The 57671-nt window shown below is 57.8% G+C and carries 32 protein-coding genes and 1 pseudogene (2 of these 33 only partly in view); 17 read left to right on the top strand and 16 right to left on the bottom strand.

The annotated features are described in order from the left end of the window. A protein-coding gene (locus OHL16_RS12285; RefSeq protein ID WP_263367413.1) for a GH92 family glycosyl hydrolase crosses the window boundary here: on the top strand, positions 1-848 show its 3' portion. 1609 nt of this gene lie to the left of the window's left edge; the window shows 848 of its 2457 coding nt (coding positions 1610-2457); the start codon falls outside the window, past its left edge; the stop codon is at positions 846-848. Between the two features lie 60 nt (positions 849-908). On the opposite strand, the gene OHL16_RS12280 is transcribed toward OHL16_RS12285, so the two are convergent. From OHL16_RS12280 to OHL16_RS12265, 4 genes are all read right to left on the bottom strand, one after another. Continuing rightward, the gene (locus tag OHL16_RS12280; RefSeq protein ID WP_263367412.1) at positions 909-3041 is read right to left on the bottom strand and encodes a TIM-barrel domain-containing protein; all 2133 of its coding nucleotides are present in this window, start codon (positions 3039-3041) and stop codon (positions 909-911) included. Positions 3042-3076: 35 nt separating this feature from the next. Further along, entirely contained in the window at positions 3077-4492 is a 1416-nt protein-coding gene (locus OHL16_RS12275) for a cellulase-like family protein (RefSeq protein WP_263367411.1), read from the bottom strand. Then, a complete protein-coding gene (locus OHL16_RS12270; RefSeq protein ID WP_263367410.1) occupies positions 4489-6750 on the bottom strand; it encodes a hypothetical protein in 2262 nt (753 codons plus the stop codon). The genes OHL16_RS12275 and OHL16_RS12270 overlap by 4 nt, the downstream gene beginning before the upstream one ends. A gap of 166 nt (positions 6751-6916) precedes the next feature. Further along, the gene (locus OHL16_RS12265) at positions 6917-7741 is read right to left on the bottom strand and encodes a cysteine hydrolase family protein (protein WP_263367409.1); all 825 of its coding nucleotides are present in this window, start codon (positions 7739-7741) and stop codon (positions 6917-6919) included. Positions 7742-8342: 601 nt separating this feature from the next. Between OHL16_RS12265 and OHL16_RS12260 the strand changes: the two genes are divergently transcribed. The 5 genes from OHL16_RS12260 to OHL16_RS12240 all read left to right on the top strand — a co-directional run bounded on the left by OHL16_RS12260 (position 8343) and on the right by OHL16_RS12240 (position 14643). Then, on the top strand, positions 8343-9221 hold the full coding sequence (locus tag OHL16_RS12260; protein WP_263367408.1) for an amidohydrolase family protein: 879 nt from the start codon (positions 8343-8345) through the stop codon (positions 9219-9221). A gap of 28 nt (positions 9222-9249) precedes the next feature. Beyond that, a complete protein-coding gene (locus OHL16_RS12255; protein ID WP_263367407.1) occupies positions 9250-10224 on the top strand; it encodes an NAD-dependent epimerase/dehydratase family protein in 975 nt (324 codons plus the stop codon). A gap of 10 nt (positions 10225-10234) precedes the next feature. Then, positions 10235-11536: an MFS transporter gene (locus OHL16_RS12250; RefSeq protein ID WP_263367406.1), complete on the top strand. Its 1302-nt coding sequence runs from the start codon at positions 10235-10237 to the stop codon at positions 11534-11536. Positions 11537-11695: 159 nt separating this feature from the next. Then, on the top strand, positions 11696-13870 hold the full coding sequence (locus OHL16_RS12245) for a hypothetical protein (RefSeq protein ID WP_263367405.1): 2175 nt from the start codon (positions 11696-11698) through the stop codon (positions 13868-13870). A 146-nt stretch (positions 13871-14016) separates the two neighbouring features. Then, on the top strand, positions 14017-14643 hold the full coding sequence (locus OHL16_RS12240; protein ID WP_263367404.1) for a hypothetical protein: 627 nt from the start codon (positions 14017-14019) through the stop codon (positions 14641-14643). A 17-nt stretch (positions 14644-14660) separates the two neighbouring features. Here OHL16_RS12240 and OHL16_RS12235 read toward each other — a convergent pair whose 3' ends face one another. The 5 genes from OHL16_RS12235 to OHL16_RS12215 form a co-directional block, all read right to left on the bottom strand. Then, positions 14661-16994 carry a heparinase II/III family protein gene (locus OHL16_RS12235; protein ID WP_263367403.1) on the bottom strand — a complete coding sequence of 778 codons (2334 nt, stop codon included), beginning with the start codon at positions 16992-16994 and terminating at the stop codon, positions 14661-14663. 166 nt (positions 16995-17160) lie between these two features. Next, positions 17161-19455 (bottom strand): GH92 family glycosyl hydrolase, encoded by a 2295-nt coding sequence (locus OHL16_RS12230; RefSeq protein WP_263367459.1) that lies wholly within the window; start codon positions 19453-19455, stop codon positions 17161-17163. A 271-nt stretch (positions 19456-19726) separates the two neighbouring features. After that, positions 19727-21235, bottom strand: a complete 1509-nt coding sequence (locus tag OHL16_RS12225; protein ID WP_263367402.1) for a glycosyl hydrolase family 39 — start codon at positions 21233-21235, stop codon at positions 19727-19729. Between the two features lie 262 nt (positions 21236-21497). Beyond that, complete coding sequence (locus OHL16_RS12220; protein WP_263367401.1) at positions 21498-23072, bottom strand: putative Ig domain-containing protein; 1575 nt, start codon at positions 23070-23072, stop codon at positions 21498-21500. 118 nt (positions 23073-23190) lie between these two features. Further along, positions 23191-27090 (bottom strand): TonB-dependent receptor, encoded by a 3900-nt coding sequence (locus OHL16_RS12215; protein WP_263367400.1) that lies wholly within the window; start codon positions 27088-27090, stop codon positions 23191-23193. Positions 27091-28447: 1357 nt separating this feature from the next. On the opposite strand from OHL16_RS12215, the gene OHL16_RS12210 reads away from it, so the two are divergent. Beyond that, positions 28448-28633: a hypothetical protein gene (locus OHL16_RS12210; protein ID WP_263367399.1), complete on the top strand. Its 186-nt coding sequence runs from the start codon at positions 28448-28450 to the stop codon at positions 28631-28633. 23 nt (positions 28634-28656) lie between these two features. Here OHL16_RS12210 and OHL16_RS12205 read toward each other — a convergent pair whose 3' ends face one another. Both OHL16_RS12205 and OHL16_RS12200 read right to left on the bottom strand, forming a co-directional pair. Then, positions 28657-29454 (bottom strand): HugZ family pyridoxamine 5'-phosphate oxidase, encoded by a 798-nt coding sequence (locus OHL16_RS12205; protein WP_263367398.1) that lies wholly within the window; start codon positions 29452-29454, stop codon positions 28657-28659. 86 nt (positions 29455-29540) lie between these two features. Next, positions 29541-30029: a hypothetical protein gene (locus OHL16_RS12200; RefSeq protein ID WP_263367397.1), complete on the bottom strand. Its 489-nt coding sequence runs from the start codon at positions 30027-30029 to the stop codon at positions 29541-29543. Between the two features lie 495 nt (positions 30030-30524). Here OHL16_RS12200 and OHL16_RS12190 point away from each other — a divergent pair, with 495 nt between their 5' ends. From OHL16_RS12190 to OHL16_RS12170, 5 genes are all read left to right on the top strand, one after another. Continuing rightward, positions 30525-31682 (top strand): alkaline phosphatase family protein, encoded by a 1158-nt coding sequence (locus OHL16_RS12190; RefSeq protein WP_263367396.1) that lies wholly within the window; start codon positions 30525-30527, stop codon positions 31680-31682. Then, on the top strand, positions 31679-32887 hold the full coding sequence (locus tag OHL16_RS12185; protein ID WP_263367395.1) for a hypothetical protein: 1209 nt from the start codon (positions 31679-31681) through the stop codon (positions 32885-32887). The genes OHL16_RS12190 and OHL16_RS12185 overlap by 4 nt, the downstream gene beginning before the upstream one ends. Before the next feature lie 147 nt (positions 32888-33034). Further along, positions 33035-36451, top strand: a complete 3417-nt coding sequence (locus OHL16_RS12180; RefSeq protein ID WP_263367394.1) for a DUF5107 domain-containing protein — start codon at positions 33035-33037, stop codon at positions 36449-36451. A gap of 3 nt (positions 36452-36454) precedes the next feature. Continuing rightward, complete coding sequence (locus OHL16_RS12175; protein WP_263367393.1) at positions 36455-37888, top strand: sugar porter family MFS transporter; 1434 nt, start codon at positions 36455-36457, stop codon at positions 37886-37888. A 258-nt stretch (positions 37889-38146) separates the two neighbouring features. Then, positions 38147-41539, top strand: coding sequence for a chitobiase/beta-hexosaminidase C-terminal domain-containing protein (locus tag OHL16_RS12170; protein WP_263367392.1), 3393 nt, complete (start codon positions 38147-38149; stop codon positions 41537-41539). A gap of 714 nt (positions 41540-42253) precedes the next feature. Here the strand turns inward: OHL16_RS12170 and OHL16_RS12165 are convergent. Then, positions 42254-44494: an alpha-galactosidase gene (locus OHL16_RS12165; protein ID WP_263367391.1), complete on the bottom strand. Its 2241-nt coding sequence runs from the start codon at positions 44492-44494 to the stop codon at positions 42254-42256. A 163-nt stretch (positions 44495-44657) separates the two neighbouring features. Between OHL16_RS12165 and OHL16_RS12160 the strand changes: the two genes are divergently transcribed. Next, positions 44658-45752, top strand: coding sequence for a LacI family DNA-binding transcriptional regulator (locus OHL16_RS12160; protein ID WP_263367390.1), 1095 nt, complete (start codon positions 44658-44660; stop codon positions 45750-45752). 17 nt (positions 45753-45769) lie between these two features. Here OHL16_RS12160 and OHL16_RS12155 read toward each other — a convergent pair whose 3' ends face one another. Together OHL16_RS12155 and OHL16_RS12150 are read right to left on the bottom strand one after the other, a co-directional pair. Further along, positions 45770-47689 (bottom strand): glycoside hydrolase family 97 protein, encoded by a 1920-nt coding sequence (locus tag OHL16_RS12155; RefSeq protein ID WP_263367389.1) that lies wholly within the window; start codon positions 47687-47689, stop codon positions 45770-45772. 175 nt (positions 47690-47864) lie between these two features. Next, positions 47865-51377: a TonB-dependent receptor gene (locus tag OHL16_RS12150; RefSeq protein ID WP_263367388.1), complete on the bottom strand. Its 3513-nt coding sequence runs from the start codon at positions 51375-51377 to the stop codon at positions 47865-47867. A gap of 486 nt (positions 51378-51863) precedes the next feature. Between OHL16_RS12150 and OHL16_RS12145 the strand changes: the two genes are divergently transcribed. The 4 genes and pseudogenes from OHL16_RS12145 (at position 51864) to OHL16_RS12130 (ending at position 54593) form a co-directional block, all read left to right on the top strand. After that, positions 51864-52802, top strand: a complete 939-nt coding sequence (locus tag OHL16_RS12145) for an aldose 1-epimerase family protein (RefSeq protein ID WP_263367387.1) — start codon at positions 51864-51866, stop codon at positions 52800-52802. Between the two features lie 585 nt (positions 52803-53387). Continuing rightward, positions 53388-53789, top strand: a pseudogene (locus OHL16_RS12140) (SDR family NAD(P)-dependent oxidoreductase); the annotation flags it as partial. Between the two features lie 151 nt (positions 53790-53940). Further along, a complete protein-coding gene (locus OHL16_RS12135) occupies positions 53941-54267 on the top strand; it encodes an SDR family oxidoreductase (protein WP_263367385.1) in 327 nt (108 codons plus the stop codon). After that, the gene (locus OHL16_RS12130) at positions 54264-54593 is read left to right on the top strand and encodes a Rossmann-fold NAD(P)-binding domain-containing protein (RefSeq protein WP_263367384.1); all 330 of its coding nucleotides are present in this window, start codon (positions 54264-54266) and stop codon (positions 54591-54593) included. Before OHL16_RS12135 ends, OHL16_RS12130 begins: the two co-directional genes overlap by 4 nt. 1447 nt (positions 54594-56040) lie before the next feature. Here OHL16_RS12130 and OHL16_RS12125 read toward each other — a convergent pair. Further along, entirely contained in the window at positions 56041-56982 is a 942-nt protein-coding gene (locus tag OHL16_RS12125; RefSeq protein WP_263367383.1) for a sugar phosphate isomerase/epimerase family protein, read from the bottom strand. 336 nt (positions 56983-57318) lie between these two features. After that, on the bottom strand, positions 57319-57671 hold the final stretch of the coding sequence (locus OHL16_RS12120) for a Gfo/Idh/MocA family protein (protein WP_263367382.1). 976 nt of this gene lie beyond the right edge of the window; the window shows 353 of its 1329 coding nt (coding positions 977-1329); the start codon falls outside the window, past its right edge; the stop codon is at positions 57319-57321.

Raw genomic sequence — 57671 nt, 5'->3', positions numbered from 1 at the left:
TGGATCTGTCGTACGACTACTGGTGCGCAGGGGCCATGGCCGAACTGCTGGGCAAACACGATGACGCCGCGATGTTCTACAAACTGGGCCAGAGCTACAAGAACGTCTTTGATCCTACGACAGGGTTCATGAGGGGTAAATCGGAAGATGGGAAGTGGCGCGAGCCCTTCCGCCCTGACCAAGAACTCGACGACTACGTGGAAGCGGACGCCTGGCAAGCTACCTTCGCCGTTCCGCATGACGTTCAGGGTCTCATCGACCTGTTTGGTGGCGACGCCGCGTTTATTGCTAAGCTGGACGCCCTCTTTACGTCGCCGTCGTATGTCTACGACGCTCGTCCGGACGTTACCGGCATGGTGGGTCAGGATGCTCAGGGCAACGAGCCGAGCAATCATCACCCTTATCTCTTCAGCTTTGCAGGCGCTCCTTGGAAGACCCAGTATTGGGTGCGTAAAGTGGCTGCCCTATACAACAACACACCCGCGGGAATTCCTGGCAATGACGACTGCGGTCAGTTATCGAGCTGGTTCGTTTTCGCTGCGCTTGGTTTCTACCCCATCAATGCAGCCACGGGAGTGTATGTCATCGGGAGCCCGCTCGTGAATCGGGTCACGCTGCAGAATACGACCGCCGGAACACGCTTCAACATCGTGGCCGAGAATAACTCTGCCGAAAATGTCTACATCGAAAATGCGCAACTGAACGGCAAGCCACTGACCCGTTCCTGGCTGACGCACACAGACATCGTGGCCGGTGGTGAGCTGCGTTTTCGCATGAGCAGCAAGCCCAATAAAGAATGGGCCACGGCAGCGTCTGATCGTCCACCATCTGGCTTGCTAAAACGATGACAGACAGCTGACCAGCATAACGATCAGGGCGGAGAGAGCTGAGAGCGTTAGTCAGCGCTCTCAGCCTATGACCGTCCAAGCATACACGTTGTACCCGCTGCCCTTCCCGTCGACGATTCCGCTCTTGTTGCGCCAACTTAGCCGCAGGGTGCCATTGCGCCCGAGCAGCGAAAAGGGCAACGACCCGTCGCCATAAACACGAGCAGTGATCCGCCTCGTTTCCGGTGCTCCGGCAAAGAGGCCTACATTCGCCCACGGAACAATGCTGCCGCTCTTCACGTACACCGGAATCCGTTCCTGCGAAGATCGTACGGATATCTCTGAGCCGCCTTTGATGGGCTCGCCACTCCAGAAATCGTGCCACTGGCCTTCCGGCATAATGACCTTCCGGCTTGGTTCCCCAGCAAACAGCGGAGCCACCATCATCCGGTCGCCGACCATATATTGGTCATCCACCGTATGGAGCCGATTATCCTGCGGTGCATCCAGCACCAGTGCCCGAAACGGAGGGGTCCCATCATCGGCGTAGCGTTGAAAAGCCGCCGTCAGATAGGGTACCAATTGCATCCGCCAGCCAATGATCTCGCGGCAACGGGCTTCGAGCGCCTCCCAATTCTCAATCAGTTGATCGGCGTTGTTCAGCTTCCGGTCGACCTGCTTCCACGGAGGATTCTTCATGTACCAGCAATCGACCTGCGCCAGCGACGAGAACACGACACTCTGCAGACGTCGAATCAGATCCTCCACGCTGTCGGCCTGGCGAACTTCGGGGCACCAGAGGAGTCCGCTGAATCCGGAATTCACCAGCGCACGAATGTAATCGCGATGGTTGTAGAGATCGCTGTAGAGCACAAACGGGTAGGGCGTAGCCAACGCGCCGCTGGACCGCACCATGCCGTACGTCTCGCGGCCTCGCTTGCGGAACTCATTCCAGATGGCCATCTGATAGCGCAGACCGAAGACGCTGTGCATCTGCTCGCCATCCACACCCGACGGAAACGAGCTGCACTCCGGGAACGACCATCCGTGCGTGTAGTCCGAATTATCGCACTCGTCGAGCTTGAAGCCATTCACTCCGGCTTCGATCAGGGTCTTGCCGTGATAGTCACCGAAGATGGCTCGGGCGCGCTCGCCGACGAAGTCAGGCACAAGTCCTTGCCACACGCCGAAGTTTCCTGAGTACGGCTCGAGCTGTGGGAAGAGTGGAGACGAGGGATGCGTGAACGCATGCTCCCAGAGGTTGATCTTGTAATGCTGATCGGCCGCAGCTCGCAGAAAGCCGGAAGGATCAGGGAAACGGTCCTTGTCCCAGACAAATGAGCAGGAGTACGCGTGCGATTGCCAGCCTGGCTCCAGGCCAATGACGTCACAAGGAATGTGACGATCGCGAAATTCACGCGCCATAGCGAGCACGTCCGTCTGGCCCGCCTTGGCCATGTTGCGATACCAGAAGCCCAGCCCCCACTCCGGAGGCACAAAGCCCCCGCCGGAAAAGACGTTGTATCGACGCACCGCACCCAACATATCCGGACCAGCGAACAAGTAGACATCAACACCCGACACGTCTGGCACATCCACCATAACAAAGTCGTTGCTGGCATCCTTCGACGTATTTGAATATTTCGGATCGACGCTTGCCCCTGCTACGGCCGCCACGGGCTGCGTTGGCTTGGGATGTGCATTGCCGAAGTAGAAGGTCGCGTAGCGCGCGGTGTCGATCAGAACGCCATACCCTTCCGTCGTCACGTAGAACGGCACAGGCGCGTGAGAATCCCCGCTATCCGCCTTCGGATCTGCGTTCACACGCGCGACCCTCTTCCGTCCGCGTTGCGCGAAGGAAAGGAGCTGCAATCCAAGGCCGAAGATCTGCTCTCCGGCTTTCAACGGTATCTGCAGCGTGCAGCCGCGTCCCATTCGTCTCGCCGTGAGAGGCGGTAACGGCGCGGTCTCCACGCGAGGCAGCTTTGCAAACGCCGCCACCTGCGGAGGTACGAGGCGACTGGCGACCGGCGTGAATTTCTCAGGCGTACCAAAGGTGGCTCGCCACACGCCGGGGTGCACGGGCTCCCAGCCATGCGCGGCGAGTAGTTCCGGTGCCGTCGTTTGCCCGATACCCAGGCGTGACATGCTGAGCGCCGTCCCGCTGGCTGCAAGCGCTTTGGCAAGACTGCGACGTGAGATCTGAGTGCTCAACCTCTTCTCCTGAGTGACGCGTGTGATGTCCGATACTAGAGCCCGAGTGAGGGCGCCGTCCGAAAGTAGTTGTTTCCGGCCCAGTGCCAGCCGGTATCGTTCCATAGCTCGAAAAGCGGTTCGCCATAGTTGGAGAGCGTGGCTCCGGTGAGTTCCATCGCCGCCACGACTCGCAGCGCGTCTGCGTTGTAGCGCTTGTACCACTCCCAATTCACGGCGGGACTGTCCGGCCAGAAGCACGGGCCAAACGCCTCCGTAACGATCGACTGCAATCTCTTTCCCGAAGCCAAAGTGGTGCGCTCGAGCGCCGTCTTGAAGTAGTTGGACACCATCTCCAGCATGGCCGGATAGTGCTTCCGACACGCATGGTCCCACGCCGTCGAATAGGCCTTGAGGTCCATCTTTTCAAAGTCGCCGAAGGAACCGAACGGAGCGTTGTGGCCGGCCTGCAGAAAGGCTCGCTTGTCATCGTCGTCCAGAATCACTTCCGGCATGCAATGAAGATCGACCACGTCATACAGGTCGGTCAGACGTGCAGCGTAGTTCTCGACTCCGAGTGAGGAATACGAAATTGGAATGTGCTCCTTGGCGATCTCCGAGTGGATTGGGACGACCATGGAGTGATTGATCCGGCGGTAGATCGCATCCACAGCCGTAGTGGTTTCCAGCTTCGTCTCACCCTCATTTCTCACCTTGTGCTCGATCGCTTGGATCGCCTCGATACCCCGGCCGCCGAAGTGCGGCACTTCATTCATCGGGGCAATCCATACCGCCCTCTCCAGCACTCCATCCTCACGCATCAGCTTGATCGCTTTGACCCAGGCCTCGCCGTATGCGGTAAAGGCGCGCTCTTCTTCCCCGATGGGGATTCTGGTCTCGCTCGCACCGCCGAAGAAGTTACTTGGCGCACCGGACGTGTGAATGGAGGCGAGCTTCGTGCAGCGAAACATATGAGCCTTATCCCACGAATCCAGGCCCAACCATATGCCGTGCTTTCGACAAAGATCGGCCAATTGCGCAACTTTCTTGCGGACGTTGCAGGTGTAGTCTTTTGCGAGCTCACCCCACCTGGGCAGGTTCTTTCCCGGAACCCACCCTGTCACAGGAAATGTCGACTCAGGCTCCAGAATCCGTGAAGGAAAGCAATCGACCCGCAGCGTGTTGTAGCCACGTTCTGCGGCTTCGGCGATGCGCCGCTCGAGATCCTCGTACGCACCTCCGGGATACTGCCCCATCAGCCAGGAAAAGTCCCACATCGCGATCGAGAGACGCGTGTCCTTACCGAGATAGTTCCTCGACGCAGGCCCGGTCGCGCTCATAGCGAACGCAGAACGAGCAGGCGACGTCGCAGCACGCGACTGCCCTGCTGCAGATAGACCGCCAACGACGGTCGGCGCGGCTAACGCGACGGACTTCAGAAAGCCACGACGTGACTGAGAGGAGGAGTTCATAGCTTTATCGGAGAGCGCAGCTCCGTATCATGTTTACCTTCGTCTTTTTCGACGTTGCTCAATTGAGCGACTCTCACGGGCTGTTTGTAGTCAGGCAGCAAGGGGATCTCAGCGATCGTCCCTTCCGGCTGCTTGAACACCAGAGTGCTGGCTCCGGGTTTCTGCTTGATCGTGCAAGAGAGCGCGAGCGTCGCTGTCTCTCCCGGTGTCACTTCCACAAAATGGACGACGATGCGGCGTGCCACTTCCTCACCTACCTTGAACTGGCGAGTGCGATTGGAATAGCTCCCATGGAGCCGATCCGCATACACCGCGATCCCCGGCGAATAATCGCTGGCCTGGGCATACGCAATTCCGGACCCTGCCACGGCTACCACACCCAGCCGGCCATCCACATTGGCCCAGATCCCAGAGAATTTAATGGGCTGTTGCGGCTTTTTGAAGTCAAAGACGCTATGCCCTCCATCGAAGGAGACGACTCGTTCGCCTCCACTGATTTCATCATTCTCGATACCAATCGGTACGCCACGTTCGCTCACTACCGTGACATCGGCGAGCGCGATGACACGGTCCTCGTAGACCACCGTTTGGTTCCCAACGGACGTCATCCTCAGCATCTGTTTCAGTTGGCCGTCGTTGAGCAACAATGTTGCCTCGGCTTCAAAGCCGTCTGGTGTTTCCCGGCACGAATGTTCAACCACCGCAACCTTGGTATCGACGCGAGGAGAGAGCTCGAAGGAACCGACGAACCCATCTTCGATGGGGACCATAAAGTTCGGATTTCCCTCATGACCGGGCCCGATTGGAATCAACAGCCCCATGATCTTGTTCTTCCACGAAAAGGACGCGAACTTCTTTTGCGTGCGGTGAGTGACCATGCCTACGTAGGAATGCTCACGAGTTCCCACTTCCTGTGCCGTTGCCTCATGGACGCTCATTTCGGCTACCGCCGGTCCAAATAATTTGTGCGCCAGCAAGCCGTAGGCCATCTGTTCCGCATTAATAGCGTGACGGGTGATACCAAAGCGCGACCCTGGAAACGCTAAGCTGCCTTTGCCCCACACCTGCCACGTGCGCATGTATTGCAAGCTGCGTTGTTCCATATGCGCCGCGAACGCGTCGTGGTCACGCGTGCCAAGGCTCGCAAAGAGATTGATAAACGGTAGCCCATGCAACTCCCAGTCCATGCCCTGCGGGAAAGCAGATTCGCCCCACGGTAGGGTGATGGACCGGAACATCTGCCACGTGTCCATAAGGTGGTGCGTAGCCGCCTGAGGAACGGCCTTGCCGCCGTACGTGTAATACATCGCCGCCTGCGTCAGGAAGTAACAACTGCAACCGACATAAGATGGATGAAAGCGGTTGTGATTTTCGAGCGTGAAATCTGGTTGCAGATTCGCGCCTCTCACCCACTCATGGACCGGCCGGTCGTCCACCAGGCTGGTGTCCCGCTTGTCAGCCTCGGTGCACAGGGTGTTCATCATGTACTCCAAGGCAGCTTCATGCCAGGCCGCTGCATGCGGGTGGATGGGAAACAGCAGCTCGCTCAGAACTAGGCACGGCACTTCCCAGCCATTTTCCTCGGCCTTCGTGTCGGACCAGAGTCCGGTGGGAGGCTGTCTATGCGACAGGATGTCCGCCTCGTGTGCGATCACGCGTTCCAATCCTTGCTGTAACGCAGGGTCAAGGCTGCTCCAGATCAGCCACGCCGCCCAGGCCAGCGTGCCGGTCCACATACCCGATTGCCAACTTTCGCCACGGAATTGGATCGTCGCCCCCCACGATTTCCCATCCGTGCATTTCTGCGTGCCGGTTAGGTGCGTCGCAGTCGCATAGCGAAGGGAAGACTTCGTCGTTTCCAGAAACTCTCGACGCTCGGCGGCACTAAGGACATCTTCATACTTGAGCAGGGTGGCACACGCCAACGCCATGCTGGCAAGCGCGCGAATACCCTCGTTGCCCACGCTAACCCCATCACCCCAGAAGCCCACTGTGGGATCGAACGCTGACACTCTCCAGTCGCCCTCTGCATAGTGACAAGCATCGATCAGCACACGAACGTAGGTTTCGAGGATCGCCTGGTCAGACAGATGCTGGAGTTTGTACAGATCGGGCTTCGCGCAGATCTTCACTCCGGCGGGCCTTTCCGACCCGCTGGTTGACGCGAAGGCCCTCGGCTCGAATGCCAGAAACCCACTCGTCATTGCCAGCGATGACAGAAATTCTCTGCGGCTCTGGTTGTTTGTCTGTGACGTCATCCTGCTTCCTGAGTTCGTAGGCCCAGCTTCTGGGCTATCAGGGTTGGCACGGAAATGTAGTCAGTGTGCTCCCAGTAGTCGGTTCGATTACATTTCCATGTGTCTGGTACCGTTACGCCAAACTCCACGCTCAAGGTTGGCCACCGCCAATGCTGATCCATGACATCTACGATGACCTCGAAGTTGCCGTCTCCTCAGCCACTGACCCGCTCTCCTTCTTTGCGGCGTTGCAGGCTTCAATGAAGTCTACTGAGGTCGTAGAGCGGCCCACGTAGACCTCGCTCCACATCACAATCCGCTCGGTGAATCCATATGTGCCTTTCGTTTCTTGAGGAAACAATTCAAGGTTCGCCAGCGTACAGTCCCGCAGAAAGATCACTTCGTAATTCAGGTTGAGCGCGTCAATCATGGTGCAGTGCAGACAGACGTCAGCGGCATATCCAACAAACACTAACGTCTTTACATCGAGGTCGCGGAGCAACGCATCGAGATGCGTATCCTTAAATCCTCCGTAATAGAGTTTCCTGATGTAATAATCGCCTTCTCGAGGCTCTAAGAGTTTGGAATGTTTCAGAAACTCTGACGAACCATAGTAGTATTGGCGCGGATCGATGTTGTCTTCGGCGCAGAGCTCCTCAAAGACAATGTCCAGCGAGCGCTTCAATTGCTTAGCAAACTGAGACTTCGACAGGGCGATGCGGGGGGCGCTGTTACTCACATAGATCACAGGCAGGCCCAACGCCCTCGCGGCATCCAGCGAAGGCTTGATCCTCTCCACGTTGACCTTCTTCTCCTGGTCCACGGTCCATATGTCCATCGAGGACCGCGGGTGAGGCGTGGCATCCTCTTCAGAAAACCCGAGGCCGTAGACGTCGACCAGGACGAACGCTGTTTTGTCGACATCGATCTCTACCGTTTCGGTAACGTGGCCCAAAAAGTCTCGTTGCGGATAGGCGCGATAGTGGCGCAGATTCAATTGAATGCAAGACATTTACAGGTACCTCCGGAATCTTCGTTTGATACAACTTCCCTATGCCTAGTTCGGCGGCGTCAGCGGAAATCCCTCCGCTGCGTACGCGAACCCCTCGAGCTCATTTACTTTCCGCTCATTATCGCGCGGAGATGCATAATCCATCCTTGTGATCTTCACGCTGTGCCCTTTCGGCTGGCTCTGTGCTGATCGCTTGCCAGCCTTCTTATTCCCTGCAACGACACGTTTCGTTAGCAGCCCATTGAAATATCAAACTCAATAGCGAGACGTCAAGTACAGGATGCGGTTCGAATCATTCCTGTGTTCCACCTCCGGCGCATATTCTCGGTAAACTAGCCAGGTACAGGCAAACAAGAGGTGGTGCATGGAATGTACTTGACAAGCGAGCCGGGGTTGTATAATGATCCCGGGCGACGTATTGAAATATCAATTAACGTGTGATCCAAGGAACTGAATGCGATTCAGACGGAAAGCGGTGCTTGTGCTTTCTCGCCTCACACCTTATCGCGGACAACGAAGCGACGGTTGACGGAGAAAGGCTGTTTTTGTCTGGCGCAGGAAGTCCCGAAGGAACTACCAAGCCCTGAGAGGCAATTGACCCGTGCTCATCATTGACACTCATGCGCATATCTATGCTGAGAACGATGCAGAATACCCTGCCATCGATAATCCGACTCGGCCTCCGGGAAAGTCGGGCTCTTTAAAAACATTGGATGCGCTTATTAGCACAAACCACGTCTCGGCGGCCTGCGCCATACAGCCAATTAGTTTCTACGGCTGGAATAACTCATTTATCCGCGATGTCTCCAGCACCAAGCCAAAGCATCTCGCTGGTGTTTGCGCGCTTGATCCGGACGACACTTCTGCGTCCGAGTTGCTCACGCGATATGTGACCGAAGACGGAGTACGTGGTCTACGCACCTACGTGGGCTCCGGCAGCCAACTCGATCATCCAGGCGTGCGAGCGCTGTGGCGGGCTGCCGAACAGCTAGGCATTGTTGTGAACGTCTCTGTCGGCTGCGATAAGGCCGACGACCTAGCGCGAATGCTTGAGGCATTTCCCAATCTACCGGTCGTCATTGATCACTGTCTGCTTCCGAAAGCTGGTCCGGATTTGTCTGAAACCATAGCAGCCATGGTCCGGCTGGCACAATTCTCGAATGCCTACGCCAAGCTGAGCTTCCTGCCGCTCGGCAGTCGAGAGGAATATCCCTACCGCGATATGCACCAGCCGTGCATGACCATCATCGCGGCGTATAGCCCGGAACGCTGTGTTTGGGGCAACTGCTTTCCATGCGAGTTATGGAGTCCGAAGTCGGACTACTCGCAAAACCTGCGGCTCTTTACCCACGCGCTCAATCTTCAGGCCTCCGCAAGGGCCAGCATCCTCGGTCGCACCGCGCACGCTCTCTGGTTCGGAGAGATACGCCGTGGCCTGCATAACTACACCCCTCGGATACTTGCACGGAGTCCTCGATAGGCTTCTGCAGCTCATTCGGAGAACAAGCATGAATGTACTCGTTACCGGCGGAGCAGGGTTCATTGGATCCCATGTCGTCCGTGAACTGATTCAAGCCAATCATACGGTTGTCGCGTATGACATTCAGATCGAGAGCAATTCCCTCGAATACGTTTTGGACGAGGCCGAGCGCTCACGCATGAGCGTCGTCACGGGCGATGTGAATGATGCCGGTGAATTCATCCGGATTCTTCGTGAGCACAATTCCGAAGCGATCGTTCACCTCGCGTCGCCACTCTCCTCGCAAACGGAGAGCGATCCGGCTCTCGCAATCCGAAACATGGTTGAGGCGCACCATGTCGTCCTCGAGGCGGCGCGTCTGGCCAATCTTCGCAAAGTGGTGTGGGCCAGTTCCGTCGGCGTGTATGGTTCGCCGAAACAGTATAACGATCTGCCCCTGCCTAACGATGCGCCACACTACCCTACGTCGCTGTATGGCGCCTGCAAGTCCTTCAATGAATATCTCTCAACGTTCTACACCGACAAATATGGAATCGACACGTTGGGGCTACGCTTCCCCTTGGTATATGGTGTCGGACGTATGCGAGGCAACGGAATGTACTTCGTCAATCTCGTGGAGCGCCCCGCTCTGGGCCTTCCCTGCCAGGTGCCGTTGGCAGACGCAGAATACGGCTGGCTCTACGTCGTCGATGCCGCTTCACTCGTAGCACAGGCACTTTGCACGGAGAAAACCCCCACCCGCAACTTCAACGTTGCAGGCGAGTTCGCCAGCATGCGCAAAGCCGTGGAAATCATTCGCGGTTGGATCCCCGATGCAGAGTTCGAGCTCGAGCCAGGCGAATATCCCATCGTTCAAGAGCTGGATTCGAGCAAACTCAGAAACGAAGTTGGATTTGTTCCCTCGTGGTCTCTAAAGAAGGGTTTGCACGACTGCCTCAACATCGTTCGCACTCGCGCCGGACTTCCGCTCCTGGAGTCACTCGAACATAGCTCACACACTTAGGGAACTTCCAATGCTTCGACCCATCGGGTCCGCCCCGCGCTATCTCAAGTCCGAGTTCCAGCACTACCTCGGCGCATTCCTGCTCCAGCTTGCCATGATGATAGCCATGACGGTGATCCCGTTTTTCACCTTCCAGCATCTGGGAGGAAGAGAGCGGGCTGCAGCAATGGCATACGGAGTTCAGGTACTCAGCCTGGGCGTCGCGTGCCTTCTCTCCGCATCGTTCATTTCCGTGTTGCCGAACGTCTTGCTCTGTTGCCTGATTGGCTCCGCAGGATTTGGCGTGTTCTATTCCACCGCCATACTCGCCCGCAACGTCATCAGCTTCTGCGTTCTGACCGGGATGGCGATGCTTTTCTTCGCACTGGCTTGGCCCGCTTTGCAATCGTGGCTCGGCGCGCAGCGGGACGCAGCCCTCCGCGCAAAAAGCTTCTCCTACTTCAACCTGTCGATCGGCATCGGCCTCACCCTCGGACCCTTCATCGCCGGCTTGCTTTATGGTGTAGATTACCGACTGCCCTTCCTGGCAACTCTTCTATTGAGCATCGTCTCCGGGCTTCTCCTCTTTGCGTTGCCGCACGAACGCGAATATTTCACGAGCGTTCCGCCGGTTTGCCCTGCTGAACTGAACGTGACTTCGACACTGCAGACAGATGCCGATAACGAAGCGTATCTCTACTGTGGCTGGCTTTCGAATATGTTGGGGTGGGGCCTGACTGGCGCCGTCCGCACCGTCTATGCCGGACGCCTCGACCAACTCGTGCAGCAGGGGAGGCTCGTCCTGTTCTCACCCAGCCTGCCCTTACATGTCTTCACCGCACAGCACGGCCCCTCTGCTGCCACCCTGTATTCTTGGATGCAGAGTGTCCTTTCGCTTGGTTTCTTTCTCACCATTCTGGTTATGGGTCGGACCGTCCGGTGGCAACACCAATTCTGGCCTGTCATTGCCTCTCTGGTCTTGCTCGGCGGCGGAATCTGGCTGCTCGCAGATAGCCACAGCCTCATCGTGATTCTGCTATGTCACGCAATCATTGGCGCATTTACGGGTTTCGGCTATATGGGCAGTCAGTGCTACAGCGCAGCGAACGTGCTTCACAAACATAAGCGTCTTGCATTGAACGAAGGATTTTCGCATTCCACCGGTTTCTTCTTGCCCCTTGCCTTCGCGCAGCTTGGCACATGGTACGGCATCACATGGCCATTTACGCACACGCCCGCGATCCTTGCAGTCTTCATTGCTCTTCAATTTCTTTCTCTCAGATACGCAAAGAGGAACGCAGCGGCCGCCACCTTATCCACTTGGAACGTATGACCGCTGATGCAGCCACAACATGCGCTCTGTCGGGACTTTTGAGATGAACCACCTGAAGGGACATGCATGCAGCTGAGATCTACCTCTCATAAGAAAAGGCATACCTGGAGCTTGACCGTCGGGCTTTTTCTTTCTCTGAGCGTACACGCGCAGGTATCTGTGCCGGTTACTTTTGAGCAGCCGTTGCATAATGCCAGCTACCCCGAGCTGGTGTATTGGTTCATCACACCGGAGACCTTTGCACCCGGCCAGGCTGCACACGATGTACAGCACATCGCGAAGGACTCACGCTTTACATTTGCATTCCTGACTGAACGGAACGGGGTGAACTTCTCTGCAATGTTCCCTCCGAATGATTTCGTGCCTCCCTCATGTCCGCATTGGCCGCCGTGGTGCAACAAGTTCTCCGGCAATGCGAAATCGCACGCGCTCCTGGCAAACATCGTGAAAGACGCTCATGCGAACGGGCTGAAGCTGGGGACCGCGTTCAACTGGCTTACCGTCGACACGGAACAAAAGATCTCGTTCAACGAAGCCCAGACAGTAGTCAGTTCGGCCGAGACTACGCTCGACGATCGCGGCCACGCCACGTTAACGGTTGGTGCGAAGCTGCGCTTCGCCCCTCCCTTAAAGAGTGAGCTGTTGCGCGTCTACGTGTTCACGAAAACTGCAGATGGTGAATACGATCCGCGGACTCTGGAAGATGTCACGACAAAGGCACACGGCGTTGCAAGAATCGGCGACCCCACCACTGGGCTGATGGACGTGACCATCGACTTGGGCCCCAGGTACGCCGGCAAGACCGTGGTCGCGATGCAGCAGACATGGCTAAACGCGCTGGATCTCCAGAACGACGCGTACATCCGCTGGGTCCACAACGCCCTCGATGAGTACCGCGACGTCCCCCTGGATGGAACAGCACTCGACGAGTTCGGATACACGCGCCTGCTGGGAAACCCGCCCTGGCGAGGCCTATTCGCGGGCGAAGCATTTCAGGCGCGGTTCGAGGCAAGTACAGGCATGAAGCTGCCGGAGACTCTCTTGGCTATGAGATATTCTCCGAGCGGTCATCCCGAAGTACGCATCCGGGCGATCGACAAATATTGGGACTTTCTGCGAACCGGCCCACAACGGATCGAGATGGAGTTCAACAACTACAGCAAGAAGGTCTTCGGAGAGACGACTTTCGCCGGCATCCACAATACGATCCACAACCACCTGACCAACGACGAACCTTGGACGTCGGGCCTGAACTGGTGGATCATTCCGCGCCAGTACGGCATGAGCGACGAAAATCTCTCCATATCCCTTCGCATGGGCATGCTGGTCTCTCATCCGGGCAACATCATGTACGACCAGTTCTATGGGCGAGACATCCATATGTTCGCCGAGAAGGCCCTGTATGATGCTCGCTTCAACGCCCGCATTCACTATCACGGATACAACGACGTGGGGGCCTGGGGAGTCGATCTTTCGACAGAGCCTTTGCTGAAAACCATCAATCCCATTGAAGAGAAGATACGGCTGCTGAATCGCTTTGATCCGGCTGCGCCGGAGCTACCTCTGCTTGTAGTGTTTGGCATGCCGAGATTGTTGAATTGGTATCCGAGAGAAGCCGACCGGAATTCCTTTGATGTAAACGGCTCACTTCTGATTGAAGAGAAGGCAAAAGCGCTCTGGGATGCAGGATTTCGCTGTGCAGTCGTCCCCAGCGACTTGATTGACAACGGGATGTTGCGACTTGATGATCACGGCGTGCCGGTGATTCATGGCCACAGATTTCGCGCCATTGTTTACCTGTACCCGGAGTATGCCAAGCGCTCGACGTTATCGTTCCTCGAGGCCTACGTTCAACACGGAGGCGCGTTGATGCTGGAAGGCACAGCCACACGCGACTTCGACGGAGAACCCATCGCCGACCGCTTTTCTTCTATTGCGGCCAAAGCTCGGGTGAATAGCTTCGATATCGCGAACCTGGACAAGCTGGCCATCACAAAGGACCCGCTTCAAAAGATCGGCGGATCGCTTGAAGATGGAAGCGTGATCCTGACGGATCTCGCTTCCATTGAGAAACACACGCCGAACGATTTCTCGGTTACCGTGGGAGGTCACAACTTCAGAGGATCCTACGAGGGAGTATTTGCGATCAAGACAACTAAAGACGGTACGATCGAGAAACTTGCGTGCGGTCAGTGCGGCCCGTTATCCCGTGACGGCCGTGAGATACTTCGACTCCAGAAACCGGCTGACCTGTTCATACGAAACGATGTCGGTGGCTACCGCGCCGTTGTAGTCGGAGATCAGGGATCCAACTCCGTCCACATGACGAAGTAACTCCGCAGATGAGATTCTTCGTCAGACCTGACGGGTAGAGGTGGAGGAATTCGCGCCTCCTTTCTCGCGAAGCATCGAACGCGAGCGTGGCCTCGCGAATTGTCATGTGTTTACTGCGCTAAGCTCCTTTAACGGGAGAATTCGTCGTGCCGCCGTATTTCATCGAGAACTCCGCTCTTCGGCTCGCGTGCTATCCGGAATATGGCGGCAAGCTCTTCTCTCTGACCGAGCGCTCCACGGGAACGGAGTTTCTTCTGCCTCCGGCAGCGGCGTACCTCAGCAACTCAGCCGGCTCCGTCTTTGAAGACAGCGACCGGGGCGGGTTTGATGAGTGCCTGCCCAGTGTCGCCGCGTGCAGCGCCAGCCCCCATCATCTTGCGGTTCCCGACCATGGAGAGCTATGGCGGACGTCGTGGGAGATCCAGAACGCCTCCGCGGTCGAACTGAGCATGTCGGCAACGTGCCCCTGCTCCGAACTGCAGCTCGCGCGGAAGGCAACTCTGGACGGATCGGCGATTGACTTTCACTACCAGTTAACAAACCTGGGTCGCGAGACACGGAACTGGCTCTGGTCCGCACATCCGTTACTGTTTGTTGAGCCTGGAGACCAGATCCTCCTCCCGGACGATATCGACGAAGCGCGAGTCGAGTGTTCGCTCTCTGGGGAATGGAAGGGTGATCTCCTTGCGCAAAGGCCGAAGCGCCACTTTGCAGACGGGCAGGAGCGTCACGTCCTCCCAGCGGAGTTTCCGCTATCGTTGACCTTTGGGTAACAGTCGCTACCACCCTGTCAATTGGTCCGCTTGAAAGAGACGATCTTTCTCGCCTTGTCGTACACAGTGGCGGTCTCGCTTCCGTTCCACCGCGTTCTCTGAGGAGGTCGCTCGGCAGCGATCAGAATGGAGTTGGATGCATCGTCTGAAACAAGCTCCACCGACTCGCCCGACGACCAACACGCGGTCAGCTTCGAGAGAGATTCGAGAACGCTCTGGCGGCCGCGGCGCAGATAGCTGCCGTCGCTCATGAAGTACCGCGCTGTTGTCGCGCCTCCTGCGACGGGCTGAGTGAGATGTACGAAGTACGCATCTGTCGTCCATTCACCAATCGTGATGCCAGTGCTCGTTGATCCATTAACGGCGCGGAGGTTCACATACAATTCTTCAACGGAATGCGCCGCCTGAGCGCGAATACCAACAAAATCTGATCCATTAAGAAGCTCAAGCCTCGGAACGGCGGCCGGATCCAGACAGATGGCCGTTATGAATTGTTGGGATTTGTCCGCAGCCTCAGGACGAAAGGCCAGGTACGGAACCTTTCTGTCGGGGTCGTGGTCGGCCAGGCCAGTTTCTTGCCGTTGGGCATGAGGAGGAAAGAGCATGTGGACGACGGCCTCGGCGGGGCCATTCTTCAACGTTATACTTCCATCGGCATTGGCTCGGTATTCACCCTCGTAGTGCAATAACCAGTCCATGGGCCCTTCGGTATATGCAAGCACCGTATCGACGATGAAGATCACATCTCCGCTCCAAAGCCAGTGCCGATAGTTGCGACGAAACCATCGGGCCATCGGGCCAGTTGCATCGGCATACACGTATTTCAAGCCCAGGCCGTCAATCAAGCTGTGCATCTGACCCGGGAACTTGCAACCATAGTTGATGTCTTCTTCCGGTTGTCCGGCGCCATCCATCATGATCACATTGTGCGCGCGGCTTTGACGATAATAGGTGGTGTACTCCGGCCGACTGTACGGACAGTTTCCGGAATCGATCACCAGAGGTACGCCCTGCTTGAAGAGGATGAACGAGCCGGCATCAGCATGCGCGTGGTTCCACGTGTAGCCTGACTTCATCGCAAGAAATGTGGCGTCATTTTCCCACGACGAACGCATCGTTGCCCATCCCATCTGCGGATAAATACAAGCTGTCGGCGCACCGCCATGGACACGGGGTATGGCCTCTCTGTGCAACAACGTGAGCAGTGTGCTTTCCGGATGGGTATGCACATACTGCAGATAACGCGCGGCGTCGGATGTGCCAAGGCCACAAGCGAACAGCAACATCATCGTGGTAGTTACATCGACATGAGTTGGCGAGTCGCCGAAGTTGACAGCAAGGGACCCTGTCGACGTCGGATAGAGCGTCTGCAGAAAGAACCGTGCGATGTGATCCAGCGGTTCAATCCTTGGCGCCTTCCGCCCCAGGAATGTGTTCTGCCAGGCAAGCCGGTAGCACAGATACTCCGAAATGCCGTAGTTGGTGTACAGCACGCCCTCGTAGGAAGGCCCGGAACGCTCAAAGGTCTGCACGCGGTTTTGCAGGACATTCCCTGGGTACTGGAACCATTGCAGGAATCCAGCATCGACCGCGTCAATCCAACCGTGCGCACGCGGGTCGTCACCGAGCAGCGCCAGCGCGCAGAGGCCTCCGCCCGCGACGCAAACGCCCCACCAGTTATGCCCCATCGAGTCGAACGAATGGACACGTTTTCCCGGCAGCACCCAATCCTCCAGGATGGGCAGCGCAGCCAAGCGCACCATTCCCTCGGCGATCGTCTTCCGGTCATCTTCAGAAAGCACAGAATGCAGCGCATCGTAGCCCGTTGCATATCCAAAGCTGAACAACTCCGTGTCCAGTTCCGAATGCCATGGGGGAGACCGGTTCACCAGCCCGGGACCAGCCCAGCGTACATAATGTGTGTAGTACAGCAGCGCACCTCGAAGTTTGTCTGCATATTTCGCCTCCCCAGTGAGGTGAAACAGAAGACCCAGCGTCAGACCCATTTCTGCGATCTGGTTTCCTGGTTTAACGTAGTTGGCCTGTTGTCCTCCCCCGATTTCGGCCACATTTTCCGGAATCAGTTCTGCAGCCAGCAACTCTTCGCCATGCTTTTTCAAAGCGGCATCCGCTTCGGGATGCGACGCCAGCGTGCACCGAATGCGATCCAGCGAGGCGGCGCTGTAGTAGAGCCGTGGATGCGCCGGATGATGCCCCGGGGCGGGTCCCTTTGCCACCAACTCACCTTCCTGGCGGCTGCCCCATAGTGCTGTCGAGGCGCCCATGGCGGGACAGGCTATGGCAATCCATTTGATCAGGTCACGCCGATTGATGCCTTCAAGGGTGCTCATCGATCTGTCCTCTTCCATTGCTTTTTCATGCGGCCGAATCATGCGCCAGCTGTGCGCCGGCCAACTTGAACAACAAAACGAAAAAGAGCAGAGCAGGCGTCCAATGTTTCATCAAAATAATCCTCGACAATGCGAAGCGAGACGTTCCAATAGGACCGCGCGCGAGTTACGGTTCGTTCTGCGGGGGAGCGGCCCAGGGAGCGCTTCCCCAGTTCTTGTTTGGCTCAGGTCCCATGGTCAGGACCAGTTCGGCACCATTGGCGACGTCGCTGTGATAGATCCAAGGCTGGTTCAAAGGTTGGCCATTCAGCGTAGCGGATTGGATATACACATTCCCGGGTGACTGATTCCGGGTCTCGATCACAAACTGCCGTCCCGGATAGTACTTCCTGTCCAGGTGAACGACGATACGGCAGAAGAGCGGGCTGCCGATCTCATAGATCGGCTTTATGGAGCAACCGCCATCCATTTCGAACAGCCCCATCGCCAACATCACGAAATAGGCCCCCATCTGGCCCTGGTCTTCGTCGCCTGTGTAGCCGGATGGGCTGGCAGAGAAGGAGTGCTCCATCACCTCCCGAGTCCATTTCTGTGTCAGCCATGGAGCGCCCGCGTAATTGAATAGCCAGGGTGCCTGCATGTTCGCCTCATTGCCGACATCGACCACACCGCGGGCGAAATTCGGCTGCGAATCCTCGAACCCCTGATTGAGGCGCCGCACGAACTCGTCCCTCCCCATCAGTCCGATCAGCCCTTTCACGTCGTGTGGAACCCAAAAGGAGTACTGCCACGCTGTGCCCTCGAGGAACCCCTTTGTCTGTGATGGCGAAAATTCCTTCATCCATGTGCCATCCCGATGTCTTGGCCGAAAATAACCCACTGACGCATCCCACACGTTGCGGTAATTCTGAGCGCGCTTCGAGAAATATTGAAAATCCTCGCTCTTGCCGAGCGCCCTGGCCATCTGCGCGGCACACCAGTCGTCGTAAGCGTACTCAAGCGTAAGCGAGGTCCATGCGCTCTTCTCCTCCGCGGGCACGTAGCCGAGATCGCGATATGCCGGAAGTTGTTCCATGCCGACCCACCCATCGATCCATCGCCCGGAGTAGATGCCCTCGTAATACACCTTTCCTGGAGTCGTCTGCACATGCTTGATGGCTGCAAAGGCCTTCTCCCCGTCGAATGTGCGGATGCCCTTCTGCCAGGCGCCAACCAGCAGGGCAATATCATGCTCAGCCACCATGACGCCGCTGTAGCGAAGCCCCCCTGGCCCTTTGGACAACCACCCGCCGTCGTCATTGAGCTGAATCTGCGACCTTGCCCATTGGGCCAGGACCTCCGGTGTTACCAGTCCCCAGAGCTGATTCAGGTTCCAGAAGGTATTCCAGAAGGCATCGCAGCCAAGCATCGGCGATTCGGGATTCGCGAGTTGCCGGACGCGGCCTGTGGGATCGACATACTTGCCGTTCACATCGCTGAAGATCGTTCTGGCCACATAAGACCGATACAAATTGGTGTAGAACTTTCTTCGATCGGTTTCTGAGCCACCTTCCACCTCGATCTTCCCCAACAGATTGTTCCAGGTGTTGCAGGCATTGTTTCGAACCGCGTCGAACTCCCACCCGAAACGGTTCATCTCCGTTTCCAGGTTGAGCCGCGCCTGGTCGATGCTCACGTATGAGATCCCGGTTTTGACCAGAATTACCTCGCCTTCCTTCATGCGATAGTTGGCGAAGACGCCCACATCGCCTTGACCGGCAATCTCCCTGGCATCTTGAGTCACATTCGTCCCCACCCAGCCGCCCATGGAATCGAACGGCTTGCTGAACTGGATGACGAAGTGCAGCTTGTATTTTTGAAATGTGTAGACGTGGGTGTTCGTCTGCTCTGTTTCGCCCTCGATCTCCGTGTCGCTCACGCGGCGGATCACAGCATTTTGGACGACCGTGCCATACTCACCGGGAACATTCAGCACTACCAGGACGCGAGCCTGATCGGCTTTCGGAAAAGTGTAACGCTGGATCCCCGCGCGTGTCGTGGCACTCAGTTCACAGCGAACGCCGTAATCATCGAGCGTAACTGCATAGTATCCGGGTGAAGCGCTCTCGGTCTCATGCCGGAAACGCGAGCGGAAACTTTCCGGTGAACCGGATTCGGGTCCCTGCACCAATTTCAGCGGGCCTGTCGTGGGAATCATTAGGAGGCCACTCATCGTCCAGGAGTGAATGTGGCTGAACCCAAGAAGGGTCCCGATCGTGTAGTCATAGCCTGCCCTGATGTTGCCAACGCGGTTGTCTGGACTGAACTTGACCATACCGAAGGGCATAGATGCACCTGGAAAAAGCATCCATCGCAACCCTGCATTCGTAGTGCCGATGAACGGATCAACGTCGTCAATGGGCAGGCGGCCCGAACCTCTGGGCGAGGCCCAGCCCGCGCGCCCGAGAGTAGCGGCGGCCACTGCGCCGCCTGCGGAGCCAAGAAATTGGCGGCGTGTCAGGCCCGAGCCGAAACTGCCAGATGCGCAAACACTCCTCAAATGTTTCCTCCATGTCTAGTACGTTGTACCGGCTGCCTCATTGCAGGAGCGCCCCACATGAGTTCGGAGAGCCGTGAGCGTTGGAAACGACCAGTTACCCTCGCACGCCGAATTCGCTGATGCTTCCTCACCGGTTCTGACTCATCCATACGAGGTTTCCCCTGACCACGCTAATCACCTCTAAATCGTTCTCTCACCAACTCACCGCCGCCACAGCAAATGGCTCCATATGGATCTTTCCGTCCGTGGGTTTTACGCTGCGCGCCGGCCCATCACCAGTCACCGCATCCACGGCCAGCGCGCTGGCCTTCTCCGCTTCCGGCAGCTCCACATCAATCGCATGGTTCCGCTTGTTCGCCAGCAGCAGCTTGCGGCCGCCTCCGGTCACAAAACCCTGCGCTGCTACGTCGCGCGAACGGATCGATGTTTCCACGAGCTTATCGCCGGCGTGGAACGAATCCCTGATCAGCTTCAACGTCCAGTACCGCGCATTGGGCTGGTTCTTGGTCCAATCCATCATGCTTACGCTGGGATACTGCGTTGGGTATCCCACCAACTGCGACATCCCGATCAAATCGATCTGCAGGCGCGAGAGCTCGATGTAGAGATACGCATAAAGCGATCCGCACAGATTCCAGTACGCGGCCGGTGGAGGCACGTTGTCACCGGCTTTTTTGCTCGTGGGGAGGATGACGCCGAGCTCATCGAGGTCCGTCTTTGTCGCGGGCGAGAGACGCTTACGAATCTCCTCGACATATCGCACCGTATTCAGGAATCCGTTGGCCTGGTCGAAGAACGTGTATTGCCATTCGTTTGCACTTTCAGTCGGCTCCGGCACTACATAAAAGTGATAGGAGATGTAATCCAACGGAATTCCCGGCTTATGGTTCTTCGCATCAAGGAAATATTCAAAATATCCCGGCTCCTGGTTCGCCCACCCCAGTGCCAGCCCCATGAATTTCGTATCCGGCGAAACCTTGTGAATCGCGCTCACAATGGTGTCGTAGCGTCTCGTGTACTGTTCGGGTGTGGTTCTATGCTCGCCCTCCGGCTCATTCAGAACCTCCCATACGGGAAACTTGTAGTGATAGCCTGACTCGTGACGCGCTCCGTTCTCGTCGGTGAATCCGCCGTTCACGTACCAGCTCACCAACCGCGCATAGTAGTCGCCGATCTGCTTGTCGGTGGGGTCGCGCTCCTCGGTCCCCTGAGTGTAGTTCCACACCAGCTTGTTGGGATCGTCAGGATAAGTCACGGGCTTATCGCTCTTGAAGAGCCATGCAGGCATGGTGCTAAAGTTCATCACCGTGGGATGGCCGTCGGTGGCGGCCAAAAAGTCCTTGGTCATCGGATCGATCAAGCTGAAATCCCACGAGGTTTTCTGCAGCGTCGGTGGCTCCAGCTCGGCCACTGCCAGCCTGGGATAGGGAAGCCAGGGCACATAGCGCACGTAGTCCGCCCCTAGCTCTTTCACAGCTTTGTAAGCTGCTATACCCAGGGGCTCCCCGGGCCGCAGCGGCGGATTGACCACCACCTGTAGCGTGGGCGAGGACTTCGATACCACCGTGGTCTTGCCCCAATCAACTGCGACCTTGACCGTTTCCTGGCCCGGCGCGGCGCTCTGGTAAGCAATACAGACGAATCCCAAAATCAGCGGACGAACCCGGCGCAACACAACCGGGGTCAAAATCGAGGTACTCATGGCCTGATCTCCTGCGAGCTATGCGCGATCCAGGTTTCGGGAAGGCGCCTCATACCAATCTCTGGTCGAAAGGCCCAGCCCGCGCGCACTGCCGCAGGAGCGAGAAGAGCGGCGGCCATGGCGCCGCCGCCGGTACCAAGAAAACGGCGTCGCGTCTGGCACGACTTCTTCCTGCCCGACTTGTGAACGCTCATCGCGCAAGCACAGACCACGCAGTCGCCTGGTCCATCAGTATCGACAATTACCATCTCTGACATGGACGCTACCTCGCCGGCGACACGGGGAGAGTCCTCTGTGGGGATATCCGCACTAACGCCACATCATGGGCGGGCACCTGAGATGAGAAACCGTTTGCAAATGCGCCAATACTTTCGTGACGCCAGACATCACGAACCATTAGAGTCCCACTCCTTTCCACATCGCTCCAAGGCACCGATATAGTAAGTGGCTCCGTGCTCAGGTTGAATAGGCCGACCGCAACAGAACCGTCGTCGAGTGGTTTTGCTAGAACAAACTCTTGCGGTGTTTTTCGGACGACCTTTGCTTGTCTTCCTAATGAGTCCTGGTCAATATCAATCACTTCTGAGTTGCAGAGAACATTGAGGGTGAAATCGTCCAGCTTGGTCATCTCTCCAGAAAAGAAGAGTGGCGCAGCCATTAATGACCACATGGACATGTAGCTGTATTGTTCTCCCTGTGTTAGGTGAGTCGGTTTGGCTGGCAAATTGATGTCATTCGCGTCGCCAACCGTTCCTATAAGGATATAGTCTGGGTCGTTCCACCCTCCCGGGCCTGCGTAGGCATCAAGAGCTGCATTGGCAAAACCGACAGAATAGAATCCTGGTAAACTACCCCCTTTGACTGCCCCAAGATCACCTGTGGTACGCCACGACATACCACCGATCTTTCGTCCCCATTTCCATACTTCGCCCATTCCATACTGGCAAATGTTGAGAACAATATCTCGATTCTGCTTCTCTAACAACGAGCTCATTTTCCTGTAAGGCTCCTGGAATTCTGGAAGACCAGGGCTTTTGACTACTGTGCCATAGCTACACCAGTCATATTTGAGCAGATCGAAACCCCATTTCGAAAACTGACGAGCATCGGCATCTTCGTGTCCGTAAGATGCTTCGAACTTCGCACAGGTTAAAGGTCCTGGTCCAGAGTAGATCCCTGCTTTCAATCCTAACGAGTGGATATACTCGGTGAGCCCACCCATATTCGGGAATCGTGCGTTTGAAAGAATGTCTCCATCAGCGTTCCGCGCTGGCCCCTCCAATTGAGGATCGGACGATCCCGGTTTTCTAGCCCAGGCATCGTCGATATCTACGAATTGATAGCCATAGTCTGCCATTCCCGACTTAATCATTGCGTCTGCAGCTTCGCGAATATCGCTTTCTGTTGGGTGCTCGTAGTAGGAATACCAGTCATTCCATCCCATCTGGGGGGTCAAACCAAGTTGATCGCCCACAACGATCTTGAATTGACGCGACACGTTGCCAAGTGAGTTGGCGGCTTCTAGGGTCGTCGCGTATTCACCGGGAACGTCTGGAGTGGTGCCGGAGATGATTCCCGATGTCTCGTCAAGTTTGAGCGATGACGGAAGTCCCATGGCCGAAAAGTGGATCGGACGAGTGCCCGTACACGGAATGCGGTAGAGAAATGGATGCCCCGGTCTTGCGCCATATACTTTCGGGCCGTTTATGTGTGGAATGGGCGGTGCCTTGGGAGTCCGCATATCGAGAAGACTCTGTCCAAATGCAACCGGACATTGCATTCCAAGGGCCCAGACTACGAATGTCGAAATGAGAGTGGCTTCACGTCGAGTCAACATTATTTTTTCTCTGGCTCGCTTTATTTCCGTGGGCGTCCAAGAATACGACCGGGACGAGATGGAATAGATCAGCCCCGAAGATTAGGGCTCCGGGGCTGATCTCCATTCAAGCAGCGGGTTAGAACGTGAACCGCATTGTGAGTTGCAACTGACGCGGCGACCAGTAGGAGGAACCATCTATGCCGCCGGACGAGACGCTCTCCTCGCCACTGGTCGTATTCGGATTGTTGTAGCCCTGGATGTTGAACACATTGAACGCGTCCAGGTTCACGCGGAAGTTCACCTTCTCCGTGATCGGGAAGACTTTGAACAGCGAGAGATCGACGATGTAGTTGAACGGTCCGTTGAGAACGGAGTGGCCGAAGGGATGATTCCCTGCGTATTGGGGAGGGAGGGAACTGGTGGTAGGCAAGAAGGGAACTGTGACCGGCTGGCCGCCGTTCAAGGTCGGCACCCTCAGCGCCACGTTGTTAGTCCCAAAATTGGCTGCGATGTTCGGGTTATTGTTGATCGGAGTCATGTAGGGCTGGTAGGTGGAGGGAAGCCCCGTTACGCAATTGGTAGTGCAAATGCCCCCGTTCGCCGGCGGGAGAAACTGCGGCGAGATGTATCCGTTGAACCACATGAACCTATTGAAGCATTTGCCGCTGCTGCAGTCGGTAATCGGCACACTGTGTTTGTAGGTAACGAGCTTGCTGGCTTGTCCCCAATTGGTGGTGGCGGGCGAGAAATTCTGGGACTGGACTTGCGCGTCGCCCGCAATCTGCCATCCGCCGACGATCTCATCGACAAAACGGTTGGAGTTGCCCAGCAGCCGTTTGCCGCGCCCGACCGGCAGATCGACGAGACCGGTAATCGTAACGTGGTGGAACAAACCACTGAAGTAGGGGTCAACCTTGTAGTCCTCGAAGCGCAAGAGGCTATGGTACTCGGCCCATGACGGCGTTCCAGCCGGCGGCGCGGGAGGAGCCGCTGGCGTGGTCATTGGGCCCTCACCGGCAAGCGGGGCATAGGTGGCGCCTGACGCAGTTCCCAGGACGCCGGGATAGCTCGCGAGAGGAAAGCCGAGGCTTTCGCGGGTGGAGTTGCTGCCCACTCGGAAGGGCCTGGACCATACGTAAATGACCTGGTAGGCGATGCCGTGATTGAAAAGCCTTTGGTAGTTGACCTGCAAGGAATTGTCGTTGGACCAGCCGTCTCTATTGAGCATCTCGATTTGCCCGTAGGTGATGTTGTCATACGGGTTCAGCGCGGTCCCCGCATACTGATTGGTCCCGATCGTAGAGCGTCCTCCGTTGGGTGGAAGAGTGCCGGTGTCATATTCCCAGACAAAGGGCGACAAACTGCCATTGGGCCAATATCCGTGAGTCAAGTTCGAGGCGTGCGTCCAATTCCAGGTGACCCGCAAAGCCGAGTTATCCTTGAAGGCCTGCTCAATGGTGAAGTTGGTCTCGGTCACTATTGAGGGAGGGAAGTCGTGGTTAAAGTAATTTCCCCCGACGCCTGGAAGAATCGAGTTGATCCCGGAGCTAGCAACGATGTTCGCGGTGTTCTGCCCCAGGAAGACATTCTGCGGATGCCGCAGCTCGTAGTTCGGCGTGCTGTCCGGATTCTGCGCGGCGCTATTGTTGTTGTAACCGTAAACATTGTAGAACGGCAGATTCCTGGTTGTGAGCAAATTGCGTAGAGCTTCGGGAAAGATATATCTTCCATAGGATCCGCGGACCACGGTACCCCGTTTGTCGCCGAAGGGCTGCCAGGCAAAGCCCGCGCGGGGGGCGAAGTTGAATGGGTAGCTCCTGAGCAGGTGGCCACCCGAGTACCCGGCCGCCGACGGCGTCTCGAATTTGACGCCGAGGTTCTGCATGTTGGTGATGATGGCCTGGGTGGTGATTCCTTTGGAGACGTAGTATGAGGGAGTGTTCTCCATCACGATGGCCTTGTTGGGCAAGTCGAAGGCGAGGCCAAAGCCGCCCGTGTTTTGCGCCGGATGGTCCTCCCAGCGAAGGCCGATGTTCAAAGTCAGGTTCTTGCTCACGCGATAGTTATCCTGGATATAGGCGTCGAACTCGTTATCTGAGAAGTGGGTATATGGCGGCAGAATGCCTGCGGTGAAGTTGTACATGGAGCCCAGGAAGGCATCGGCCGCACTGGCGCCCGAGTTCGCCAACGCTCCATAGTTTCCGCCCGTCTTTGGATCGTAAAGGGCCGTGCTCAGGTTGTCGGCCGTATTCTGGTCGGACCCCAGATCGGGCTGGTAACCAAGCCGTTCGTGACGGTATCGCACCCCGAAATGCAGTTGGTGCTTGCCTGCCGTCTTGGTCAGGTTCTCATCGATATTGGATATGATTTGGCTGATGCCGTAGTCAAATTGATTACCCCCATGAGGCATAACAAAGCCGCCAATGGTCGGGAAGCCACTCTCGCCGAAGTTATTTGGTAATCCCAGTGGCTGCTCATAGTTATGGTGCGGGTCTCCGGTGGCGGTGACAAACTGGCCGAACCATTGCTGGCTGACCACGGTTTCAGAGAAGAAGCTTGGGGAAAAGATATGCGTGTAACCGAGAGCGGCGGCAAAGTTCGGTACCGGAAGGATCGTTTCCGCCGAGGCCGCCATCGCCGGGATACCATCGGCCGCAATGGTGGTTGCGACGCCTGCAGGATACTGGGAGCTCTGCATGCTTGAGGTGTACCTCAGGTATGCCTTGTTGCTCTCGTTGAAGTTGTGATCGAGACGCCAGGTGATGGTGGGGATAGAGTAGAGGTTGGGGCCGGCCCAGTTGTAGTTAGGTGCTGACGACGACGGGTTTAATACACTGGCGTTGGTCGGTGCCGGCGTCATATCGTAAATGATCTTGGCCACAGGGTTCAAGCGGCTGAGCGGGATCTTGTTGTTGCCGGGATCTCCTTGGATGCCATTGCCGAAAGGCATGCGGCAGTAAGGGTTGTTTACGGTTGGGCCGGCGTTCCAGATTGTCACTCCATTGACCACGCCTGGTGTGGGGCAGGCGGGATTAGCCGTTGTCGTCGATGGATCGTAGAGCTGGGTTTTGGTTAGACCGCTGAAGTCGCCGCCTTTCATCGCCGGCGTGTCCACGGAGTACAGTTGATTCACTGTTTGGATCAGCGAGTAGCGCTCAAACGCGAAGAACCAGAAAGTCTTATCCTTTCCGTTGTAGAGACCGGGCACAACGACGGGGCCGCCGGCGGAGACACCGAATTCGTTCCGCTTGTAATTGGGAGCGGCGAAGTTCGCTGGATTTTGCCTGGCCTTTGCAATTCCAGCGACACTGTTATTTGCTCCCGTCCAGAACGCCGTGCCATGCAGTTGGTTAGTTCCCGATTTGGTAGTGATAATGCCGGTGGCCGGGGTTGCATACTCCGCGCCGCCGCCGCTGACTTCCACTTTCACTTCCTGGATAGCGTCTGGATCGGGATACTGGGAATGCGTTGAGGCGTTCGGGCCGCCGAAGTTGCGGTTGTCGAGGGGCGCACCGTCCGCGACATACTCAAGGGCCTCGCCTGCAAGACCATTGGCGCGGGTGCCCGGGCCAAACCCGTTTTCCAACCCCGGTGTGGTCTCCTGGGTCAGGCTGGTGATCACGCGACCGTTCATCGGGAGTTGGTCAATTCTCTCGCGTTCCAGAACGGAAGTAATAGCCCCACTGTCGGTATCTGTGAGCTGAACGATCGTCGCGCTTACCTCGACCTTCTGGGTGACCGCTCCAGCGGTCATAACGGAATTGACAACCGCGGTCTGGGCCGTCTGAAGCTCAACCGTGTATATATAGGTCTTCATCCCCGGCGCTGTAACGGTCAGGTCATAGGTGCCGGTGATCAGGCCGGGCACCTGATAAAACCCAGTTTCGTTAGATTTGGTACTGGACGCAACACCCGTGGCTTTGTTTACCACTTGAATCACGGCGTTGCGTATGACGGCGCCCATGGAATCCGCGACTGTACCCTGAATGGTGCTTAAACCGCTCTGGGTCTGTGCCCATGCGCTCGATGAGAACATTCCTGCGCATATCAACGCGGAAAGGATCCATACCCCGAACCAGCCTAGGAAGCACAGCCTTCCGAGCAATGGATGCCTTGCAGTCCGATCCTTGGGCCCATCACCGTGTGTCGTCTTCATACAGCCTCCTAAATCGCAGTTCCTTCGTAGTTTCTTGTTCAGGCCTGGCTATCCCGGCACTCTCCAGACAGTACCGACCGCGGATCGGAATCTGGCGCATTCATCTGTCCAGGTTTCCTTTACGATCTGCATCAACACTGAAATATCAATACGAGTAGGAGTATGTATCAGCCACCAAATCGATTTGTCAAGAATTCTTTTTTGCGAGCCGTTGTATGTGCGGCACCAGGACAGAGAACTAGCCCGCCACCGCGGCCCTTCGCTGAGCTAACGAGCAGAACAAAGGTGGTCGAACGGCAATCATGACGTGCCCATCAACCCATTTATTTTATGCTGCTTACCTCGACGGCATCGGCATGAGTCATAGCGCTCTGTTGGGTTCTCGATCCCCGGCGCTGCACGCACTCCATCGGCTCTGACGCGCCACGGCGAGGAACGGGCAACACCTCATCTCCGCTACGGTAAACCGGCTACAAGCATCGTCAGATCGTCTTATGCTGAGATATCACTCGGCGCTGCGAAACCAGACGATCGAGGGCCGACGTCCAGCATTACAGTGGCCCGGCGAATCACGCGGGTGGCAAGCCCTCGGCTCCTAAACGATATCTGGACGTTGATCCCTGAAACATTTTGCGGGCAAACTGGGGGATGTTGCCAGACATAAATTTTGTATTTTGAAAAATTTATACTGCGTGGCGGGAGTGAGGGATTCGAACCCTCAATAGAACTCATATAACAACCTATGACCGCCAGTCAGCCGAAATACGGTTGCTGCGTCTGGCTTTCCCTTCTCGGGCGAAGGAACTCCGCAGAGGCCCGAACCAAAATTTGCAAGCAAATTGAAAGCACACTGGGGCATTCTGGCACTTTCTACACTTTCCTCACGATGTAGAATGTGTAAGTTACAGATTCTACAAGACTAAAGAGACTCCGATCCCGTCTCTGGCCACCACATTCCAAAAGACTTACGTCCGACCCAAGAGCCAATTACGTTCCGAAACGTTCCAACCGCGCGGCGGAGTCGGTCAACTCCCACGTTTGGATTATCGGAGCTCCTTTGAGAGCCCCCTCTCACACGAGGAGAGCCTGTGTTCATGCATTGCCCTTCAGCGAGACGGCGATCCGACACATCCGCTGATCGCCGACGTACTCGCCGAACTCCTGTTGCAGAGTCAGTCACCCGGCTTACAACTGCAGCCATCCTCGGTACGGATTTCGCGCGGAGGACTTTCTCCGCGTGATCCTGCTCAGTCACCGGGCCCATCTCGGTGTGGAGTGCTGCCCGGTCTGCCACATCGACTACCCGGGGTACGAATTGGCCGTCGTGAAATTTGAGGCGAGCAGGAAGGCATGGCTCTGGCGCTCGCTCGACTATGCCCTCAACCCTTCTAAGCGTGTCGCCGTGGAGCGGAGCCCCTCGTGAGAGGAGCTATTCCCGAAGGTCGTTCACCCTCCCACCCTGGCCTGCCGGACCATCTCCACAAGCACTGTCCGAGTCTGCTGCGGGGTGACTACCTCATGGGGAAAGTTGATTCGAGTACCCTTCATTCCTTCATTGGTCTTCAATCGAAGAGAGAAGCCCAAGCGGTCGACTGAAGTCATGGTCGCTTCGGTCGCTTCGAACCGCACATGCGCCCGCGCCAGCAGGATCATCGAATCGATATGGTCAGCATTCATGTGCGCTAGGATTCCAGGTGCAGCCTCGGCTAGCGGGTCCGGTGCTGCTTGTTCGTAGTCTCGCGCCTCGACCCAACCCATCACGCCAAAGCCACCGACGTAGTAGACATCGATGGGCTGGAGCCGGAAGAAGCTGAAATCTGCGAAGTTAACCCAGTAGCGACTATTCTCATGACGAGAGAGGTATTTCTCCCGAGCGTCAGCTATGTCGTTCTGAGGCACGGGTTCGGCGGTGCCGAACAGAGTTGCCCGGGCGGCCCCAAGCGCATCCCCGTCGGCTGCTAGTTGGCCGACGAAGAGGCTGCATCGCGGGTCGGTCTTCAGGTTCAGCGTGTGCATGGCCATATTGCTGATGAGGAAGAGGGGGCGTCCGGAAGAATCGAGCGCGAATGGCATCAGGGACCCAAACGGGAATCCCGGATGCTTGCGGGAAAGCGTCGAGAGCGTGCCGAACGGGACGAGCGACATGAGAGTCCGGACCCGCTCGGCGTGGGTTGGTTCAGGCAATTGCGGCAACACTGGCCCCGTGAATGCGTGCTGGCGGGTTGCAGGTTCGGTCGGCGACATGAGTTTCCTCTCGTTCCCCATGGTAGCGGTTTCCTGACGGAGAGAGGGCGTATGTGCGTCCTACACTCTCGCTAATCACGCAAGCACTAAAGCCTGGGGTCGATTGGCTCACTCTCCAGCGCGAGTACGCCAAAGACGCATTCATGTGTTCTGCGCAAGGGTTCCTTTCGAACGAAGCGTTCCAGAGCCTCAATCCCAAGGGCGAACTCTCTGCTGGCGAGTGACCGCTTGGATCCGACAGCCCTCGACCTCAGGCGGTCAAGGTTTTCTGGCAGCAGATACTCCGGGCCGTAGATGATTCGCAGATACTCTGGTCCTCGACACTTGATGGCAGGCTGAGCGAAGCCCCGGCGTCCCTTGCTGATGAATTCGAGCGGTTTGACGACCATGCCTTCACGGCCTGCCGCCGTCATGTCGGTCCACCACGCAGTTGCAGCATCGCAACTGGTCGTGTCATTCACATCGACCACCTGAAACGGAGTCGCTAGCAGTAGATGCTCATCCACCTCGCAGAGCCTTGCGATAGTCACCGCTGTAGCGGGAGCTGCGGTGGTCGAACTTCTGCGGCATGTCACTGGATTTTCCGGCACAGATGATCCACCGATGCGTCTCAGTTTCGACTTCGAAACAGGAACCGTGCGTAGAAATCGCCTATCGCCGGGTGTTAGCTGTAGGATTTGCTTGCCTGAATCCATCGCTCAAGACACACTAACAAGGCTTGCAGACGACCGACAGTGTTTAGGTCTTCAAGCAGATCAAGGAATTAGCTAATCATGGCACTTCCGCTCGCGTACCTCGACTCTGCCGTGACGGGTCACTGGCCATCCCATTCCGGTCGAGACCAAGCCACGGCGTGCTGGCGATCCCGCTCGCCTCGTCGCGAGTTCGCAGCGCGCCCGCACGGATCTCGGATGGCAGCCGAAGTATCCGGAGATCGAGGAGATTATCGCCAGCGCATGGCGCTGGCACCAGCAGCGCTTTGGTGTGCAATAGATGTAACGACGCGAGACAGTAATTTTTCCCGAACCCGAGCAGGGTTTCGGTGATATCTTAGCGGTCTTGGAGTCGGTTTGCAGACGAGGTCTTCACATCTCGCCTCGACATCACAGCTTCGGTCCAAGACGAGGCGAGAGTTCCTGCGCGCGGCCGGGATGACGTTCGCCGCCTCCAGGATGTTGGCTGTCACCCCAACTCCTGTGGCGCGCCAGATGCGGGGAAAGAAGACCGTCGTCGTGACGTTCGGCGGTGGCGCCCGAGACGAGGAGACCTTTGCGCCGGAGGGACAGAGGTACATTCCCCATCTTCTGGGAGAACTGATCCCGCAGGCTACCTTCTTCACTCAGGTCGTCAATCGAGGAATCCTCGGCCACTATGTGGCGACGGCCAGCCTTGCCTCGGGATGCTATGAGACCTTCAACAACTTTGCTCCGGTATCGCCGCAGAACCCGACGTTCTTCGAGTACGTTCGTCGCGGGCTGAGGCGCGATGCAAGGGATGTCTGGGTGATCGCTCCCAGCAATGGGTTCCAAGGGATTGGTGAGAGCACTCACGGTAGCTACGGAAGCGGTTTCGGGGCCACCGTGGTCCTTCCGAAGCGACTGCTGGAAGGCACGAATACCAGCCAGATCCCCCATCTCGAGGGTCTCTTGCGCGATTCGTATGAATCACCACTATCCCTGCCGGAGGCTCGGGCCTCGGAGGTCTCACTTCACGAACTATCTCGGCTCCTGCAACTCTCCGTGTCGGACTTCCAGTCCCATGCGCGCTCGCTCAGGAGTCCAGATGAGCTCTCGTTGTACATCGCGAAGCATGTGATGGAGACCCTCGCCCCGAGCGTCCTGTGGATCACGCTGCACGATATCGACGTTGCTCATAGTGGAGCCTTCTCCCTCTACACCGAAGCGATCGTGCGCTCAGATGGCATCTGTGCTGAGATATGGAGGACGATTCAGTCAAACCCGGAGTATAAGGGCAAGACAAGTCTCTTTATCCTTCCCGACTTCGGGCGCGATGGAGACAACGAACCCAGCGGCAACGGATTTCAACACCACCGCACCGGTGATGCCCTTTCGCGCACCACATGGCTGCTGGCTCTAGGCCCCGGGATCCGAGAAAATGCCGTCGTCGACCGCCCTGTCGAATCCATCGACCTCGTTCCAACTCTTGGAAGGTTGCTCGGTTGCGATACCCCTCTAGCGCAAGGGCACCTCCTTCACGAGGTACTATGAAGACCGCGGCTTCACTCCAGCCGCACGACTTCGCAGACTACCCGCCAGAGGCACGGGAGTTCGCCATGAGCTCCCTGGATACGCTGCAGCCCCTTCCGCTGCTTTTTGTGGCGACACTGCTCCGTCAGGTATCCCGATATGACTGGCTCTTTCCTCCGGAGCAGAAGGAGGTCCTCGATCAACTAGAGCTCCTCAAGCGGCAAGGTCCGGGAACGCTGCAACAGGCCGCTATCTCCTTCGATCAGATTCCGCTTACAGCGGATCTGGAGAGGATGGATTGGGCCGCCCAGCCGGATCGCTTCTCCGAGGCGCTGACGGCCTATCTTTGGTCGTCGCACCACATGGAAAACTTCCGCACTCGAGCAGCTGAGTATTCAGCCAAGCTTGACGCATCACGGCAGAAGCCATCCACTCAAAACCCACGAATCTGTATCGTACTGCTGGGTAAAGGGGCCCGCGCCGAGGGTGTACCCCTCTTTGAGAGACTCCGCCCCAAAGGAACGCTCTTTCAAAACGTTGCCACCTCCGACGCACTCCAAATCGCTTTAGAGACCTTGCAAGGCCGTGCCAAGCAGAGTCCAGGCCCCTACCTGCACTGGTGGATTGATGGAGGCGACGCAGTCAGCGGACCAGATTATGTGACGATCTCGTACAACGCGTTGGATCCGGTCCGCCGCAGGGTCCTAGCGATCATGGACAAGGCTCGCACCTCTGGCTCAGATGGCCCTGAAGGTCTACGCAGCCTTCTCCACCAGGTGGAGCGGCAACGGACCGGAAAGGCGCACGGCCAGCTCGATCCGGTTCTCGATCACTTTGCTCTCGAGCTCTTCGCGGACGGCTCCGGAACGCAGATCTACAGCACAACCTTCGTCCAGTGGACGGCACGCGAGGTGTTGCGCCGGGCTCAACCCGATACGATCATTCTCCGCTATGCTCCACGGCAATCCGAACGGCCGCTGAACGAGCTGATCTCTGGTAGCAGCACGTCCCTCACACCCGATCCACAAGGCTCCCTGATCGATGCCAACATGGGCTCGTATTACACCTGGCTCAATCTCATGAGGCTACCCGGAGCCGAGCGAGATACCTGGATCGCATGCCACGAAGGAGGCCGTCAGGCGATCGCTGTGTCTCCGGCCATGCCCGCGGGTACAGTGTCGCTTCAGCCGTGCGACCTACGTCAGATCGTGCAATGGAGCAGCTGAACAGGCCTCTCGCCGAGCCAGCTCTATGTTGACAGTCTTCTCAGACAACTCGTATAGTTCAAGTCGCGGTAACGTACACGGTTAGGCATTCTAGGACGCTCCAGTAGGAGCTGTGATGCCCTTCTCACTCAACCTCCGAGGCTATGCATGTTGCAGAACCAGCTTTCCTTAGAAGACGCCAAATCGTCGGTTCCCAGGCGTCTCGCACGGCTGGAGTTGCCCGCCGCGCCCGCCTCTGAACAAGGCGCTGTCAAGGTCTGGAGTGAGCCTGTCGAGATGCTCACCTATCAGCCTGCGAAACCGGACAAGAACCCATTGTTTTTGGAGAGACGTGTTTATCAAGGGAGCAGTGGCCGGGTCTACCCCCTTCCGGTGATCGATTCGGTCGCGACCGAGCCGCACATGCGCTCCTGGCAGGCTGTTCATATCGAAAATGAGTTTCTGCGGCTGATGGTCATGCCGGAGATCGGCGGCCGCATTCATGTGGGTTTGGATAAACGGACCGGCTACGATTTCTTCTACCGGCAAAACGTCATCAAGCCCGCACTGGTAGGGCTCGCTGGGCCGTGGATCTCGGGCGGTGTCGAGTTTAACTGGCCGCAGCATCATCGGCCGGCGACCTTTATGCCGGTCGAGGTTTCGATTGAGCGCTCCGCGGACGGTTCGGTCACCGTGTGGTGCAGCGATCACGATCCCATGAAGCGCATGAAAGGGATGCACGGGATATGTCTTCATCCGCTGAAGGCCTATTTAGAAGTCAAGGTGAGGCTCTATAACCGGACAGAGGACACGCAGACGTTCCTGTGGTGGGCTAATGTTGCCACACGGGTGCATGAGAAGTATCAGTCTTTCTTCCCTCATGATGTCCGGTATGCGGCCGATCACGCAAAACGTGCCGCCACCGAATATCCCCTTAGCCAAGGGCTCTACTATGGTGTCGACTATGGCGAACGGGGCCGCCGCGGAGTCCCAGCGGACGAGATGCCCCCCCATTTTGTCCCCGATGGATCCTACCCCGCCAATGATCTGGGATGGTATGCCAATATTCCCGTTCCCACCAGCTATATGATCGTCGGCTCCCGTGAAGATTTCTTTGGTGGCTACGATCATGCGGCGGATGCGGGCACGGTGGCCGTTGCGAATCATCACATCTCTCCCGGTAAGAAGCAGTGGACATGGGGAAACCATGACTTCGGCTACGCCTGGGACCGCAGGCTTACGGATAGCGACGGGCCCTATATCGAGTTGATGTCCGGGGTCTATACGGACAACCAACCGGACTTCAGCTTCCTTGCCCCGGGCGAGACCAAGACATTCAGTCAGTACTGGTACCCGATCAGCGCCATCGGGGTCGCCGACCACGCGAGCCTGGACGGTGCGCTTCGGCTGGAGGTCGCTTCCTGCAAAGCCACCATCCACCTCCAGGTCACGTCCGACCGGTCCGACTGCACGATCGTGCTTCTGAGCGAAGGGCGCGAGATCGAGCGATGGATCGATGACCTTTCGGCAAAGGGAACCTATCACTACAGCTCTTCGTTTACCGGCTCCGCGGAATCACTCGAGGTGTGCGTCTCTCAGCAGGGCAATACGTTCCTGCGGTATGCGCCGGCGCAGATCGTGCCTGCAGACATGCCTGACGTCGCCACGGAGCCACCGCTCCCTGAAGAGGTGGTCAGCAACGACGAGCTGTATCTCAACGGCCTTCACCTCGAACAGTACCGGCATCCCACGCGCGATCCCGAGCCGTATTGGCTCGAAGCCGTTCGCCGCGATCCGGGGGACAGCAGAGCGAACCACGCCCTTGGTCGGTTTTATATGCGACGGGGAGAGTTCTCCCTTGCAGAGCAGTATCTGCGCAACTCAGTTGCTCGCCTCACAAGGCGAAACCCGAATCCGGCCGACGGCGAGCCCTATTACAACCTCGGTCTCACACTGAGCTATCAGGGACGCATCGCTGAGGCGTATGACGCGTTCTATAAGAGCACGTGGAACGCGGCCTGGCGTGGTCCCGCATATCATCGGCTCGCCGAAATTGACTGCAGCCGTCATGAATGGCTGAAGGCTCTCGATCATCTTGACTGCTCGTTACGTGCGGAGGCGGATAACCTCACCGCCTTGAATCTCAAGGCGGTGGCCCTGTCGCGGCTGGGACGCACCGACGAGGCCAAGGCTCTGCTCTCCGAGGTACGGTCTTTGGATCCACTCGATGTCACGAGCCGGTACTTGACGACCGGAAAGGTCTTCGGCGACGCGCAGCAGCAGATCGACCTGGCCTTCGATTTGATCCGAGCGGGCTTGCTCGAAGAGGCGCTGAACGTTCTCCACGCGGATTCGCCGAGCAGCTGCGATGGTGGAGTGGCGATCCGGCTCTACGTAACCGCCGATGTGCTGCGTCGCCTTGGACGACAGGATCAAGCGGCTACCGCCTGGAAACAGGCGGCGGATGCCGAACCCGCCTATGTCTTCCCCAGCCGGCTGGAAGAGATGATCCTCCTCGAGCAGGCGATCGAATCCAACCCGGCGGATGCCCACGCCTATTACTATCTGGGCAATCTCCTGTACGACCGTCGACGTTACGGGAAAGCCATTGAGCAGTGGCAGCGGTCCACGGAGATCAATCCCGGCTTTCCGACCCCATGGCGCAACCTCGGCTTCGCCAGGTACAACGTCCTGCATGATGCGCAGGGCGCCGCAGCCGACTTCGCGCGTGCGTGCGCACTTGCTCCCAAAGACGCTCGGATCTTTTACGAAGAGGACCAGCTCCAGAAGCGGCTGGGCACCCCGCTCGACAAACGCCTGAAGAACCTGGAGACACACCCGGACCTGGTTGGCCAGCGCGATGATCTCTCGGTTGAGCTCGCGTCCCTGCTCAACAGCGCCGGGCGTCCAGAACAAGCACTGGATCTTTTGCTCGGACGCCACTTTGGACCATGGGAAGGCGGCGAAGGCCAAGTTCTCACGCAGTATGTTCGTGCCAACGTCCGGCTGGCGCAAGAGGAGCTTCGAAAGGGCCGTGCGGATCGCGCGGTGGCTCTCCTTGAGAAGGCAGCGAACCCACCTGATAACCTGAGCGAAGCGAAACATCTGCTGATGAACCTCAGCATGATTGACTACTGGATGGGTGTGGCCCTCGCAGCCCTTGGTGACGAGGCCAGGGCAAGACAATTTTGGGAGCGCGCGGCCCACCAGAAGGGCGATTTCCAGCAGATGCAGGTGCAGCCGATTTCCGAGACCACTTACTGGAGCGCCATGTCGCTGCGCGCTCTAGGACGCTCTGACGAGACGATGGAGGCCTTCCGTGCGATCGATAGGTATGCAACGGAACTGGAAACTCAGACACCGAAGATTGACTACTTCGCAACCTCCCTTCCCGCGATGCTGCTATTTCATGAAGGGCTGAACGAGCGGCAGAAGATCACGGCGCGCTTCCTGCATGCGCAGGCGCAGCTCGGACTAGCAAACAAGGCCGAGGGACGGCGTCTTCTGGAAGAGGTCCGGATGCTCGATCAGAGTCACACCGGAGCGATCGATCTGCTCGCTACTATCTACGAAAGCGAACGTTAGTCCATGCAGGCACCCTCCATCACGACAACCAGGTCAGTATTCATCGTCCCGGCTGAGCCAGGCGGCTACGTCTGGGGCATCGCCATCGTGGCGGCCCTGGGAGGCCTGCTGTTTGGCTACGACTGGGTCGTCATCGGGGGGGCGCGCGAGTTCTACGAGGTCTATTTCCACCTGTCCTCTCCCGCCATCGTCGGGTGGGCGAACAGCTGTGCCTTGATCGGCTGCCTGATCGGCTCGCTCGCAGCCGGTTATCTTGCGGAGCGCTTCGGAAGGCGGCCGATTCTTCTGGTCGCCGCGATCCTCTTCGCCGTCTCCTCGATCCTGACGGGATGGGCTCACACCTTCGACGCGTTCATTGCCTGGCGCATCACGGGAGGCATTGCGATCGGACTTGCTTCGAACGTCTCACCGCTCTACATCGCGGAGATCAGTCCCGCGGAGCTCCGCGGGAGGCTTGTGAGCCTGAACCAGTTCGCGATCGTCATCGGGATCCTGCTGGCACAGATCGCCAACTGGCAAATTGCCAGACCCACACCCTCCGGACTTAGTGAAGCTTCCCTCTTTGCTACCTGGAATGTTCAGTACGGCTGGCGATGGATGTTCACTGCGGTTGCAGTTCCAGCGGCTATTTTTACGATCGCCTCGTTCTTCATCCCCGAAAGTCCGCGTTGGCTGCTCACCCATAAACGTAAGGACCAGGCAGACGCTGTCCTCACCAGGGTCGGCGGACCGTTTTACGCGCGCGCGGAGGTAGCCAACATCGAGGCTACGGTCGAGGCAGAGCGCCTTGCGGAGCCGTCCACGTGGCGTGAGCTGTTTCGTCGTCCCGTGCGTCGTATCCTCCTCATCGGCGTTGCGCTGGCGATTCTCCAGCAGTGGACCGGGATCAACGTGCTGTTCAACTACGCGGCGGAGGTCTACCGCAGCGCTGGATACGGCTCAAACGACATCCTCCTGAACATTGTCATCACCGGCGCTATCAATCTGATCTTCACCATTCTCGCCATGCTGCTCGTCGACCGAGTCGGTCGGCGCTGGCTCATGCTATTCGGCTGCCTCGGCATCGGCATCTCGCACCTGCTCTGCGCCATGGCCTACCACGCGAACTGGAAGGGCATCGCCGTCTTGATCCTGACCCTCAGCGCGATTGCCTGCTACGCGCTGACGCTGGCTCCGGTGACCTGGGTACTGATCGCGGAGATATTTCCCAACCGCGTGCGGTCTCAAGCAATCTCCGCCGCGGTCAGCGCCCTCTGGATCGCCTCCTTTGCGTTAACGTACACATTTCCCATTCTCAATCGAGCGCTCACCACGGGAGGCATCTTCTGCGCCTACGGCCTGATCTGCCTTGCCGGGTTTGTTCTGGTCCAACTCTGTGTCCCGGAGACGAGTGGCCGTAGTTTAGAGGAGATTGAGCGCAGTCTTACCCGCCAATAGTGCACAAAATTCCCGTCTGAACTTCTGCGATTACTCTTGACAAGAGTGCGTCCAAGTATGCAATCTTAGCGAGCGTTATCGTACACGGTTATACACGTTCATCTTTTCAGACGCTCGTCTCTTCTCTGCCGGCGCCGTCTGGATTGATGAGGTGCGGAACCGTTGGCTGAAGCAGCAGTGTGCAGGACTCTCGCTGACGGTCGCGTATGTGCGCGAGTAAGCCGCCTTATTGGCTAGATGATCTACCTTGGAGCTTCAATGAAATCTACCCGTTCCCGCAACAAATCTTTAGGAAGGCGCCTCGCTCTTGGCGTGGCTGCGTTTCTTGTGGGTGCTGTACTCAGCACAGCATCTCTGCATGCCCAGGTCAACGGAGAGGGGCTAACGCCCTATTTGGGCTGGAGCACGTTCAGCGAACAGTCCGTCAGCCCCGGCTTCCTGACACAAGCCAACGTCCAGGCCCAGTCCGACGCCCTGAAGGCATCCGAGCTTCAACAGCATGGCTTTGTCTATATCAATATCGATTCCGGCTGGCAGGGGAGCTTTGATGGCAACGGACGCCCCATCCCCAATACGACAACGTTCCCGGACATCCAAGGCCTGATCGCACACATCCACGCGAACGGCCAAAAGGTGGGTATCTACTGGATCCCTGGCATCGAACTGCCTGCGATTCAGGGTAACTATCCGATCCTCGGCACCTCGTATCACACCCCCGACATCGCAGTGACTCCCCACGCCCCGGGCAACGCCTTCGGAGCGACTTCCGGGGAGCCGTACCATGACAAGATCGATTTTACGAAGCCAGGTGCGCAGGAGTACATCAACTCCATCGTGGCGCTGTGGTCGAGTTGGGGCGTCGACTTCATCAAGCTCGACGCGGTGACACCAGGTTCCGACAACAACAGCACGAGTATCGACAATCGCCCCGACGTCGCTGCCTATTCGAAGGCCATCGCGAACAGCGGCCGGCCCATGTGGCTTACCGTGTCCTGGGCCATGGATCAGGATTATCAGAGCACCTGGCAGCAGTATGCCAATGCCCGGCGCATCGATGAGGATGTGGAGTGTGAGGGCAGCTGCGGACCGTCTCTCACCAACTGGCCACGTATCCTTCTGCGCGCGTATGACGACGTGGCCTGGGAGCACTCAGCCGGTCCAACCCTCGGCTGGAACGACCTGGACTCCCTGGATGTGGTGGGTGCGAGCGGCACGACGACCGTGGCCACCGGCCTCACGAACGATGAAAAGATGTCGGCGACAAATATCTGGCTCATGGCAAACTCGCCGATCTACCTCGGAGGAGACCTCACCAAGCTGGATAGCTTCGCAACTTCAGCTTTCACCAACGACGAACTTCTTGCGGTCAATCAGTCCGGCTCTCCCGCCGTGCAGATGACCGGCGGTTTCCACCAGGTCTGGATGTCCAATCCAGGCAGCGGGTTCGTCTACGTTGCGCTCTACAACTTCAACGCCTTTCCCGACCGCGTCGACGTTCGCTGGAGTGATCTCGGCTTCAATAACGCAACGGCTGTGCGTGATCTCTGGAGCCAGACCGACCTGGGCGCATTCCCAGGAAGCTTCAGCGCGATGGTGGCGCCGCATGGCTCCCGCCTGCTGAAGGTCACACCTAATGGGGCGATTACGCCGGTAACGGGCGGGACTGTCTACGAGGCGGAAGCGGCTGCCCTCTCGGGCGGTACCCAGGTCGCCTCGTGCTCCTCCTGCTCCGGCGGCTCAAAGGTCGGCTATATCGGCGGCAACGCGATCGTTACCTTCAACAACGTGAACGTTCCTACAGCCGGCGTCTACCGCATGGAGATCGACGGCATGACGCAGGGACCTCGAACGCTGGAGTACAGCGTCAATGGTGCACCGGGCGGATCTCTCAATATGGGCGGTGGCAGTTATGTGTTGCCGCAGAGTTCTACTGTCAACGTGGCGCTCAGTGCTGGCAATAACACGATCGTCTTCAATAACCCCTCCGGTTACGGCGCCGATCTCGACCGCATTGTTATCAGCGGCGACGGCAAGGAGTTTGCCAATACCTTCACCGTCTATGAAGGCGAGGCTGCGGCGCAGGCCGGGTCAGCCGTGGGGGCCTATAACTACAGCACGCGCGCTTCAGGCGGAGCCTACATCGGCGGCATGGGCAATGGCGCGGGCAATACCGTTACCTTCAACAACGTCAGTGTCCCGTCGACGGGCACATATCAGCTGGAACTCGATTATGTTGTCGATGGCCAGCGCACCTTTTATGTCTCGGTCAACGGAGGCACGCCTACAGTCCTCAATCTGAGCGGCAACAGCTGGTATGACCCCGTTCCCTACACGATGTCTGTTCAGTTGAACGGAGGAAGTCCCAATACCATCGTCTTCTCGAATCCGAACTCAGGCGCCTACGCTCCCGGGCTCGATCTGATCGCCGTCTCCGGAGGTGGCAACACCGCTCCGATCATCTCCGTTCCTTCGGGGACCTATACCTCGGTGCAGAATGTGACCATCACCGACACAACTCCCGGAGCGACGATTTACTACACGAAGGATGGCTCAACCCCATCTTCCGCATCGACGCAGTACACCGGCCCGGTCACGGTGCGCAGCAGCGAGACGCTCAAAGCCATCGCGATTGCTCCCAACTTCCCGGACAGCAACATCGCCTCAGCGACTTATGTGGTAAACCTCACCAACATTGCCCCACCGATGTTCACCCCACCGGCCGGGACCTACGTGGGACCGCAGCAGATCGTCCTCTCCGATGCAGTGAATGGTGCGACCATCCACTACACGACGGACGGTTCGGCCCCCACCGCGACCTCGCCTGTCTACTCTGCACCGATCGTAGTCACGGCGAACGAGACGATCAACGCATATGCCACGGGTTCCGGATACCCGGATAGCCCAGTAGTCTCCGCTTCGTACATCATCACCCTTCCCACGGCAGCAACCCCCACCTTCACTCCGGTCGCCGGCACCTATACATCGGTCCAGTCAGTCGCCATCGCCGATGCAACGACCGGGGCCACCATCTACTACACCACCGACGGCAGCACGCCGACGGTGAACTCGTCCGTGTACAGCAACCCGCTCACTGTGGGCGCCAATGAAACCATCAAGGCAATCGCGGTTGCGTCGGGCTACCTGACCAGCGCAGTCGGCTCCGCTGCGTACACCATCAACCTTCCCCCTCCCAGCATAGCGCTCTCGCTGAACGTGCCAACCATGGTGATCTCGCGCGGCAAATCTGGCACAGTCACCCTCACCGTGACCGGGCAGAACGGCTTCAGCGGCACCGTCAACTTAGCCTGCAGTGGCCTGCCGTCCGGCGTGTCCTGCAGCTTCAACCCATCGACCCTGAACATCTCCGGCTCCACTGCCGGAACGACCACTCTCACCGTCACCGCATCCAATACCGTCACTGCATCGATGGCGATCATTCCGGCGATCTTCGGACTCGGATTCTTCGCGTTCAACGCACGTCGTCGCCGCATGGTGAACCTGCTCGCCGTGCTGTGCCTGGCGGCGCTCGGCTTTACGATGCTGTCCGGATGCGGAGGGGCTGCCCAGCCGCCGGTCACCACCCAAGCAACTATCACCGTGACCTCAGGTGCGGTGACGCAGAAGGCGCCCCTGCTGGTTACGGTGCAATAACAGGCACCCACACCAGAAGGCAACCCCGCTCAACCAGAACGCCCCCGATGGGGGCGTTCTGGTCTTTTCGGTCAAGTTTATGCCCGTGGCTCAGCGCAAAGCGTCCCTACGCTGATCGAGAACATCTCAGCCAAGACGCGAGCCCCCGTGGCGTCGATCGAAAAGATCCTGACCGAACGCCCGTTTGAGGCATTCATTTCAAACCTTGGGAAACAACACCAACATTGACCAGCTCCTCGAGGTCTACAACGCGAATCGACATGGTTCACCGGTCACACCAACACCAACCACATCTGGATCGCGAAGCTGTTTCGCGACGGCAAGCGGAAGACGGTCTTTACCGCGAACTTCGATCCACTCTGCAAAAAGGCATTGGAAGGTGACGGTCTGAGGCATGGCTCAGATTACGACCTCGCCTACACGGCCCAGAATTCAGGGCAATTGACTAGACACAGGATAGGATCCGCGTGATCAACGTGCATGGGAGTGTACAAGACAAGCGAACCAAGGCTAACACTCTGCGACAAATTGCGGCTAAGAGGCTCACGGCCACAAGAGCAACCCTCACCAACAGCCGTTCTCCCAATATACGACCGAGTGCTGATTCTTGGTTACAACCGCCGACTCGCACATTCCCTCCCAAGGGTTGAAGTCATTACCCACTACCCTCCCGGTCAAGGAACTTCCGGCTTGAGGCCGGTTTGGGTTCGAGGACTACTGACGTGTCAGGACGAAAGCGGCCGCTTGAAAGTCCCCGCGAAGATCCACATCCACGCCATGGTGCATCCAGTACGATCCACTGCCCTGTAGCGGCGTTCCGTCTGAGAGCCTTCCGGCGAGCGCCTTCACGTTGTACATCGCATTTTCGTCCAAGCCGTGGAGAAGGATTCGCGGATAGGGGTAGAGTTCGGCGCTGGAGTGCAGAAACGCAAACGCGACCACCTGCCGCCCATCCCTCGCTACGGTTTCGGTCACCGAGTATGGACTGTTGCTCTCCGGCGTCATTAAGCGGTAGAGATCCCCGCGCTGAATCGTCTCGCGGATCGCCTTATATTCGGTGACGAGAGCTTTGGCCTTCGCGAAATCCTCAGGAGTCCATTTGTTGAGATTGGCGCCGATGCCGAGCGAGCCCTGCATCGATGAGAGGAAACGATACTCGAGCGACAGCGACCGCTGGTTGACCCATGTGGGAGAGTCCGTCACCCACGCCATCATCACACCTGGCGTATAGGCATACGTGAAGCCATTCTGAATGAGCAGGCGATCGGAGGCGTCTGTATTGTCGGACGGCCACACCTCGTCGGTGAGTCGCATCACCCCGAGATCGATACGGCTCCCGCCACCTGAACAGGATTCGATCTCGACATTCGGATGCTTCGCCCTGAGCTCAGCAAGGATCGAGTAGAAGTTACGGATGAAGTCCACATAGACGTTCTTCTCAGCGTCTTTCCCCGCGGCTGGCCAACCTGGCTCAGACCAATTGCGATTGTAGTCCCACTTCAGAAAAGCAATGTCATTCTCAGTGAGCAACTTGTCGAGGAACCCGGCCACATAGTCACGCACATCCTGTCTCGCCAGGTTCAAGACAAGTTGGTTGCGTGCCTCAGTGCGCGGCCGGCCAGGGAAGTTTAAGACCCAATCGGGGTGCTTGCGATAGAGATCGCTGTCCGGATTCACCATCTCCGGCTCAACCCACAGTCCGAAGTCCATGCCGAGCGAGTGGACCTTATCGATCAAGGGCTTGAGCCCATGCGGAAACTTCTGCGGATTCACATACCAATCGCCGAGGCCGGCATGGTCGTTGTTGCGCTGACCAAACCAACCGTCATCCATCACGAAGCGCTCGACTCCGATGCTTGCGGCCTTCTCTGCCAGCGCCATCTGTCCCGCTTCATCCACATTGAACTCCGTTGCCTCCCACGAGTTGTAGAGAACGGGTCGCAGCTTGGGTGTCGGGTGATGCGGCAGAATGGAATCGATCTCAAAGCGATGCAGTTCGCGCGAGGCTCCACCGATGCCATGGTCAGAGTAGCCTCCGTAGAACGATGGCGTCTCAAAGTGTTCGCCTTTGCGGAGAAGATAGCCGAAGTCGAAGGCGTTTGGCCCACCGGTAACGCGAACCTGCTGCAACTGGTCCTGTTCGATCGCGATCTGCCAAGATCCGCTCCAGCCGAGCGCTCCAAACCAAACATCGCCGTGCTCCTGATCGTTGTCGCCTTCATGGTCGATGGCGAACCATGGATTGTTCTGCGCCCCGGTCGTTCCCCTTCGGCTCTCCAGGACAATCTTGCCCGGACGGATCGGCTGCTCCTGTAGATTCCATTCAGCGGCCCAGCGACCAGTGAGGTAACGCAGCCGATAGTCCGTACCACGCGGCAAGTTCCATGTGCCTGCAGCAGCCTGCTCGATCACGATGGAGTCATTCGTCCGGTTGTCGATATCGGCCCAGCGTCGAAGTATTCCAGTCTCCTGGTCAATCTCGTAGTGCAGGGTGACAAACACTTCGCGCGAGATATCCTTCATGACAACGGAAAGCGCCCTTCCCTCTTTCGCATAGGAGAGGTAGCGGAGCTTCAGATCGCGATTCCCATCTGGGAAGGTAACCTTCAGGTCTGGTTCAACGAACAGACCTCCTCCCCACCCCACGAACTCGTGTGGTGTCGTCGTCACCGATAAGTCGAAGGCAGCCGCAGCGGGCGAGGCCTTCACGGCCGCAAAGCGGTCGGCCCCGGACAGCCTCTTTCCCCAGTAGACCGACTGCATCTCACCGTTTTCGTTGACGCCGAAAGCGTAAGTCGTATCGCCTCCATCCAGCCGAAAGACATGAGAAGCCGAATCAAAGGAGACCGTATCCCGGCGTTGAGCCTGGGCCCCAGGAGATCCGGCCGCGGCCACAAGGAGGATGGAGGCAGCAAGGGTAGCGAAACGGGGAAAAAGTGGCTCAATCCAGTGCATCAACTGTTCTCCTTCTTTATACTTTGAAGATATCGGCTGTCTGTGAAGCAAGCCATGCAGCAACGCCCGATAAACTATGCGGGTCGCCTTTTCGGCTACGTATGGCGTTGTTCGCGGTGAGACGATCTGATCCTGAACTCACCCCACTCTTTCAGGTGTAGCTATGTCGGATACTAAAGGTACGTCCGGAATCAAGGAGATCGCCCGTGCGCTGGGCGTGTCGATCGGGACCGTCGATCGTGCCCTCCACGGACGCACCGGAGTCAGCGAAAAGACCAAGAATCGCGTCCTGCAGACGGCGGAGCACCTCGGATATAAACCGAACCTCGCCGCCCAGGCGCTGAAGCTGAACCGCAAGCTCTCGATCGCCGCGATTCTTCCCAAGCACATCTCCCACTTCTTCGATCCGGTCCGAGCCGGCATCCGCGCGGCGGCCGCCGAGACCGTGGGGATGCAGATCACGCTCGACTTTCATGAGTACCCGCGCCTCGGAGTCGGGGACGTCCAAGCGGTAGAAGCTGCGATGGAGCGACACTACGACGGCATCATCTTCCTGCCCGGTGACACACGGAAGTTTGACGCGGTGATCCGCAAACTCTCGCGCGATGGCACAGCGATGATGTGTGTCGGAAGCGATGCTCCTAACACGGACCGCATGGGCTTCGTAGCGGCCCATGCCTATGCCAGTGGCGCGATCGCTGCGGAGTTGTTGGCCATGAACCTTCGCCAGAAGGCCAACGTCGCCGTCTTCAGTGGCGAACTCTTTACGCTGGACCATGCGGAGAAGCTGCGTGGCTTTGCCGCGACGCTCGCCGTTCAAGCGCCTCATCTTTCGCTGCTGCCCGCCCTCGAGAGCCACGAACAGCCGAAGCAGGCCTATCAACAGGCGCTTGCGCTGATGAAAAGCAAAGGCCGTCCGCAGGGTATTTACCTCAGCACGGCTAACAGCATTCCTGTCCTCAAGGCCCTTGACGAGCTCCATCTGCTGGGAAAGATTCAGATCGTCACGACCGACCTCTTCCAGGAGCTTGTGCCGCTGATCGAGTTCGGGAAGGTGCTCGCGACCATTCACCAACGCCCTTACACCCAGGGCAAGGTTGCCTTCGAGTCTCTGATCCAATACCTTCGCAGCGAGGAGAAGACGCAGCCGGCGGTGCGCCTTGCCCCGCACGTTGTCTTCCGCAGCAATCTGTCCCTGTTTGCAGGTCAGATCATGGACACCTACGAGGACCTCGAACCCGAGCTGAGAAAGCGCTAATCGCTGCCTGGTGTAGCTCATCGTGTCTGCCGCGCCGGCACAAAGCGAATCGCACATCCCCCGCCCGGTGCAAGCTTAAGGGTCAACACCTGCCCCTTGCGAACCAGTTGCTTCCGAATATCGACCTCCTTAGGCTCCTTCGCCGCATCGGGGCCGTCCGCATATATCTCCGCACGATAGACGCCCTCCCCTAGAAAGCTGAGCGGAACCGAGAGCGTGCGCGGCGTCCAGTTGGTCATGCTGCCCAGATACCACTCGTCCCCGTGCTGGCGGGCGATGGTCGTGTACTCGCCCGGCTCGCCGTCGAGGACCTTTACAGAGTCCCAGGAAGCAGGCACGTCCTTGATGAACTGGAACGCGGGCTGTCCCTGGTATGCCTGGGGGCTGTCCGAGACCATCTGAATCGGGCTCTGGAAGATCACATAGAGGGCGAGTTGTTGCGCCCGCGTACCCATCGCCATCGGGCTCGTATTTCGAGCTTCGAACGCATTTTCCGTCTCGTTGTTGAAGGCGCCCGGGGTGTAGTCCATGGGACCCGCAATCAGTCGAGTGTACGGGAACACCGAACGGTCCACGGGGCTATCGCGTCTTCCGACCTTATTGTTTTCAATGCCAAGAACGCCCTCATAGCTCATCACATTGGGGTAGGTGCGCTCGAGTCCCCACGGCGTCCTCGTCCCGTGGAAGTCCACCATTAGGTGGTGGGCCGCGGCTTCGCGAGCCGTGTCGTAATAGAACTGCACCCCTCTCTGGTCGTCACGATTGATGAAGTCGATCTTCACGCCGGTGACGCCCCACTTCTCGAAGAGGGGAAATGCCTCCTTCATTTGGTCCATCACCGACTCCGAATAGCACCATATCCATACCTTGACGTTCTTCGCGGCGGCGTAGCGCACAAGCTCGGGAACATCGACCTTCCCATTCATATGTGTGATGTCACGGCCAACGGCCCATCCCGCATCGAGCATCATGTAACGGAAGCCTGAGGCTGCCGAGAAGTCGACGTAGTGCTCCATATTCTTGGTGCTGAAGGACGGATGCCCATCCTCATCGACATCATCGACCCACCAGTTCCACGAAGCCTTGCCAGCCTGAATCCAGCTCGTGTCAGCAACACGGCTGGCCGGACTAAGGTCATAGACAAGCGTCGACTCGATAAAGCGTCCAGGATCGTCCGCAATCCCGATCACCCGCCAAGCGGAGTGATAGGGACTCTTGCTCAATAGCGCAACGGTTGGATCGTCGAATCGTGGAGCAAGCTTCGCCACAAAGTAATGCCCAGCCCAGTTGCCCGAAGGGTTGGTGACATACATGCTCGTGCTGCCTTCGATGTCGGCCTCCATCAGCGATAGCCATGCCACGCCCGGTTCCTGCATCAATAGCGGAAGGCCGATGAGAAAGCTGCTGGACACGCCGCCCTGATTGCTCAGAGCTGTTGTCGGCAACTTGACGTACTCACTCTCGTAGCTACTGCGGTAGTTCGGGAGAGCGAGGAGCCAGTCGGTAGCATCTGTCGGAAGCCGAAATTCTGTGTCTTCCTGGCGCAGCTTGATCTCCTTGAGGGCATCCTGTTCTGGCAACAGGTACCGGAAGGCAACACCGTTGTTGTAGGCGCGCGCCTCGATCTCCAAAGTGCGGTGCGGCGCAGAATCTTCTGTCGTCTCGAAAAGCAGGCCATTGTAAGCGTCGTGAACGTGCCCCACCTTCTGGAACTGCATCGCGTAATCGTCCACGCCGCTTGTGCTTTCTGCCTTGGTGATGGTGACCGCGCTGCCAAGTGGAGGGTGTCCATCGAGTGTGAGCCCGAGAGCTGACTGATCCACCACGGATTTACCCAGGAATTGAATATTGTAGACAAGCCGGCCTGTGGCCACCGGCTTGCCCTGAGAGCTCACGGTATCGAAGCGTATCGCGATCCGACCATCGGGAGATGCCAAGGTCGTCTGTTTTTGCGCAATAGAAGTCAGAGAGAACAGAAAGGGGAGGCACGTTACACAGCGCAAAGCAGACTTCAACACGCCTCGAACCTCGAAGTTGGGATACGGGTGACTCTTGTTGCGTGAAAGGGCGCATGGCCCCCGGAAGGGAGGAGTGCCATGCGCCCGGTTGGGGTTAGAACACGTACTTCGCAGAGATCTGGAAGAACCGCGCATCCGGGGTCAAGTTCTGCATGAAACGTGTCCCCTGGATGCTGGTTGCACCGCCTCCTACGCTGGTGCCGTTCGGGTTCCCGAGCGACGGGTTGTTGAAGAGATTGAATGCGTCCGCGCGGAACTGCAGATACTGTTCGCGCAACGTGATAAAGTTCTTGAACAGCGACATGTTCGTCCGCTGGTAGCCTGGCCCGTAGACGAGATTGGCCCGACCGCCGAGAAACCGCAACGCGGTCGCCGTATCCGTGATGGGGCTGGGTATATTCAACGCCGTTCCAGGCGTCGGGTTGATGAACTGGCAGTTGTTGAACCAGTGCTGTTTGGTGCGGGTCGGCAGACTGCAGGTGGGCAACTGGGCTTTGGAGATCGAGCCCGGGTCCGCGACACCAGGCGCAAACGGATCGCCTCCCTTGAGACCGCGCGCGCCGCCACCGGTTGGCCCCGGAGTATTGGAGCCCACCGAGAAGGGCTCACCGGTCTGGGCCACCCACGTCGCACTTGCCGACCAACCGCCCACCACTTCGTCCAGCCAACCGCCGTGGTTGAGGAAGGCGCGGCCCTTCCCGAAGGGAAGTTCGTAGTTGCCGTTGATGGTGAACCGGTTCCGCACATCATAGGTTGAGTTGGTGAGCTCCATTCTGAGCGGGATGAGGACCGGATTGCGATAGCCCGTGCCGCTGGAGAGCCCACCCGCGGAGCTCGTATCGTCGAGCGCGTGCGCCCAGGTATAGGTCGCCAGAAAGCTCAGGCCGTGCGAGTAACGCTTCTCCATCTTCGCCTGCAGCGAGTTGTAGGTACTGAGACCTCCGTAGTGAACGGTGCCGATGCCGCCCAGATCCGGGAAGGGCTGGAGCGGCTGGCCCGCCGTGCCATTCGGGAAGAGCGCCCGCAGCGTCTGGGGATCAAAGTACGTGCTCAGGTGCCGGGATTCGTTGCCCACGTAGCTGATCGTCGCAGCCAGCGAGGGCTGAATCTCATACTGGAGTGAGACGTTGTAGTTCTCGGTGTATGGAGTCTGGATGTTGAAGTCCGTTGCATGCAGACCTGGCAGGCTTACTGAGTTCAGAAGCCCGGCCGCGAGAGCCGCGGACTCTCCGGACTCGAGCGTAATGCCGCTCGAGGGGCAGTTGCCCAGGTTGCAACTCGGTCGGACCACGTTGACCTGACCGCGGAACGGGAAGTTGTCCCCAAGGTTGTTGCCGCCCTGGCTCTCCAGACCACCGTAGAAGATGCCGAAGCCGGCACGAGCCACCATCTTAGGAGTGACGCGGTAGGAGATGCCGATACGGGGGGCAAAGTCGGTACTCTGGGCGTTCGTCAGCCGGTCGTTGCCGGTGTACGCGACATTGATGTTGTCCTTCAGGAGAAGATTCGTAAACTTCGAGCCCAGCACGACGCTGTTCTGGATCCGCGACGGAAGAAGCAACGTTCCAGAGCCAGTCCCAATGCCAAGGGTCGAGGGAATAAAGTTCATCTGGCTCCCCGAGTTCTCTTTGTAGGGCTGGTAGTAGTCGTAGCGCAGGCCCACGTTGACGGTGAGACGATCGGTCACCTTCCAATCGTCCTGCACGTACCCCGCGCGATACCAGAGTGCGTCGTTGACGTTCGGGGCCGTGGAGAGTGCCGAGGTATCCATCTGGTCCAGCAGGAAGTCGGCGATGCCGGAACCCGTGGGAGCATTCACAGCCGGAGCGCTCGTCAGCGCACCGGTGAAGTAGTAGTTGCCAAGCGAGGACGAAGCGTACCGATAGAAGAAACGGATCGCCTGGAATGTGACGCCGGCGCGAATGGAGTGCTGGCCAATCGTCTTCGCCACGTTATCGAGAATCTGGTAGACGTTCTGCGACTCGTTGGATGTGCCCTGCGAACCCCAGTTGCTCAGTCCATAGACGACACCGAGCGGAAGGCCGCCCTCGTTGCGGGAAAACGGAATGCCGCCCAGGCCCAGCGTGGGAGCGAGGTTCACATTTGCGTTCGGCTGCAGGAACGCAAAGCTGCCCCAGTTGTACCCAAAACGAAACTCATTGGACAGCGTCGGAGAGAAAAAGTGCGTCTCGCTCAGCATGCCATTCTCGGCCAAGTTGGTATCGTTGGTTCCCCCGTACGGAGTGCCGTCGAGGATTGGACCCAGCGGGGGAGTGTTCAGCGTGGTTCCGTGCAGGTAGCTATAACGAAAATACGCCTGGTCCTTCGGGCTGATGTTCCAATCCAGACGCTGGTCCCACTGAATCGTATTCTGATGGGTCGGTGCATTGATGATGAAATTGTTGTAGAGAGTAGCCCCGTTCGTATTGGGCATCGGATACATCTTCAGAATGTTTTGGGCGACCTTGTTGATCTGCGAGGGGCAGATGACATTGTTGACGCCATTGCAGCTCATGGTCGCTGCGCCGCCCGAGTTCGCCGCATACAGCTGAACAGGCCCCCCCTTCCCGTTGATTGTGCCGTCCAGCAGCTCCGTGAAGTCACCATTCCGCTCCTTCACCGTAGGCACGCTTTCGAGATAGGTCTTACCGAACGATATCCGGTTCGCCTCAATGTCTCCGAAGTAAAACAGCTTGTCGTGCAGGATGGGGAGACCAACGGTCGCTCCAAACTGGTTCTCGTGATAGACCGGGATCGTCGGCACATCCCAATCCTTGGCGTCCAGCTTCGTATTGCGGAAGTACTCCCACACGTCACCGTGAATCTTGTTTGTGCCGGACTTGATGCTGGCGTTGACGACGGCGCCTGCAGAGTGTCCAAACTCTGCACTGAAGCTGCTGGTCTGGATCGCAAACTCCGCCAGCGCATCGGGAGGTGGGCGCATCACATAGCTCGATCCGTTGAGGAAGTCGACCAGATTCGTATTGTTGTCCACACCATCGAGGATGAAGTCGTTTTGGGCGGTGCGCTGGCCGTTTGCCACGAAGTCGCCCGTGCCGGAGCCGCGCGTGGTATTGCCCCCCGGGGGAGCGATGCCGGCCGTCAATTGCGCGATATAGACAAAGTTGCGTCCATTGAGCGGCGTTGTGTCGATGTCGTGCGCCGTAATAACCTGCTGGACGGATGCGTCCTGCGACTGAAGAAGGGGCGCCTGGGTATCGACCGACACCGTTTCACTGACCCCTCCGACTTTGAGCGTCAGCGTGACCTCCGCGCGTTGCTGAATATCGACGTGGACACCCGTCTCCGTTGTGACACCAAATCCAGGTGCATGGGCGGATACCGTATAGTTTCCGATTTTGACCGGCGCAACCGTGTACGCCCCGCCCGAGCTCGATTTCGCGTGGAGCACGAGGCCCGTGTCCAGATTGGTGACGGTCACGTCGGCCCCAGGGACCATCGCCCCGGTAGGGTCCTTAACGAAACCGGTAATGCCACCCTGGTCCTGCTGTGCGCGAGCCTGCTCCGTGACAAGCCCGATCGTCAGCAGGCAGAGAAGGCCAAGGAATCCGACTTGCGACACCTTCCTCAAAAATTGAGCTGCCATCTGTTGTTGCCTCTCTTCCTTACCGCGTTTTGCCTTTGCATGACGACCGTGACCAAGGGGTCAGCATCGATCGTTTCAGGAGGCTCAGCGTTTATGTGTACGTTACCGGCGAACATTATGGGTTTCAATGCACGCTTGTCAAGGGTTTTTCGCGCACCTGATTCGAAGGGCAGTTTCCGCGAGCTGTCCTCGGTAAATGGAGCCGCGCTGGGCCGCGAACCTTCCACAAACAAGCGGCTTCCGCACCCTCGTCTTCCACTCCACGCCGCCCCCACGCGCGGCCCTGGCGCGTTTCTGACATGCGCTAAAGGCTACAGGAGGAACGGTCAGCCCACAACGCCTCTGCGGGTTGGCCGGCCCGGGTTGATGTGTACGTTACCGGACTGGGTACTCTCTTGACTCATTGGCCACCATTCGTTACCGTCTCCTATGTTTGTTCACACACAGATTTCATGAAAGAGGCTCTTTGCAGGGCTCGGTTGCACTATGTCTTCTAACAATCGCTACCGCTTGACCTCGTCTGAGCTGGCGGCAGAGATCGTGCCCAGCGAGGGCGGACGTATCGCCTCCATCAAGAGCCTTTCGTCCGGCGTCGAGTTCCTGACGCAATCTCGACACGAGGCCTCTCGTATCCATGAGAACCCGGATGCCTCGTTTCGAAACGGGCCGTGCGCCGGGATTGAAGAGTGCCTCCCGACGGTTGGGCCGTCCGGTCCAGAGACGAGCGGGGGATCGGCGCCGGACCACGGGGACTTCTGGCAACTGGGATGGACGGTGCTCCGCTCCAACAAGCAGGCACTGACCGAGGCGGCGATCGGTTTCAGCCGTCCGCTGCGCTTTGAGAAGTCCGTCAGCGTCAACGGCAGCCAACTGCGCTTGGCATACTCCATTCAGAATGTCGCCGAAACACCGCAATCCTTTCTCTACGCCTGCCATCCCCTGTTTGCCGTCGCGCCGGGCGATGAGATCTTCCTGCCTGCCGAGGTCGATTCGCTTCGGCTCGATTACTCCCGCGCCGACCGGCTGGGGCAACCGGGAGACATGGTGTCGTGGCCAGTAACCCAACAGGGAATCCGCCTGGACCGCGCCGGCGGCGAACATGACGGTACCGCAGAGATGCTGTACACCAGGCGGCTCACCGAGGGCAGATGCCGCATCTACCGAGCGGCGTCCCGGCAGTCGCTCGAGGTCCACTTCGACACACAGGCGCTTCCCTACCTCGGGATATGGTTGTGCTACGGCGGCTGGCCCGAAGGAGAGCGGGAGCACCTGCAATACGCGGTCGCGCTTGAACCTACCTCGTCGCCTCACAACACTCTCGCTCGAGCCCAACGGGATGGATCCGCGATTGCGCTCGAACCTCAGGAATCGTTCCGCTTCGAGATCACGTTGGGCGTAACCGGCCCTGAACCTGACGCCCCGTAACCGAATCGTGCAGCCGCCTCCGAGCTTGTGACGACGAGCTTCCGGATCGCGAACGGGAAGACAACAGTGCGGGCCTGCAAGGAAGCAGCGATCACCGAGCAGACGTAGTACCTTGCGTAAAGAGTATGGCGGTCTGCAGACGGACCAGGCGAAGCGGCTGAAGGAGCTTCCACCCCAGCAAGCAAAGAACACTTGCTGGGGCCCCGGATCGACTGCGGGGATTGGTTTCTGGCCTGCGAAAAGCCTAGAGCGGTCCACAAATTGCCGCTCCAATCACGGGGATATGCGGGAACATAGTCAGCGAGACTGTGCGACCAGCTGGTACGCCGATCCGACGAACGTGAGCATTGCGGCGATAAATCGCTCAGGCCTCTGCAGTGGGGGGAGGCGGGCTCACGTCGTTGAGGACCATGAATTCGGCGTCTGGCCTGAGCTAGATATTCCGCGTGTTCGCGTTCCATAAATTCTTCATGCTCGCTTGTGCGATCGCGACAGGCACGCAGATCTTTGTGAGATCGTGAGCGCTTTAGTTGCGTTACGTCCGTCGCATCCTAAGCTCCGCCCCAGACAGAGCATTGCAAATCAGACGTGAGCCAGCCGGAAGAGGTCGAACAGCTGTTCAGGAAGACGATCGAATCATTCGGCCGCGTGGATGTAGTCGTCAACAACGCAGGAATCATGCCGCTCTCGCCGATCGCGAAAGGAGGTGTCGAGACCTCAATCGTGATCCCTGGCGCATTTACCACCGGCACGAACCACTTTGCTCACTCTGGCACCCCTGACGACAAGGTGCGCATGCTTGAGTATCAGGATGGTCCCTATGGCGGATTTGAGGAGCAGGCGCTCAAAGCTCTCACGGGTACAGTGCCACCGGATGCCGATGTCTCCGCCGTCGCAGGCGCCATCGTGAACATCGTGAACGCCCCTTTCGGTAAGCGGCCGTTTCGTGTCACTGTCGATCCTGCCAGGATGGATCAGAGGTTGTGACGACTGTGCTGGATCGCATCCGTGCCAAATTTGTGCGCCGCCTCGGCTTTGCGGATCTTCTCCATCCCGCCAAGCTCGTTTGAGTCCCCAACCCGTAACAACAATTCACATCTGACTTTCAGGCTGGCAACGCCTGCCTTTGGAGGAATACATGTTTGCAATTACTGGCATAACCGCAAAAGTGGGCGGAGCTGTCGTCCGGCATCTTATTGCCCAAGGTCACAAGATTCGTGCGGTTGTACGGAGCGAAGAAAAAGGCCGGCATTGGGCTCCTCTGGGTTGTGACGTGGCAACGGCGACCCTAGAAGATCATGTCGCGCTGGCCAGGGCTTTTGACGATACCGATGGCGTGTTTCTGATGACTCCGCCCAACTTTGACCCTGAGCCGGGCTTTCCGCAGACCAAGCAGGCCGCGGCGGCCTCCAGCCCCTCGACCATGCCATTCCGATGGTGGCTACGGCAGATATTGCACAGGTGACCGCAGAGCTCCTGAACGAAACATGGTCGGGCGTTCGCATTGTGGAATTGGAGGGTCCGCAGCGCTATTCGGCAAACGACATCGCAGCGAGATTCAGTCTCGCCCTTGGCCAGGCTGTCCGGGCAGAATCCGTTCCTCGCGACACCTGGGAATCGCTGTTCCGCTCGCAGGGCATGAAAAACCCAATGCCTCGTATGCGGATGATCGACAGCTTCAACGAGGGATGGATCGACTTTGAATTCGGCGCGGCAAAGAGCCGAAAGGGCACCACACGGCTGGAATCGGTTTTGGAATCTCTGGTTGCAGAGGTCAGGGGACGGAAATGATCGTCGACGACTTTCAGGACGAGTCACTCATTGACAGGGTTCTGGGAGGTCTGTCGGCAATACGGAAGTTTGGATTTGGACGAGCTCGACGAGTGCCAGATCGCCTTAGCACTCAATGAGCGAGAAATGTAAGCACTTAGCTAACCCGTTAGGGAGAGGCATCGCTCCGAGGGCTGGTCCCGGACCTTCCGATACCCCAAAATTTGCAAGAGATTTGCAAGAGCGTTTCGGCATTCTGGCACTTTTGGCCTTTTCTGCACCTAATAGAATCTCTAACTTACAGATTCTATTAGCCGAGCGGGAGACCGATCCCGTCTCTGGCCACCATACTTTCAACAACTTACTGGATATAATTCAGGAACTGCAAGCAATTTGAAAGCAACTTTTCTGCCCAAGGTTCTCTATGCCCGATCTTGATCTTCGGCGGCTTCGTCCACAGACCCATACTGTCAGTGTCTATACCCGTCACTCGTCCGCCTGCTCTAAGGCTGGCGAACCACAATGGCGTCGTTGCAAGTGCGCCAAGTATGATAGAGCTTATGCGATGGTCAGGATTGCGAATCAGCGACGCGCTGATGGTCGCGAAGGATCGCATCATTGGCAATAGGTTCAGCCTCAGAACGGTGAAGAATGGTACAAAGCTGACGGTGATCACTTCCCGATCACGTCGTGACTGCTCTCCACGTACTTCCGGCGCGACTAACCGTTGATCCTCGGTACTTCTTCTGGTCTGGGAAGTCGGAGATAAAGTCGCTGACCGGCCAATGGCAGCGAAAGCTAGGCAGGCTTAACAAGTACCTCACCATGGAGGACTATGAAGGCAGGCCCCTCCAGTTCCATAGCCATCAGCTCCGAGACACGTTCGCGGTGGAACATCTGCTGGCCGGGCGCCCAATTGCCATCGGCAAGGAAAAATAGGCTGCACCTGGGAAGCAAAGAGGCTGGGCCAAGATCGCCGCCATCTTCTCGGCCGTTGAAAGCTGCCGCAAACTGGACGTGCCCATTCGCAAATATCTGGCCGATGTACTGCCCGGCCTAGCCGATCGCTCCATCCGCGAGTTAGCCGGACTCACGCCCGCGGCCTACGCCGACAATATGGCAAAGTAGCCTGCCTACACCCCTCGACGATCCGTCAACCATGGCCTTGCCCGAAGGGTTACCCAACAACATCGCTTCCTCTCGACTGCGACGATGTACCCCATTCAATACACCCGCTTCGCTCATACCTCATCCTCAGCTCTAGTGCAAACCTACACAACGTGGGTTGGCCTGACGAGTACGGTGTTCCGGTGAAGATGGTTATCGTGCGCTTCAGCTTGTCAAAGGAATTTACGATTCATGCACCAGCAATACCGCCATTCGACTTGTGTAATGCTTCTTGAAGGGCTCGCCTCGACCGGATAGCTTCCGGGCCGTCAGGATTGGCGTCGGCCCGGAACCGGTGTCGCTATATCGACGAGTATTTTTGGCAGAGTTCGCGAACCTTCGCAACCAGCTTCGGTAAACCTGTAGCTGCCGGTTCTTCACCAATGCGCGCATTGCCCTCATATTCGATCGACATGTAGCCTCTATAACTGGCTTGCGCATACATTTTCCATACCCGACCCATATCAATCGGAGTACCGTCATCGAACCGGTCACGGATATGCGAAACGGTGGCATAGGGGATGCAGGCTGCGATCTGCGCATACGGGTCCTGCGTCGCGGAAGGTATGAAATGGGTGATATCGAGATTGATGCGTGCGTATGGAGAATCGACGCGGTGGATGATCTCCAGACAAACATCTGCGCTCTGCGAAACTCCGGAATGGTCTTCAAGACCAAGCACAATACCTTTGGGCGCGGCATAGTCGCAAGCAGCTTTCATTCCTTCCACAGTCCAGGTGGTGGCCTCTTGCATGGATGCGCCTTCCGGTAACTTGCCGGCAAATATGCGCAGGTGGGAGGCACCTAGCCGATCGGTTACGTCGATCCATTTCTTGATATCGGCCAGCACTCCCACGCGCTTTGTTGCATCAGCTTGCACGAGGCTCGAACCGCATGCCGTTCCGGAAAAAACCACGGCGTTCTTGTAAGCCAAATAGCGTAGGCTCTCGAGATATTCAGGATCGGTGGATTTCAAGTAATACACGGTCATGTCGACAGCGTCGAGCCGCAATTCCACCGCCTTGCCGATGAAGTCTTCCATCGTCATTGCGCCGTGGGTTAACTCCTGCCGATACGAGTAAGCACAACACCCAAGTAGCAATCGCGGCATTTTCGATGGTTCCATACCATCTTCAGCAGATGCGGCTTCGGCGGGCGGCGCGACAATACCCATGCTTGCTCCGGCCAGCACTCCCACACCAACGGTCTTCATAAACTGACGACGTTGAATTGCCTTGTTCATATTCTCCTTCTGTCTTCACTTAAAAATTCCTGTACGCCTCAATCGAACACTTCTCGCGATCGGCTGCGCAGGGGCTAATGCCAGGGTGCCGGCGACCTGCAGTGCAGACCTTATGCGGGCCTAGCTCTGGCGCGTTGAATCTTCCGGTGAGCTTCCGCCGCGCCAGTGCGTCTCCAGGCTTACGGTTAGGTGGTAGCCCACTTCCTTGAATGCCTTGAACTACCCAACCGTCAACCGTATCCTTTGCAGTAGCAGTGACCGATGCTGTCTTTGGGGGCGGGTTCCGGCCGTTGGGGGGAATGGCGTTTCGCTACTCAAATACGAATTAGGCATTGATCACACGAGCGCCCACTCGGGCCGACTTAATGGCGCGGCGAGCAAAGCGTCAGCGTAATTATTGTCCTCGAATGCTTCCTTTTCCGGATTCCAATGCAATGTTCCGCCGACCCGGCAAGCAATAAGACCTATTTGCCCGATAGAAAGAGCGCGGTGCCCTACTTCTATCGGCTCCAGTGGTGAACGGCCCTCGCGAATTGCTGCGATCAGGTCATTCTTATCCCAGAGAGTCTTCGAGAAATCCAGTTCGCCAGGCTCGGGCTCGTGGGTCAGCAGTTCTGGCTTGCTGCTGGTCATCGTGCCCGGATAGCCATCGACCTTAATCCAGGCGTCGCTCCCGAAGTAAGTGATGC

Source organism: Edaphobacter bradus (assembly GCF_025685645.1).
Classification (GTDB): Bacteria; Acidobacteriota; Terriglobia; order Terriglobales; family Acidobacteriaceae; genus Edaphobacter; species Edaphobacter bradus.
Note: the sequence above shows the minus strand (reverse complement) of the source record. Positions and strands in the feature narration are given on the sequence as shown.

What these genes read in the sequence shown, in the direction of transcription:
- OHL16_RS12275 (WP_263367411.1), bottom strand. Translation starts at nt 4,492, where the DNA reads ATGAACTCCTCCTCTCAGTCACGTCGTGGCTTTCTGAAGTCCGTCGCG.
- OHL16_RS12270 (WP_263367410.1), bottom strand. Translation starts at nt 6,750, where the DNA reads ATGACGTCACAGACAAACAACCAGAGCCGCAGAGAATTTCTGTCATCG.
- OHL16_RS12265 (WP_263367409.1), bottom strand. Translation starts at nt 7,741, where the DNA reads ATGTCTTGCATTCAATTGAATCTGCGCCACTATCGCGCCTATCCGCAA.
- OHL16_RS12255 (WP_263367407.1), top strand. Translation starts at nt 9,250, where the DNA reads ATGAATGTACTCGTTACCGGCGGAGCAGGGTTCATTGGATCCCATGTC.
- OHL16_RS12250 (WP_263367406.1), top strand. Translation starts at nt 10,235, where the DNA reads ATGCTTCGACCCATCGGGTCCGCCCCGCGCTATCTCAAGTCCGAGTTC.
- OHL16_RS12235 (WP_263367403.1), bottom strand. Translation starts at nt 16,994, where the DNA reads ATGAGCACCCTTGAAGGCATCAATCGGCGTGACCTGATCAAATGGATT.
- OHL16_RS12225 (WP_263367402.1), bottom strand. Translation starts at nt 21,235, where the DNA reads ATGAGTACCTCGATTTTGACCCCGGTTGTGTTGCGCCGGGTTCGTCCG.
- OHL16_RS12220 (WP_263367401.1), bottom strand. Translation starts at nt 23,072, where the DNA reads ATGTTGACTCGACGTGAAGCCACTCTCATTTCGACATTCGTAGTCTGG.
- OHL16_RS12215 (WP_263367400.1), bottom strand. Translation starts at nt 27,090, where the DNA reads ATGTTCTCATCGAGCGCATGGGCACAGACCCAGAGCGGTTTAAGCACC.
- OHL16_RS12205 (WP_263367398.1), bottom strand. Translation starts at nt 29,454, where the DNA reads ATGTCGCCGACCGAACCTGCAACCCGCCAGCACGCATTCACGGGGCCA.
- OHL16_RS12185 (WP_263367395.1), top strand. Translation starts at nt 31,679, where the DNA reads ATGAAGACCGCGGCTTCACTCCAGCCGCACGACTTCGCAGACTACCCG.
- OHL16_RS12180 (WP_263367394.1), top strand. Translation starts at nt 33,035, where the DNA reads ATGTTGCAGAACCAGCTTTCCTTAGAAGACGCCAAATCGTCGGTTCCC.
- OHL16_RS12175 (WP_263367393.1), top strand. Translation starts at nt 36,455, where the DNA reads ATGCAGGCACCCTCCATCACGACAACCAGGTCAGTATTCATCGTCCCG.
- OHL16_RS12170 (WP_263367392.1), top strand. Translation starts at nt 38,147, where the DNA reads ATGAAATCTACCCGTTCCCGCAACAAATCTTTAGGAAGGCGCCTCGCT.
- OHL16_RS12165 (WP_263367391.1), bottom strand. Translation starts at nt 44,494, where the DNA reads ATGCACTGGATTGAGCCACTTTTTCCCCGTTTCGCTACCCTTGCTGCC.
- OHL16_RS12160 (WP_263367390.1), top strand. Translation starts at nt 44,658, where the DNA reads ATGTCGGATACTAAAGGTACGTCCGGAATCAAGGAGATCGCCCGTGCG.
- OHL16_RS12150 (WP_263367388.1), bottom strand. Translation starts at nt 51,377, where the DNA reads ATGGCAGCTCAATTTTTGAGGAAGGTGTCGCAAGTCGGATTCCTTGGC.
- OHL16_RS12145 (WP_263367387.1), top strand. Translation starts at nt 51,864, where the DNA reads ATGTCTTCTAACAATCGCTACCGCTTGACCTCGTCTGAGCTGGCGGCA.
- OHL16_RS12135 (WP_263367385.1), top strand. Translation starts at nt 53,941, where the DNA reads ATGTTTGCAATTACTGGCATAACCGCAAAAGTGGGCGGAGCTGTCGTC.
- OHL16_RS12125 (WP_263367383.1), bottom strand. Translation starts at nt 56,982, where the DNA reads ATGAACAAGGCAATTCAACGTCGTCAGTTTATGAAGACCGTTGGTGTG.